Source organism: Sciscionella marina DSM 45152 (assembly GCF_000379465.1).
Taxonomy (GTDB): Bacteria; Actinomycetota; Actinomycetes; order Mycobacteriales; family Pseudonocardiaceae; genus Sciscionella; species Sciscionella marina.
In genome coordinates this window covers 518,272-573,441 of the sequence record NZ_KB905381.1, presented here as the reverse complement: position 1 = coordinate 573,441, position 55,170 = coordinate 518,272, and the positions used below count along the sequence as shown (strand labels likewise).

Annotated in this window: 58 protein-coding genes, 1 tRNA gene and 1 pseudogene (2 of these 60 cut by a window edge); 34 read left to right on the top strand and 26 right to left on the bottom strand. The window is 68.6% G+C overall.

Annotation, left to right across the window (positions count from 1 at the left end):
• From A37U_RS0108680 to A37U_RS51355, 4 genes are all read right to left on the bottom strand, one after another.
• A protein-coding gene (locus A37U_RS0108680; protein WP_020496235.1) for a hypothetical protein crosses the window boundary here: on the bottom strand, nt 1-290 show its beginning. 688 nt of this gene lie to the left of the window's left edge; the window shows 290 of its 978 coding nt (coding positions 1-290); it begins with the start codon at nt 288-290; the stop codon falls past the left edge of the window.
• 127 nt (nt 291-417) lie between these two features.
• Entirely contained in the window at nt 418-1,071 is a 654-nt protein-coding gene (locus tag A37U_RS0108675) for a biliverdin-producing heme oxygenase (RefSeq protein WP_020496234.1), read from the bottom strand.
• A 93-nt stretch (nt 1,072-1,164) separates the two neighbouring features.
• Entirely contained in the window at nt 1,165-2,157 is a 993-nt protein-coding gene (locus A37U_RS0108670) for a zinc-binding dehydrogenase (RefSeq protein ID WP_020496233.1), read from the bottom strand.
• A gap of 48 nt (nt 2,158-2,205) precedes the next feature.
• Entirely contained in the window at nt 2,206-2,805 is a 600-nt protein-coding gene (locus A37U_RS51355; RefSeq protein WP_020496232.1) for a TetR/AcrR family transcriptional regulator, read from the bottom strand.
• A gap of 84 nt (nt 2,806-2,889) precedes the next feature.
• On the opposite strand from A37U_RS51355, the gene A37U_RS42870 reads away from it, so the two are divergent.
• Together A37U_RS42870 and A37U_RS0108655 are read left to right on the top strand one after the other, a co-directional pair.
• On the top strand, nt 2,890-3,750 hold the full coding sequence (locus A37U_RS42870) for an alpha/beta fold hydrolase (protein WP_020496231.1): 861 nt from the start codon (nt 2,890-2,892) through the stop codon (nt 3,748-3,750).
• Complete coding sequence (locus A37U_RS0108655) at nt 3,747-4,475, top strand: SDR family NAD(P)-dependent oxidoreductase (protein ID WP_020496230.1); 729 nt, start codon at nt 3,747-3,749, stop codon at nt 4,473-4,475. Before A37U_RS42870 ends, A37U_RS0108655 begins: the two co-directional genes overlap by 4 nt.
• Here A37U_RS0108655 and A37U_RS0108650 read toward each other — a convergent pair.
• Nucleotides 4,472-5,464, bottom strand: coding sequence for a methyltransferase (locus A37U_RS0108650; protein WP_020496229.1), 993 nt, complete (start codon nt 5,462-5,464; stop codon nt 4,472-4,474). The genes A37U_RS0108655 and A37U_RS0108650 overlap by 4 nt on opposite strands.
• Before the next feature lie 39 nt (nt 5,465-5,503).
• Nucleotides 5,504-5,833 (bottom strand): TfoX/Sxy family protein, encoded by a 330-nt coding sequence (locus A37U_RS0108645; protein ID WP_020496228.1) that lies wholly within the window; start codon nt 5,831-5,833, stop codon nt 5,504-5,506.
• 154 nt (nt 5,834-5,987) lie between these two features.
• On the opposite strand from A37U_RS0108645, the gene A37U_RS0108640 reads away from it, so the two are divergent.
• Nucleotides 5,988-6,581: a TetR/AcrR family transcriptional regulator gene (locus A37U_RS0108640; protein WP_020496227.1), complete on the top strand. Its 594-nt coding sequence runs from the start codon at nt 5,988-5,990 to the stop codon at nt 6,579-6,581.
• Between the two features lie 82 nt (nt 6,582-6,663).
• Complete coding sequence (gene arr, locus A37U_RS0108635; RefSeq protein WP_026197002.1) at nt 6,664-7,083, top strand: NAD(+)--rifampin ADP-ribosyltransferase; 420 nt, start codon at nt 6,664-6,666, stop codon at nt 7,081-7,083.
• A gap of 6 nt (nt 7,084-7,089) precedes the next feature.
• Here arr and A37U_RS0108630 read toward each other — a convergent pair whose 3' ends face one another.
• On the bottom strand, nt 7,090-7,626 hold the full coding sequence (locus tag A37U_RS0108630) for a cupin domain-containing protein (protein WP_020496225.1): 537 nt from the start codon (nt 7,624-7,626) through the stop codon (nt 7,090-7,092).
• 99 nt (nt 7,627-7,725) lie between these two features.
• On the opposite strand from A37U_RS0108630, the gene A37U_RS0108625 reads away from it, so the two are divergent.
• Together A37U_RS0108625 and A37U_RS0108615 are read left to right on the top strand one after the other, a co-directional pair.
• Nucleotides 7,726-8,286, top strand: a complete 561-nt coding sequence (locus tag A37U_RS0108625; protein WP_020496224.1) for a TetR/AcrR family transcriptional regulator — start codon at nt 7,726-7,728, stop codon at nt 8,284-8,286.
• Between the two features lie 197 nt (nt 8,287-8,483).
• Nucleotides 8,484-8,984 (top strand): DinB family protein, encoded by a 501-nt coding sequence (locus A37U_RS0108615; RefSeq protein ID WP_020496222.1) that lies wholly within the window; start codon nt 8,484-8,486, stop codon nt 8,982-8,984.
• On the opposite strand, the gene A37U_RS0108610 is transcribed toward A37U_RS0108615, so the two are convergent.
• On the bottom strand, nt 8,963-9,457 hold the full coding sequence (locus tag A37U_RS0108610) for a MarR family winged helix-turn-helix transcriptional regulator (RefSeq protein WP_020496221.1): 495 nt from the start codon (nt 9,455-9,457) through the stop codon (nt 8,963-8,965). The two genes, A37U_RS0108615 and A37U_RS0108610, sit on opposite strands and share 22 nt — an antisense overlap.
• A 51-nt stretch (nt 9,458-9,508) precedes the next feature.
• On the opposite strand from A37U_RS0108610, the gene A37U_RS42865 reads away from it, so the two are divergent.
• Nucleotides 9,509-10,447, top strand: a complete 939-nt coding sequence (locus A37U_RS42865; protein ID WP_157182695.1) for a hypothetical protein — start codon at nt 9,509-9,511, stop codon at nt 10,445-10,447.
• Nucleotides 10,448-10,574: 127 nt separating this feature from the next.
• On the opposite strand, the gene A37U_RS48175 is transcribed toward A37U_RS42865, so the two are convergent.
• The 3 genes from A37U_RS48175 to A37U_RS0108590 all read right to left on the bottom strand — a co-directional run bounded on the left by A37U_RS48175 (nt 10,575) and on the right by A37U_RS0108590 (nt 11,675).
• Nucleotides 10,575-11,081 (bottom strand): hypothetical protein, encoded by a 507-nt coding sequence (locus tag A37U_RS48175; RefSeq protein ID WP_157182694.1) that lies wholly within the window; start codon nt 11,079-11,081, stop codon nt 10,575-10,577.
• 108 nt (nt 11,082-11,189) lie between these two features.
• On the bottom strand, nt 11,190-11,447 hold the full coding sequence (locus A37U_RS0108595) for a hypothetical protein (RefSeq protein WP_026197001.1): 258 nt from the start codon (nt 11,445-11,447) through the stop codon (nt 11,190-11,192).
• A 152-nt stretch (nt 11,448-11,599) separates the two neighbouring features.
• A tRNA-Thr gene (locus tag A37U_RS0108590) sits at nt 11,600-11,675 on the bottom strand.
• 116 nt (nt 11,676-11,791) lie between these two features.
• Here A37U_RS0108590 and A37U_RS0108585 point away from each other — a divergent pair.
• Nucleotides 11,792-13,627: a threonine/serine exporter family protein gene (locus A37U_RS0108585; protein ID WP_157182693.1), complete on the top strand. Its 1,836-nt coding sequence runs from the start codon at nt 11,792-11,794 to the stop codon at nt 13,625-13,627.
• Between the two features lie 47 nt (nt 13,628-13,674).
• Nucleotides 13,675-15,135: an alpha,alpha-trehalose-phosphate synthase (UDP-forming) gene (locus tag A37U_RS0108580; RefSeq protein ID WP_051111588.1), complete on the top strand. Its 1,461-nt coding sequence runs from the start codon at nt 13,675-13,677 to the stop codon at nt 15,133-15,135.
• Nucleotides 15,136-15,251: 116 nt separating this feature from the next.
• Here A37U_RS0108580 and A37U_RS0108575 read toward each other — a convergent pair whose 3' ends face one another.
• The gene (locus A37U_RS0108575; protein WP_020496216.1) at nt 15,252-16,418 is read right to left on the bottom strand and encodes an acyltransferase; all 1,167 of its coding nucleotides are present in this window, start codon (nt 16,416-16,418) and stop codon (nt 15,252-15,254) included.
• 203 nt (nt 16,419-16,621) lie between these two features.
• On the opposite strand from A37U_RS0108575, the gene otsB reads away from it, so the two are divergent.
• A complete protein-coding gene (otsB, locus tag A37U_RS0108570) occupies nt 16,622-19,159 on the top strand; it encodes a trehalose-phosphatase (protein WP_020496215.1) in 2,538 nt (845 codons plus the stop codon).
• A 42-nt stretch (nt 19,160-19,201) separates the two neighbouring features.
• Here otsB and A37U_RS0108565 read toward each other — a convergent pair whose 3' ends face one another.
• From A37U_RS0108565 to A37U_RS0108555, 3 genes are all read right to left on the bottom strand, one after another.
• Complete coding sequence (locus tag A37U_RS0108565; protein ID WP_020496214.1) at nt 19,202-19,771, bottom strand: Uma2 family endonuclease; 570 nt, start codon at nt 19,769-19,771, stop codon at nt 19,202-19,204.
• 6 nt (nt 19,772-19,777) lie between these two features.
• Complete coding sequence (radA, locus tag A37U_RS0108560; protein ID WP_026196999.1) at nt 19,778-21,163, bottom strand: DNA repair protein RadA; 1,386 nt, start codon at nt 21,161-21,163, stop codon at nt 19,778-19,780.
• A gap of 71 nt (nt 21,164-21,234) precedes the next feature.
• Nucleotides 21,235-21,855 (bottom strand): copper chaperone PCu(A)C domain-containing protein, encoded by a 621-nt coding sequence (locus tag A37U_RS0108555; RefSeq protein ID WP_240437518.1) that lies wholly within the window; start codon nt 21,853-21,855, stop codon nt 21,235-21,237.
• Nucleotides 21,856-22,131: 276 nt separating this feature from the next.
• Here A37U_RS0108555 and A37U_RS0108550 point away from each other — a divergent pair, with 276 nt between their 5' ends.
• From A37U_RS0108550 to A37U_RS0108510, 9 genes are all read left to right on the top strand, one after another.
• The gene (locus A37U_RS0108550) at nt 22,132-22,620 is read left to right on the top strand and encodes a CarD family transcriptional regulator (RefSeq protein WP_020496211.1); all 489 of its coding nucleotides are present in this window, start codon (nt 22,132-22,134) and stop codon (nt 22,618-22,620) included.
• The gene (ispD, locus tag A37U_RS0108545; protein WP_020496210.1) at nt 22,617-23,294 is read left to right on the top strand and encodes a 2-C-methyl-D-erythritol 4-phosphate cytidylyltransferase; all 678 of its coding nucleotides are present in this window, start codon (nt 22,617-22,619) and stop codon (nt 23,292-23,294) included. Before A37U_RS0108550 ends, ispD begins: the two co-directional genes overlap by 4 nt.
• A complete protein-coding gene (ispF, locus tag A37U_RS0108540; protein WP_020496209.1) occupies nt 23,287-23,766 on the top strand; it encodes a 2-C-methyl-D-erythritol 2,4-cyclodiphosphate synthase in 480 nt (159 codons plus the stop codon). The genes ispD and ispF overlap by 8 nt, the downstream gene beginning before the upstream one ends.
• Before the next feature lie 10 nt (nt 23,767-23,776).
• The gene (locus A37U_RS0108535) at nt 23,777-24,169 is read left to right on the top strand and encodes a PPOX class F420-dependent oxidoreductase (protein ID WP_020496208.1); all 393 of its coding nucleotides are present in this window, start codon (nt 23,777-23,779) and stop codon (nt 24,167-24,169) included.
• Nucleotides 24,166-25,473: an MFS transporter gene (locus A37U_RS0108530; RefSeq protein WP_157182692.1), complete on the top strand. Its 1,308-nt coding sequence runs from the start codon at nt 24,166-24,168 to the stop codon at nt 25,471-25,473. The genes A37U_RS0108535 and A37U_RS0108530 overlap by 4 nt, the downstream gene beginning before the upstream one ends.
• Nucleotides 25,470-26,150, top strand: a complete 681-nt coding sequence (locus tag A37U_RS0108525) for an HAD family hydrolase (protein WP_020496206.1) — start codon at nt 25,470-25,472, stop codon at nt 26,148-26,150. The genes A37U_RS0108530 and A37U_RS0108525 overlap by 4 nt, the downstream gene beginning before the upstream one ends.
• Before the next feature lie 34 nt (nt 26,151-26,184).
• A complete protein-coding gene (gene cysS, locus A37U_RS0108520) occupies nt 26,185-27,570 on the top strand; it encodes a cysteine--tRNA ligase (protein ID WP_020496205.1) in 1,386 nt (461 codons plus the stop codon).
• Between the two features lie 4 nt (nt 27,571-27,574).
• The gene (gene rlmB, locus A37U_RS0108515; RefSeq protein ID WP_020496204.1) at nt 27,575-28,540 is read left to right on the top strand and encodes a 23S rRNA (guanosine(2251)-2'-O)-methyltransferase RlmB; all 966 of its coding nucleotides are present in this window, start codon (nt 27,575-27,577) and stop codon (nt 28,538-28,540) included.
• Between the two features lie 72 nt (nt 28,541-28,612).
• Nucleotides 28,613-30,049: an MBOAT family O-acyltransferase gene (locus A37U_RS0108510; protein ID WP_020496203.1), complete on the top strand. Its 1,437-nt coding sequence runs from the start codon at nt 28,613-28,615 to the stop codon at nt 30,047-30,049.
• A 164-nt stretch (nt 30,050-30,213) separates the two neighbouring features.
• Here A37U_RS0108510 and A37U_RS54370 read toward each other — a convergent pair whose 3' ends face one another.
• Entirely contained in the window at nt 30,214-30,342 is a 129-nt protein-coding gene (locus tag A37U_RS54370) for a hypothetical protein (protein ID WP_276140477.1), read from the bottom strand.
• Nucleotides 30,326-30,604, bottom strand: a complete 279-nt coding sequence (locus tag A37U_RS52830; RefSeq protein WP_240437535.1) for a LysE family transporter — start codon at nt 30,602-30,604, stop codon at nt 30,326-30,328. Before A37U_RS52830 ends, A37U_RS54370 begins: the two co-directional genes overlap by 17 nt.
• A gap of 265 nt (nt 30,605-30,869) precedes the next feature.
• On the opposite strand from A37U_RS52830, the gene A37U_RS0108500 reads away from it, so the two are divergent.
• The 5 genes and pseudogenes from A37U_RS0108500 (at nt 30,870) to A37U_RS0108485 (ending at nt 34,657) form a co-directional block, all read left to right on the top strand.
• Nucleotides 30,870-31,325, top strand: coding sequence for an Lrp/AsnC family transcriptional regulator (locus tag A37U_RS0108500; protein ID WP_020496202.1), 456 nt, complete (start codon nt 30,870-30,872; stop codon nt 31,323-31,325).
• A gap of 20 nt (nt 31,326-31,345) precedes the next feature.
• Nucleotides 31,346-31,909, top strand: a pseudogene (locus A37U_RS54810) (SAM-dependent methyltransferase); the annotation flags it as partial.
• Nucleotides 31,910-31,995: 86 nt separating this feature from the next.
• Nucleotides 31,996-32,193: a hypothetical protein gene (locus tag A37U_RS53465; RefSeq protein ID WP_020496201.1), complete on the top strand. Its 198-nt coding sequence runs from the start codon at nt 31,996-31,998 to the stop codon at nt 32,191-32,193.
• Nucleotides 32,194-32,225: 32 nt separating this feature from the next.
• A complete protein-coding gene (locus tag A37U_RS53460) occupies nt 32,226-33,380 on the top strand; it encodes a hypothetical protein (protein WP_020496200.1) in 1,155 nt (384 codons plus the stop codon).
• A 44-nt stretch (nt 33,381-33,424) separates the two neighbouring features.
• On the top strand, nt 33,425-34,657 hold the full coding sequence (locus A37U_RS0108485) for a DUF445 domain-containing protein (RefSeq protein WP_020496199.1): 1,233 nt from the start codon (nt 33,425-33,427) through the stop codon (nt 34,655-34,657).
• On the opposite strand, the gene A37U_RS0108480 is transcribed toward A37U_RS0108485, so the two are convergent.
• Genes A37U_RS0108480 through A37U_RS0108470 form a run of 3 tightly spaced genes read right to left on the bottom strand, consistent with a single transcriptional unit; the run spans nt 34,658 to nt 37,274 of the window.
• Nucleotides 34,658-35,512: a metal ABC transporter permease gene (locus tag A37U_RS0108480; RefSeq protein ID WP_020496198.1), complete on the bottom strand. Its 855-nt coding sequence runs from the start codon at nt 35,510-35,512 to the stop codon at nt 34,658-34,660.
• Nucleotides 35,512-36,360 carry a metal ABC transporter ATP-binding protein gene (locus A37U_RS0108475; protein WP_020496197.1) on the bottom strand — a complete coding sequence of 283 codons (849 nt, stop codon included), beginning with the start codon at nt 36,358-36,360 and terminating at the stop codon, nt 35,512-35,514. The genes A37U_RS0108480 and A37U_RS0108475 overlap by 1 nt, the downstream gene beginning before the upstream one ends.
• A 14-nt stretch (nt 36,361-36,374) precedes the next feature.
• Complete coding sequence (locus A37U_RS0108470) at nt 36,375-37,274, bottom strand: metal ABC transporter solute-binding protein, Zn/Mn family (protein ID WP_020496196.1); 900 nt, start codon at nt 37,272-37,274, stop codon at nt 36,375-36,377.
• A gap of 159 nt (nt 37,275-37,433) precedes the next feature.
• On the opposite strand from A37U_RS0108470, the gene A37U_RS0108465 reads away from it, so the two are divergent.
• Both A37U_RS0108465 and A37U_RS0108460 read left to right on the top strand, forming a co-directional pair.
• The gene (locus A37U_RS0108465) at nt 37,434-38,534 is read left to right on the top strand and encodes a LacI family DNA-binding transcriptional regulator (RefSeq protein ID WP_026196996.1); all 1,101 of its coding nucleotides are present in this window, start codon (nt 37,434-37,436) and stop codon (nt 38,532-38,534) included.
• A gap of 208 nt (nt 38,535-38,742) precedes the next feature.
• Complete coding sequence (locus A37U_RS0108460) at nt 38,743-39,240, top strand: MFS transporter (RefSeq protein WP_020496194.1); 498 nt, start codon at nt 38,743-38,745, stop codon at nt 39,238-39,240.
• Here A37U_RS0108460 and A37U_RS51350 read toward each other — a convergent pair.
• Complete coding sequence (locus A37U_RS51350; RefSeq protein ID WP_157182691.1) at nt 39,233-39,967, bottom strand: hypothetical protein; 735 nt, start codon at nt 39,965-39,967, stop codon at nt 39,233-39,235. The two genes, A37U_RS0108460 and A37U_RS51350, sit on opposite strands and share 8 nt — an antisense overlap.
• Before the next feature lie 157 nt (nt 39,968-40,124).
• On the opposite strand from A37U_RS51350, the gene A37U_RS0108450 reads away from it, so the two are divergent.
• From A37U_RS0108450 to A37U_RS0108440, 3 genes are all read left to right on the top strand, one after another.
• Nucleotides 40,125-40,616, top strand: a complete 492-nt coding sequence (locus A37U_RS0108450; RefSeq protein ID WP_020496191.1) for a beta-class carbonic anhydrase — start codon at nt 40,125-40,127, stop codon at nt 40,614-40,616.
• Between the two features lie 78 nt (nt 40,617-40,694).
• Nucleotides 40,695-41,645 carry a daunorubicin resistance protein DrrA family ABC transporter ATP-binding protein gene (locus A37U_RS0108445; protein ID WP_020496190.1) on the top strand — a complete coding sequence of 317 codons (951 nt, stop codon included), beginning with the start codon at nt 40,695-40,697 and terminating at the stop codon, nt 41,643-41,645.
• A complete protein-coding gene (locus A37U_RS0108440; protein ID WP_020496189.1) occupies nt 41,642-42,451 on the top strand; it encodes an ABC transporter permease in 810 nt (269 codons plus the stop codon). Before A37U_RS0108445 ends, A37U_RS0108440 begins: the two co-directional genes overlap by 4 nt.
• On the opposite strand, the gene A37U_RS42840 is transcribed toward A37U_RS0108440, so the two are convergent.
• Complete coding sequence (locus A37U_RS42840; protein WP_020496188.1) at nt 42,430-45,495, bottom strand: ATP-binding protein; 3,066 nt, start codon at nt 45,493-45,495, stop codon at nt 42,430-42,432. The two genes, A37U_RS0108440 and A37U_RS42840, sit on opposite strands and share 22 nt — an antisense overlap.
• Nucleotides 45,496-45,541: 46 nt before the next feature.
• On the opposite strand from A37U_RS42840, the gene A37U_RS0108430 reads away from it, so the two are divergent.
• A complete protein-coding gene (locus A37U_RS0108430) occupies nt 45,542-46,426 on the top strand; it encodes an HhH-GPD family protein (protein ID WP_020496187.1) in 885 nt (294 codons plus the stop codon).
• Here the strand turns inward: A37U_RS0108430 and A37U_RS0108425 are convergent.
• Entirely contained in the window at nt 46,423-47,166 is a 744-nt protein-coding gene (locus A37U_RS0108425; protein ID WP_020496186.1) for an alpha/beta fold hydrolase, read from the bottom strand. The two genes, A37U_RS0108430 and A37U_RS0108425, sit on opposite strands and share 4 nt — an antisense overlap.
• Before the next feature lie 78 nt (nt 47,167-47,244).
• Between A37U_RS0108425 and A37U_RS0108420 the strand changes: the two genes are divergently transcribed.
• Genes A37U_RS0108420 through A37U_RS0108405 form a run of 4 tightly spaced genes read left to right on the top strand, consistent with a single transcriptional unit; the run spans nt 47,245 to nt 50,796 of the window.
• On the top strand, nt 47,245-48,663 hold the full coding sequence (locus tag A37U_RS0108420) for a M1 family metallopeptidase (RefSeq protein WP_026196995.1): 1,419 nt from the start codon (nt 47,245-47,247) through the stop codon (nt 48,661-48,663).
• Nucleotides 48,664-48,715: 52 nt separating this feature from the next.
• Nucleotides 48,716-49,030 carry an antibiotic biosynthesis monooxygenase family protein gene (locus tag A37U_RS0108415; RefSeq protein WP_020496184.1) on the top strand — a complete coding sequence of 105 codons (315 nt, stop codon included), beginning with the start codon at nt 48,716-48,718 and terminating at the stop codon, nt 49,028-49,030.
• The gene (locus tag A37U_RS0108410; RefSeq protein ID WP_020496183.1) at nt 49,027-49,869 is read left to right on the top strand and encodes an SIR2 family NAD-dependent protein deacylase; all 843 of its coding nucleotides are present in this window, start codon (nt 49,027-49,029) and stop codon (nt 49,867-49,869) included. Before A37U_RS0108415 ends, A37U_RS0108410 begins: the two co-directional genes overlap by 4 nt.
• Before the next feature lie 33 nt (nt 49,870-49,902).
• Nucleotides 49,903-50,796, top strand: a complete 894-nt coding sequence (locus A37U_RS0108405) for an LLM class flavin-dependent oxidoreductase (protein WP_020496182.1) — start codon at nt 49,903-49,905, stop codon at nt 50,794-50,796.
• A 55-nt stretch (nt 50,797-50,851) separates the two neighbouring features.
• Here the strand turns inward: A37U_RS0108405 and A37U_RS0108400 are convergent, their stop codons facing one another.
• The 3 genes from A37U_RS0108400 to lysS all read right to left on the bottom strand — a co-directional run.
• The gene (locus tag A37U_RS0108400; protein ID WP_020496181.1) at nt 50,852-53,392 is read right to left on the bottom strand and encodes an ATP-dependent Clp protease ATP-binding subunit; all 2,541 of its coding nucleotides are present in this window, start codon (nt 53,390-53,392) and stop codon (nt 50,852-50,854) included.
• A gap of 432 nt (nt 53,393-53,824) precedes the next feature.
• Nucleotides 53,825-54,163 carry a histone-like nucleoid-structuring protein Lsr2 gene (locus A37U_RS0108395; protein ID WP_020496180.1) on the bottom strand — a complete coding sequence of 113 codons (339 nt, stop codon included), beginning with the start codon at nt 54,161-54,163 and terminating at the stop codon, nt 53,825-53,827.
• A gap of 196 nt (nt 54,164-54,359) precedes the next feature.
• Nucleotides 54,360-55,170 carry the 3' portion of a lysine--tRNA ligase gene (lysS, locus tag A37U_RS0108390; protein WP_051111598.1) on the bottom strand. The gene runs 644 nt beyond the window's last position, so 811 of the gene's 1,455 nt are visible here — the last part of the coding sequence; its start codon lies beyond the right edge, outside the window — the gene reads right to left on this strand; it ends in the stop codon at nt 54,360-54,362.

Below are 55,170 nucleotides of genomic sequence, written 5' to 3'. Positions count from 1 at the left end.
GAGGTGGCCAGGAGCAGATCCTTCTTGCCGTCCCAGTTGTTCCACGCCGCGACACCCTGCGGCGTACCGCGCTTGAGTTCCCCGCGCGGGACCGCGGGGCCGATCTTGAAGGTGGAGTCGTAGCGGTTCGATGCGGCCTTCCCGTCGTAGAACGGGCCCGTGCCACCGGTGGACTTCGTCTCGCATTTGATGGCCTTCGGCTCGGCCTGCGCGGTCGCGCTGAACCCGCCACCGAGCAGCAAGGCGCTGCCCACCGTGACAACGGCGGCCTTGCGGAGCAAAGTATTCATTGTTCTCCCGTGCTCGTCCTGAGACTTTCCACAATCGGACGTTCAGCCTATAGGGGCGGTTCCGCCGATTTTCCGACCGCCACGGGGCAACGGTACGAAACGGGCAGGCTCCGGCGGGTGAGCCCGCTCAGCCGGAGTAGATCTCGCCCAGTTCGGCGAACACGTCCTGGTTGAGCCGGAACGCGAGCTCCGCCTCGGCCACGATCGCCCGCTGCTCGGCGAGCGGCACCGGGGCGGTGTCGATCGCCTCCCGGTACCTGTCACGGAGCAGTTTCACCGTTCTGGCGCAGGAGAACTGGTAGAAGGTGCTCGCCATGCGGCCGGTGTAGCCGTAGTTGTGCGACAGCGCCCGGCGAACCAGCTGCCCTCCGGAGAGATCGCCCAGATAGCGAACGTAGTGGTGCGCGAGAAAACCGCCCGGCCAGTGCCGCACCGTCCGGTCCAGATGCGCACAGTACCTCCTGGTGGCCGGCCGGATCGCGGCACCGGACCGCTCCTGCCAGCCCTCGCCGAACAGCACGGTGAGGTCGTGCCGCAGGCGCGCGGCCCTCGGCAGCTCGGGAAACAGCATGCGCCCGGCGATCGGGTTCCCGATCCAATGGACCGCATGCTGTTCGAGGGTGCGGTAAATAGCGAAGTACTGGGCGGTGAGCGCGGCATAACCGGCCATCGGGAGCGAACCCGCGAGCAGTGCGCGCAGCAGCGGGTTCGCTTCCACATTCCGGTGCGCCTGCCTGGTCCCGGCCCGCAATCGGTCCGCCAAACCCGTTTTCGGCTCCATCCCACTCCCATCGCCTCGACAGCCAGGCAGAATTAAGGTAAGGCTACCCTTAACGACTTGGAGTGACAAGAGAAACCGGGTCCGTCACAGTGTTCAGGGGACCAGGACGAGCTTCCCCGTCGCCCGGTCCCCGGCCATGTATCGGTGCGCGGCCACGACCTCGTCCAGGCGGAAGACCCGGTCGACGTTCGGCCGGTAGGTGCCCGCCTCGACCTGGTCGATCACCCGTTGCAGCATGGCCATTCCTGCCCGCCCCTTGACATCGTCGCTGTGGAAGGCGGTCAGTTTCGTCCCGGAGGGCACCATCGCGACCGGTTCGAACTCCGGAATCACCCAGCTACCGCTGAGCATCCCGGACACACACACCACTCCGCCGCCACGGACCAGGTGCAACGAGTCCACCGTGGTGGTGGCGCCGACCAGATCGAGGACGTAATCCGGCCCCTCGGGCCAGATCGCCCGGACCGCGTCCGCCGGCGGTTCGGCGCCGGTGAGCACGTGGTCCGCCCCGCCCGCGGTCAGCGCCTCCACTTTGGCCGCCTGCCGGGTGGTCGTCGCCGTCTCGATCCCGTAGCCGGAGGCGATCGAGAGGGCGGCCATACCGACCGAGGAGGTTCCGCCGCGGATCAGCAGCCGTCCCCCGGTCCCCGGACCGGCGCCGAGCGCGTCCAGCGAGCCCTGTGCCGTCAGATACGTCTCCGGCAGCGCCCCGAGCACCGCCCAGTCCAGCTCCGCGCGGACCGGCATCAACAAGGCGTTCGGCAGCAGCGCGTACTGGGCATAGCCGCCGTCGAACTCCCGGCCCATCTCCCCCATCACCGCGGCGACGGTCGTCCCCTCGGGTGTCCCGGCGTCGGTCGAATCCACGATCACGCCGACACATTCGATACCGAGCACCCGCGGGAATCCGACGTTCGGGGAATGCCCCTGCCTGGTCATCAGCTCCGAACGGTTCAGCCCGGCCGCCTTGACCTCGACCAGGCTCCATCCCTCGCGGACCTTCGGTACCGGCAGTTCCCGGACCTCGAGCACGTCCGGTCCGCCCGCCCTGGTGCAGACCGCCGCTCGCATCGACGCGTTCGTCATGTTCCACCTCCGCGCCGAGGCTAACGGCGGGCACCGACGGAATCGGGCTCAGTGCTCGAAGAGCTGGTCGAGGCGCTCGGCGAGGACGGCCCGCGCTTCGGCGGCGGTGTAGAGGTTCTGCAACAGATGCGAGGACAGCCCGTCGGTGAGCGCGAGCAGCTCCTCCGCGGTGCGCGATGCATCGACCCGTGCGCGAACCCGGCCGTCCCGCTGTGCCTGCCGCAGCTGCGTGGCGAGGTATTCGCACAGCCGCCGGGTTCCCTCGAGCAGATAACCGGCCAGCTCGGGATGCTCCGCGCTGCGGCCGAGCCAGGTGATCAGCGCCTGCACGTAGACCCGGCTGCGCTGTTGCAGCGGTAACCGCTCGGTGAGGATGATCCGGACGACCTCACGCGGATCGCGGGGTTCGGGCAGCGCCGAGACCTTGGCGGTGATCCGGCCGCCGAACTCCTCGCCGACCCACTGCAGCGCGAACAGCAGCAATTCGTCCTTGCTGGCGAAGTAATGCTGCACCCGGCCGACCGAGACACCCGCCTCCGCGGCGATATTGCGCACGGTCACCGCCGCGAACCCGTCGCGCTCCGCGATACGCCAGAGCGCCTCGGCGAGCTGGCTGCGTCGTTCCCCGTGATCGACCTGTTTCGGCACGAAGGTGATCGTAGCAATACGAGGTATTGCATCAACCCTTCGCCACCCTTTACAGTACGACGTATTGGAAAAGGAGGTGGCTCTATGCCTACCGCGTACAACGGCGAGATCGGACTCGCCTACGAAGTGGATCCTGCCGCAGGAGAACCGATTCTGTTGCTGTGCGGTGGTTTCGTGCAGATGATCCACTGGCCGGAGGAACTGCTCGGCGGACTGCGCGAGCGGGGTTTTCAGGTCGCCCGGTTCGACAACCGGGACAACGGCCGGTCCACGCACTGTGCCGAGGGGCCGGCCTATTCGCTGCGGGACATGGCCGAGGACGCCGTCGCGGTGCTCGATGCGCTCGGCTGGTCCTCGGCGCACATTCTGGGTATCTCGCTCGGCGGCATGATCGGGCAGGTGCTCGCTGTGCACCATCCCGAGCGGGTGCGCAGCCTGTGCTCGGTCTCCTCCGCGCCCGGTGCCGGACTGCGCATCAGCCGCCCCAGACTGGGCAAGATGTTCAGGATCCTCGCCATGTCCGCGAAAAAACCCAAGACGACCGAGGACCGGATCGAGCACAGCATCGCGCTCTACCGGCTGCTCACCACGCCGCGGTATCCGGTCGATGAGCAGCGACTGCGCGCACTGTTCGCCGAAGGGGAACCCGAGGATCCCTCGGGTGGCATGCGCAACCTCGCGGCGATGAAGGCGAGCGGGGACCGGCGCGCGGAGCTGGCCGGGATCACCGCGCCCACCCTCGTCGTGCACGGCGACAAGGATCCGATGCAGTCCCCCAAAGCGGGCCGCGCCACCGCGGAAGCCATTCCCGGTGCGCGGTTGCGGTTCTTCCCCGATGTGGGGCACGCCTTCCCTGCGCAGCTGTGGCCGCAGGTGCTCGACGAACTCGACGACCTCCTCGGCGGCGCGCCACACGATTCGGCAGAACGGACAACGAGGACATGAAACCGGTGGCGCTGGTGACCGGCGGCGCCCACGGCATCGGTGCCGCGGTGGCACGCCGCTTCGCCGCGCACCAGCTCGATGTGGTGATCGCGGACATCGAGCAGGACGCGGGATCCGAACTCGGCGCCGAACTGGGAGCGATCTTCGTCCGTGCCGACGTCGCTTCGGAGTCGGACAACCGGGCCGCCGTCGACGCGGCGCTGACCGCCTTCGGCCGCCTCGACATCGTGCACCTCAACGCCGGAATCGGCGGGCCCGGCCCGATTTCGGACGGGGACTTCGATCGCGAACGCTATCGGCGCACGCTCGCGGTCGCCATCGACGGTACCGTGTTCGGTATCCGGGCGGCACTACCCGCGCTTGCCGCGAGTGGTGGCGGCGCCATCGTCGTCACCGCCAGCCTCGCCGGAATCGCGCCCGCTCCGTTCGATCCCGTCTACGCGGCAGCCAAGCACGCCGCCATCGGGCTCGTGCGTTCGATGACCCCCACGGTGGCCGAATCCGAGGTCACGCTCAACGCCGTGTGCCCCGGATTCGTGGACACGCCGATGATCGCCGAAGCACGTGCGAAACTCCTCGAATATGGGGTCACCCTCGCCGATCCCGATGAGGTCGCGGCCGCCGTGCAATCGATCGCCGCAGGCGGGGAGACCGGGCAGGCATGGAAGGTGCAGGCCGGGCAGGCACCGGCACTGGTTTCCTTTCCGGTACTCGACACCGGTTAGCCGCGGAATTCCAGTACCGTCCGGCCATCGGAGACCGGAGCCGAACGCCGCAGCACCAGGCCACGGCCGGCGGCCAGCGCGGTCAGTTCCCCGACGGTCCGTTCTCTTCCACCGAAGCACATCAGCATGAACAGGTCCATCGTGGTCTCGACCCCTTGCCCCAGAACGGGTTCGATCACCACCACGGTGCCGTCCGGCCCGGCGGCCCTGCGGCAGCCGTCCAGGATCGCGCGGGCGTTGTCATCGTCCCAGTCGTGCAGGATGTCGGAGAGCAGATACGCATCGGCCCCCGCGGGCAGCGGATCGAAGAAGCTACCGGAAACCGCACCGGCACGGTCCCCGAACCCCGCCGCGGTGAACTTCCGCTCGGCGGCCGCGGCGGTCGGCGGCAGTTCCAGTACCTGCCCGCGCACCCCGGGATGGGCGCGCAGGATCGCCGCGAGCACGGTGCCCTCGCCCCCGCCGACGTCGAGGATCCGCGGAAACCGGCCCCAGCCGAAACGTTCCGCGATCTGCGGCGCCTGCACCTGGAAGCGCCAGTTCATCTGGGCGTCGAAGGAATGCCGTAATTCCGGGTTCGCATCGAGATCCGCCCAGAATCCGCGACCGTATCGCCGCGCGTAGGCCGGTTCGCCGGTGGTGATCGTGCCGAGCAGCTCCACGAAGGCGAGCTCCGCGCGTCCGCCCGCCTGGTGGATGTCGAGCAGTGGTTTGATCCCGCCCGGCGCCTCGGCATCCAGCTGCGTACCGAGTTCGGTCGGCCGGTACCGCCCGGATTCCGCATCGAATTCGAAAACGCCGACCGTGACCAGATGATCGAGCAGGCAGCGCAGCGCGGGCTCCGCGGTCCCCGTCGCGGCGGCGAGCTCCGCGGCCGCCGCCCCCGCGTTTCCCGTTCGCTCCACCAGATGCAGCGTCGCGGCCACCCGGACAGCCATCGGGGTGGCCAGATCGGCCAGATCCCGGATACCCGGTTTCGAGGAGTTCACCGATTCAGCCTAGGACAGTGCGTCCACCGAATTCGTGGCTCAGTTCCCCGTCACGGCCCGGTTGTGGTCCAGCGCCGCGGTGATCCAGAACGCGGTGTCCTCCGCGGAGCCGAACCGGGAGAGGTCCACCTCGATCCAGCCCTTGGTCATCTCCTTGCCACGCATCATCGCCCAGTCGGCACCTTCGTGCTCGATCAGTTCCGCGGCCCGCTCGGGAGCACAGCGCAGCAGGACCCGCTCGCCGTTGAGTGCGGCGACCATTTTCTCGTGCACCATAAAGGAAAGGCCACCGAACATTCGCTGCTCGCGGACGATCTCCCCGGAGAGCGCTTCGCGAATCCGGTCGGCGACATCTTCGTCGTAGGCCATGGCGTTCCCTTTCCCGCCGAAGCATTGTCCGGGAATTGTAGGCCCGGCGAAGAGAAGCCGGAAACCTCGAACAGCGGAAGTCCTCCGGGGTAGGCTGGACGAAACGGAAGAAGATCCGTTTCTTTTGCCATACCGCACCGGAGGTCGTTCCGCATTGAGTTCCGCCGACTCGGTTCCCGCCGGGGACAAGCCTCGCCGTGCTCCGCGAACCGACGCGCGGCGCAACCGGGACAAGCTCATCCGGGCGGCGACGGCGGCGTTCGCGGCCGCCGAGGGCACCGTCCCCTTCGAGACCATCGCCCGGGAGGCCGGCGTCGGCATCGGCACGCTGTACCGGCACTTCCCCACCCGCGAGGCACTGGTGGAAGCCGTGTACTCCGCCGAACTGGACGAGGTGACCGGCAGCGTCCCGGATCTGCTGCGGCGGTTCCCACCGGAAACGGCACTGCGCGCGTGGATGGAACGCTATGCCGCCTTCGTCGCCACCAAGCGCGGCATGGCCGAAACGCTCCGCGCCGGCTGGGAATCCGGGACGATCGCCACCCCGGCCACCCGTGAACGCGTCACCGCCGCCATCGCCACGATCCTGGAAATCGGCGCCGAATCGGGCACGCTGCGCGCCGATGTCGAGCCACAGGACATCACCATGCTGCTGGTGGGCTCCCTGCTCGCCACGACCGGACCCGAGACTCGGGCACAGACCGGGCGGCTACTCGATCTCGTCATCGACGCGCTACGTCCGGACTGACCCCAGAACTCCCGCCCTTTTCAACATATAGCGCACCCGGGGACTTGCGGCAAGCCCCCGGGTACACCGCAGACTGCCCCGCATGACCAGTCGATCGATGTCTGCCGGATCCGGGCCCTTCTACCACGGCACGAAAGCCGATTTGCAACAAGGCGACTTGCTGGATCCCGGCTACCGATCCAATTACGGAGAACGGAAAACAGCCAATTTCATCTACTTCGCCGGGACCCTGGAAGCGGCCACCTGGGGAGCGGAACTCGCGCTGGGCGATGGGCCGGGCCGGATCTACCGCGTGGAGCCGACGGGCTCCTTCGAGGACGATCCGAACCTGACGGACAAGAAGTTCCCGGGCAATCCGACCCGGTCCTACCGCAGCCGGGAACCGTTGCGCGTCCTCGAGGAGATCGTGAACTGGGAGCCGCATTCCCCTGAGGTGCTGGAAGCCACGCGCGCGCATCTCGCGGAGCTCGAGCGGCTCGGCGTGGAGGCGATCAACGACTGAACGGCATCAACCGCGGCTCCGATCCGCACCGATGGCGACGCCGACAATCGAACACGGTTCGGTGCCGTGGTTGCGCCAGGCATGCCGGGTACCGTTCTGCACGACCACATCGCCCGCGCGCAGCACCGTCCGGGCGCCGTCGTCGAGTTCGAGGGTGACCTCGCCCGAGACCACCAGGACGTAGTCGATGCTGTCGGTGGTGTGCATGCCCGGCGCATCGCGCTCCATGGCGGCCAGCGCGCCCGGCATGAGCCGTTCCAGTTCGGCACGGGCCGCCGCCTCATCGAGATCGGGAGGCGGAACCAGGTCGCCCGGCGCGATGGTGTTGATCATGAAGCGCGAGCCGTCCCGGGGCGGGTAGTACGCCTCGGCGCCACGCGGCGAACCGCCGTCCGGAAACGTGGGCCGCTCATCCCTGCCCCACAGCCGATAGGCCGCGCAGCCGGGCAACAGCCCGGACGTGATCGGCTCGACGACCTGGTCATCGGCGACCCGGGACCGTCCCGCGGAGTCGTGGCCGGTGACCACCCGGCGAATGCCCATCCGAATCACCCCATCGCCAACTCAATACGGTTGCGTATTGATACGCCACCGTATCCTGCGTTCGCGGACCGGTCAATACGCGGGCGTATTCTCTTGCCCATGGTGAGCGAGTCGACCCGGTTGTCCGCCCAGGACTGGGCGCGGGCCGCACTGCAGGCGATCGCGGACGGCGGACTGGCCGCGGTCGCGGTCGAGCCACTCGCCCGGACACTCGGTGTGACCAAGGGCAGCTTCTACGCCCACTACCGCAACCGCGACGAGCTGATCGCCGCGGCACTCACCGAATGGGCGCGCGGCCACGGCGAGGCGGGCCTCGCCGAATTCGCCGCGATCACCGACCCGGCACAGCGGTTGCGCGAGCTGCTCACCGCCGTCGTGCACTCCGTCCAGCCGCTGGCACCATCGGTGCACCTGAGTCTGCTCGGCGACCGCAACGATCCCCGGGTCACCGAGGTGGTGCGCCGGGTGAACCGGGCTCGGCTGGAGCTCCTGACGCAGACCTACGGCGAACTCGGCCTGCCACCGGCCCGGGCCGCGTCCCGGGCCAGGGTCGCCTACGCGGCCATCCTCGGACTGTCGCAGCTGGCCCAAACCGATCCGGAGACCCCGCGGTCCGCGCTGCTGGCCGACGAGGCGATCGCGGCTTTCCTTCCCTCCTGAGGACCTGGCCCACGAAACCGTCTTGACGGAACGGGAGAACACCCGGCACGATGGCAGCTCGGCGCCGGTGACGCGTTCAGCTCCCGACAGCCCGTTTTCCGTTTCCGGACACATCGTCCCGGTCTTCGAATTCCCACACCGGACCATTTTCCGGTCGGCCGATCGCGCCCTCGGGGCGCACAAGAATGGAGAAACCCATGAGTATCAACCGAATCACCGATGGCGCCGAACGGGCGATCATCGAGAACCTGCTCGATCGCAACCGCGAGGCCCTGATCGAGACCGCACGCGGACTCTCCGAAACCGAGGCCCGCAGACGGCTCGTGCCGTCCCTGACGACACCGATCTCCGTACTCAAACACGCCGCGGCCGCCGAACGGATCTGGTTCCAGCGATTCTGGGCGGGACTCGAGGAATCCGAATGCGACGGATACTCGAAGCGCGACCTCGGCACCTTCACCGTCACCGAAAACGAGACCCTGGCCGAGGTGATCGCCGAATTCGAACGGGCAAGCGGGCGCTCGCGGGAGATCGCCGCCCGCTTCGCCCTCGACGACACCGTGGACATCCCGGCGGAGGGAACCGTCAGCATGCGCTGGACGCTGCTCGCCATGACCGAGGAATTCGCCCGGCACGCGGGGCACGGCGACATCCTGCGCGAACAGATCCAGGCCGGTTACGGACAATCCGTGCCGTAGTTCCGATAGCCGGGATGCACGCCCGGGGTGAGCCCGAGGTGATCGGCGATGCGCGTGAGCAGACCGTGCAGTTCGACGCGTTCCGCCTCGGTCAGGGGCGCGGTGAGATCCCGCTCGTGCTCGGCGGCGACCGTGCGAACCTCGCCCAGCAGCCCGGCACCCTCCTCGGTGAGGTGCAAGGCATTGTGCCGCCGGTCCTCCGGATTGCGGCGACGTTCGATCGCGCCGCGCTGCTCCAGATCATCCAGCAACGCGACGAGGCGGGTCGCTGCGGTGTCCAGTTTCGCGGCGAGCGCCTGCTGACTCAGCCCCGGCTCACGGTCGATCGCGAACAGCAACCCACTGTGCGCCGGGGTCAACTCGATACCGCCGATGCGCTGACCATAACGCTGCGCGGCCCTCGCCCCGATCTGCGTGAGCAGGAATGCATTGCCGTGTCCGCGCGGTTTCCGCGCCTTCTCGTTCGCCCGCACGACCGAATAGTATCACTTGACAAACCATTACATGCGATAAATCATTATCGCGTGGAACTAACCACGATCAGTGCGGTGACCAGCCCGGTACGGGCCCTCTACGGCGAACTCGCTGCCGGATACTCGGGCGCGGGGCGGCTCGAACGGGCCTGCTACCGGATCGCGGCGGCACTCGTCCTGCTCGGCCTGCTGCACCTGCTCGCGCAAGCGGTGCTCGGCGGCCCCTGGACCGGACCGGTCTCCTGGCGCAAACCCGCGGAGTTCGGCCTCGCCTTCGGCGCGACACTGTTCGCCGTCACCGCGGCGAGCACCCGGATCGCCCCGTCCGCACGCTCACGCGCTCCGGCACTCGGCCTTTTCGCGACGGCCTGCGTCGTCGAAGTCCTCGCGATCACCATCCAGGCATGGCGCAGCGTCCCCTCACACTTCAACACCACGACCCCGGTCGACAGCGTATTCGCCATGGCGGCGGCCTTCGGTGGTGGCGTGATCGTGCTCAGCATCCTCGCGCTGACCATCGCCGCCATCCGCAAACCGGTGCCGTTCGACACCCGCGCCACCAGAATCGCCGTGCTGTGCGGGTTCTTCAGCCTCATCCTCGCCCTGCTGATCGGCGCCGCGATGATCGCTATCGGCGAACGGACCATGTTCACCGTCTCGCTCGAGGCCGCCTACTGGGCCGCCACCGTCCTCGTTCCCGCGCACGCCGTCGCCATGCAGGGCATCCTCGTCCTCCCCGCACTCGCCTGGCTGACCACGCACACCGGCTGGAGCGCGCCGCGGCGCACCCGGATCGTCATCCTCGGCAGTACCGGTTATCTCCTGTGCACGGCCGTGGTCGTCATCGAAGCCGCGTTCGGCATCGAACCGACCCGATTCGGCACGGCCCCGATCGCCGCGAGCGCCCTCGCACTGCTCGGACTGCTCACCCTGGTCGCCACCGGGATCGTCACGATCCACGCCGTGTTCACGAGACAGCGGCCCAGCTGAGCCGAACGGCATCGATCGTGGCCGCACCGCCGCGGAACAGTGTGGTGATCACCGGAGCAGACTCGCATCGAGCTTCGTGGCACCGGCACCCAGGCGAGGTTCGCACGGAGGATCGGCGGGGCGTCGATCATGCCGAGGTGACGTCTCGTGCATGCACCCCGCCGGTCCGGCGGCAGCGCAGGTAGCCACAAGTGGTGATGCCGAGAAACACGGGCCACAGTGGCGCCACCAGATAACAGGCCCGGCACAGGGCCGCCCAGGCAGTAAACGGTGCACCCGCGAAGGGATCGACACTACTCCAATGCAGCGCACCGGCGAGGCACAGGAACGCCAGGACGACCACACCGGCCAACGCGACCCCGGCAACCAGTGCCACGGGTACCCGGGAACGCCGCGCGACGGGACTCCAGCGAGGAATTCGATCCCCGTCGGGGTGCGCCAGAGCCAGCGTCGACAGTGCCGCAACCAGCTCCAGCAGCGAGAGCACGAGCACGTAGACGGTGCCGCTTCCGGGAATATGCTGAGCTGCCCGCCAGGACACCGGCGTGCCGAGCGGTGCACCGAGTCCGACAACCGCACGCCAGAGCACCGTCGGCGCGGCGGCACCCACGGCCAGCCAAGCACATACCCACATCCAACGCGGTCGTTGCGCCGCCGTTGCGGTCAGGTCAGGCACTTCAATTCCCCCGGTTCCCACGACAGTGGCCAGTGAACGCGCCACCGGACGCGGCCCGAAGCCCCGTCAGGAGAGCGAGCTGACCGCATCGACCGCACGCTTGGCCGCCGCGAGCGACGCGCCAGTCGCCTCGCGGTAGACCTTGATCGCTTTGATCTTCTTGCCTTCCGCGGCCAGTCGGCGAACCTCGGCGGGAACGTCCGGCGCCGCATGCGCCTCGAGTTCCTCGGGCCCGACACCCAGCTGTCCGGCGAGGTAGGCGACCTGCGCCTCCAAGCGAACAATTCGAGCGTCTTGTCGTGCGTTCGGAAACAGGTTCAGCATCAACGACTCCTTGCCGCCCTCGCGGGCCTCCCACGCTCCATCCGGCGACGTCAGACCGATCCGGGGCCACTCGCCGCGTGCGCCGGGAAACCGGTCGCGAACCGGGGCATCGCGGTCGACCGGCTCGCCGGTCGGTACCCCCTGGTCGAACGTGGAGCCGGCCAGGGGAATCGAACCCCTAACCTCCTGTTTACAAGACAGGTGCTCTGCCGATTGAGCTAGGCCGGCGTGGCCGCAGTGACCGGCGGCCAGGCTCATCGTAGCCGGTGGGTGTGGTCCTGGTGTGGTGCGGTGGACGTGCGGTACGCCCGCCGTGCACGATTACGGGGAGACCAGGGGCGACAATGATTGTGAGGTATGTGGTGCCGCCAACGGACCGGGGGAAGCCGGAGCGTGATCCGCTCGCCGAGCACGCGGTGACGGACGAGCATCGCGCGGCGGCCGCCCGGGAACGGGAGCGTTCGCAGTCGCGGACGAAGTTCTTCACGCCGGTATCGGACAACCCGGCGTCGAACGCACCCGCGCCGGACCGACCGGCGTCGAACACACCCACAGCGAACTACCCGGCCTCGAACGCACCGGGCTCGAACGCACCGGGCTCGAACCACCCGACGGCGACCGGTCCGGCCTCGGGCAGTCCGGTACCGGAACCGCCGGGCTCGCAGGCGTCGACGGAGCGGGTGGCGCCGCCCGGGAGGCAGCATTCGCGGCCGAAACCGGATCGGCCGAAGCAGGACCGCCCACACCGCAGGGTTCCGGGCCTCCGCAGGGCGCGCCAGGGCACGGATTCGGGGCTCCGCCCGGCGACCCCGATCGCGGACAACGCGACCTACGGTCCGGAGCTTCCCGGCGAATCGCAGGTGCAGCTGGTGCTGGATCTGGCACTGCGCATCGGCGAGGTGAAGATGGCCTGCGGCGCGGGCGCTGCGGACACGACCGAGGCGATCTACTCGGTGACGGAGGCCTACGGTCTGCCGCACTGCGAGGTGGACGTGATCTTCTCGTCGATCACGGTCTCGGTGCACCGCGGTTCGGATGTGAACCCGATCACGGCGGTGCGCCTGGTGCGCGCGCGGGGCAGTGACTACACGCGCCTGGAGGCGACCGACCAGCTGCTGCAGCGGATCATCAACGGCAACGGGAAGTTCCGGCCGTACGAGGCGTCCACGGAGCTGGAGCGGATCACGAAGGCGCGGCATCCGTATCCGCGCTGGGTGGCCACGCTCGCCTGGGCGGGGATGGCGGCCTCGATCGCGATCCTGATCAACGGGACCCCGATGGTGGCGGTGGTGACCGCGGTGATCTCGGCGGTGATCGACCGGCTGGGGCGGTTCCTGAACAAGCGGGCGCTGCCGAGCTTCTTCCAGCAGCTGGTGGGCGGCCTGCTCGCCACGTTCCTCGCCCTTGTGGTGGTGCACTTCGGCGACACACTGTTCGGCGGGAACGATTCCTCGCTGGTGATCGGTGCGGCGATCACGGTATTGCTCTCCGGCCTCTCCGTGGTGCAGACCGTGCAGGACGCGGTGACCGGCTATTACGTGACGGCGGCAGGACGGACGATCGAAATCGCGCTGATCTCGGCCGGGCTGATCGCCGGCGTGGTGATCGCGGTGAAGATCGCCGCGGTGGTCGGTATCACCGAGGGAGACATGGACCCGCCGAAGACGACCTCGGTGCAACAGGTCCCGTTGCTGATGCTCGCGGGCGCTGCCGCCGCGGCGTTCTACGCGCTGGCCAGCTATGCGCGCACCCGCACGCTGCTGGTCTCGGCGGCCGCGGGGGCACTCGGTGGCGCGGCCTACGGTGCATTGCTGGCTACCGCGTCGAGCCCGATCATCGCCTCGGCGGCCGCGGCGGTGGTGATCGGCTTCGCGGGCGGGCTGCTCACCAGGCGGCTGCGCATTCCCCCGGTGATCGTGGCGGTCGCCGGTCTCACCCCGCTGCTCCCCGGTTTCTCCACCTACCGGGCGCTGTACGGGCTGGTGAACAGCAGCAAGAACCCGCAGCAGATCCTCGACGGCGGGGTGAATCTCGTGGTCGCGGTCACGATCGCGCTCGCGCTGGGCGCCGGGGTGGTGCTCGGCCAGTTCCTCGCGCACCCGGTGCGCAGGCGGCTCGGGCGCTGGCAGCGGCAGTTCCTCAGTCCCCATTCGGCGGCCCGGCTCAAGCGGCCGGAGTGAGTCGACCGTCACTTGTCGTAGCTACACACCGCGATGGTGAGTGGTTAATGTGGGGGCAAAGCCCAAGGAGGAACCTCACCGTGGCCGCCGCACCTGGGAAAGCCGAATTCATCGTCGTCGCCAACCGCCTTCCCGTGGACCTGGAACGGTTACCCGACGGTTCGCAGCGGTGGAAGCACAGCCCGGGCGGACTGGTGAGCGCGCTGGCGCCGTTCCTGCGCAATCAGCACGGCGCCTGGGTCGGCTGGCCGGGGGTCTCGGATGTCGAGGTGGACCCGTTCACCGAGGACGGGCTGCTGCTCTACCCGGTCACGCTCAGCGCCGATGAGTACCGCGACTACTACGAGGGCTTCTCCAACGCCACACTCTGGCCGCTCTATCACGATGTCGTGGTGCGCCCGGTGTTCGACCGGAGCTGGTGGGACGCCTATGTCCGGGTGAACCGCCGGTTCGCCGAGCACGTCGCCGAGATCGCGAGCACCGGTGCGACAGTGTGGGTGCAGGACTATCAGCTCCAGCTGGTCCCGCAACTGCTCCGTGAACTGCGCCCGGACCTGCGGATCGGCTTCTTCCTGCACATCCCGTTTCCCCCGGTCGAACTGTTCATGCAGCTGCCGTGGCGCACCGAGATCGTGCGCGGGCTGCTCGGCGCCGATCTGGTCGGGTTCCACCTGCCCGGCGGGGCGCGCAATTTTCTGTGGCTGGCCCGCCAGCTGGTCGGCCTCGAACCGACCCGGACCGCGGTCGGGGTGCGCAACCGGCCGGGCGCGGTGCAGATGGGCGACCGCACCGTACGGGTCGGCGCGTTCCCGATCTCCATCGACGCGGGCGGCCTGGACACGCTCGCCAAGACCGAGCGGGTGCGCAAGCGGGCCGCCCAGCTCCGCGATGACCTCGGCAAACCGAAGAAGGTGCTGCTCGGGGTTGACCGGCTGGACTACACCAAGGGCATCGACGTACGGCTGCACGCGCTGCACGAGATGATCGACGAGGGCACCGTCGACCCGGCCGATGTGGTCATGGTGCAGCTGGCCACGCCCTCGCGCGAGCGGGTCGAACACTACGTGCGGATGCGCGCGGACATCGAACAGCAGGTCGGCCGGATGAACGGGGAGTTCGCCAGGGTCGGTCACCCCGTCGTGCACTACCTGCACCAGTCGGTGGACCGCGAGGAACTGGCCGCCTTCTTCTCCGCGGCCGACGTCATGGTGGTCACCCCGATGCGGGACGGGATGAACCTGGTGTGCAAGGAGTACGTCGCCTGCCGCCACGATCTCGGCGGCGCGCTGGTGCTCTCCGAGTTCACCGGCGCGGCCGCCGAACTGAGCAGTGCCTTCCTGGTGAACCCGCACGATCTGGACGGGGTGAAGAACGCCCTGCGCACCGCGCTCGAACTGGACCCCACGGACGGGCGGCGGCGGATGCGCGCGCTGCGCAGGCAGGTGCTCACCCATGACGTGGACCGGTGGGCGCGCTCGTTCCTCACCGCGCTCGGCGGGGACGGTTAGCGGGCGTCGGACAACTCTCGTCCGCCGCGAGCAGGAGTCCGCGTGGCGATCTCCTGCGGGGCTCGGCGGCCAGGGTGATGGCGCGCCTTCGCCGCGTGCCAGCGGAACGGGAGTTGTCAGACGTGCCGCGCGGCCGAGGCGGTCCTGCGCAACGGCGAACGGGCCACCAGCGCCTTCGCGAACGGGGTGCGCAGCATCAGCTCCACGGCGATCACCGAGAGCAGCAGCGTGCTCAGGAACATGACCGCGCCACCCAGGATGCGGTTTCCGAAGAAGTTCGCCCATTGTTCGTGCAGCGGGGCCCACTGCAGGTTGACCATGAAGGGATGCACCGCGTAGACGCCGAAGGCGCGGATCGAGCCCCAGTCCACGATCCGGGCGAGCAGGCTGCCCGGTTTGCGGCGGGCGGCCCACCAGATGCAGAAGGCGTAGAGGCCGAGGATCGAACCGAGCGCCCAGGGCAGCACATCCGGATGCAGCGGGTTCGCCGCGACGTCCGGGGTGACCCCCTCGTTCACCCGGAGGAAGAACACGGTCAGCGATCCGGCGAGGCCGATGGCGAACGCCGCGCCGAACAGCCAGTAGTGCGCGGTGAGGAAGGCGCGGATCCGCTCGGCGTGCACCGCGAACAGGGCGCCCAGGATGCAGAACAGCGCGTAGCTCGGCAGGATCGAGGCCTGCATGGCCCACAGCTGCGTGCCGAGCACTCCGGGGGGCGCGGGCACGTAGCTGAACAGCAGCATGATGCCGACCTGCACGACCCCGGCGGCGAGCAGCAGCTTGCCATGGTGCCCTGCCGTCCGCCGCACCAGCCAGCGCAGCACCGGGAACAGCAGGTACATCTGCATGGAGACGAGCAGGAAGTACAGGTGGAACCAGCCGGTGCCCTGGAGCAGATTCAGGATCGTGGTCTGCAGCCCGGCCCACACCGATTCCGGGGTCTCGATGGTGGTGAAGGTCAGCACCGTGTAGATCAGCGTCCACACGACGTACGGCAGCACGATCGCGCCGAACCGGCGCCGATAGAAGGTGCTCGCCTTGGTGTCCTTGCGGTAGTAGCCGTGGAAGAGCACGAACGCGGTGATGAACACGAAGGAGTACCGCGTGAAGTGCATCAGCAGAGAGACCGCGCCCATATCGGGGGCATCCGGCGGATTCATCGCCCCGTAGGAGTGCACGAAGACCACGCAGGTGAAGGTCAGTACGCGCAACAGGTCGACGTTGTACATCCGGGCGCGCGGGCGCGCGCTCGATGCGGCCTGCGCCGTGTCGGGCGTGGACATGTCCTCCCCTGTGATTCCTGGGTGAACGAAGAGCGTTCCGTGACAAGGACGAAACGGACTCGGACAAGGTACTCCTTATCCCGGAGTACCCCGGCGCGCGGGTACACCGGCGGCCAGTGCGGCCGGGTACTCCGGCTGCCCTACGCTTGGGCGCACCAACCCCGAAATCATCCCCTACCCCGAGACGCAGACCCCGAAGATCAATGACTGCTGAGACACTGCCTGCCGAATTGCGCAGCGCGATCATGACCATCGCGCGGACCCCGCGCTTGCTGATCGCCTGCGATTACGACGGCACACTCGCGCCGATCGTGGAAAATCCCGAACACGCGCGGCCCTCATCCGAATCCGTCGGCGCGCTGCGCGCGCTCGCCGATCTGCACGAGACGACGACCGCGGTGATCTCCGGGCGGGCGTTGCGCGATCTGGCCACGCTCTCCCGGCTGCCGAGCGAGGTGCACCTCGTCGGCTCGCACGGCTCGGAGTTCGACGTCGGTTTCGTGCACGCCCTCGACGACGACGCCAGGGAACTGCACGCGCGCCTGCACCGCTCGCTCACCGAGCTCACCGCCGGGTATGCGGGCGTGCAGCTGGAGACGAAGCCCGCGAGCGTCGCGGTGCACGTGCGGCGCGCGAGCGAACAGGTCGCCGAGCAGGTGCTCACCGCGGTCCGCTCCGACCAGGCCACCTGGGGAGGCGTGCAGGTCACCGAGGGCAAGGCGGTGATCGAGCTCGCCGTGGTGCAGACCGACAAGGGCCGCGCGCTCGACGTGCTGCGCCGCAGGATCGGCGCGACCGCCGCGATCTTCATCGGCGACGACGTCACCGATGAGAAGGCCTTCGCCCGCCTTTCCGGGCCGGACCTCGGGATCAAGGTCGGTGAGGGCGAGAGCCGCGCCGAGTACCGGCTCCCGGACACCGCGGCCGTGTCCACCACCCTCGCGTTCATCCTCGAGGAGCGACAGAACTGGCTGTTCGGTGGGCGCGCGCCCGCGATCGAACGGCTCACCATGCTCGCCAACGAACGCTCGATCGCGCTGCTCACCCCGGACGCGCGGGTCTGCTGGATGTGCCACCCGGACCCGGACTCCCCCGCGGTGTTCGCCGATCTGCTCGGCGGATCCTCGGCCGGGCACTTCACGGTGCGCCCGGAACACGAGGGACTTCCGCTCGGCCAGCGCTACCTGCCGGGCACCATGACCACCGAGACCCGCTGGTCCCGGCTGCTCGTCACGGACTACCTCGACCACAACACCGGCCAGCACCGCACCGACCTGATCCGGGTGGTCAGCGGATCCACCAGGGCGGTCGTCGAGTTCGTCCCCCGGCCGGAGTTCGGCGGGGTACCGGTGCGGCTCGAACAGCACCCCGAAGGGCTGGCCGTGCTCGGCACCTCCGACCCGATCGTGCTGCGCGCGCCCGGGGTCCGGTTCGAGATCACCTCGGACGGGGCACACGAATCGGCCCGCGCGGTCATCGAACCGCGGGAGAACCGGCCGATCGTGTTCGAGCTGCGCTGCGGCACCACCGAGCTCGGCGAGCACGAGCTGCCCGAGGCCGAGCGGCGGGCCCGTTCGAACGCCTACGACAGCGAATGGCTCGCCGGGCTGAACCTGCCATCGGTGGAAACCGACCTCGCCGCGCGTTCCGCGCTGACCCTGCGCGGGCTGTGCGTCGCCGACACCGGCGGCATCATGGCCGCCGCGACGAGTTCGCTCCCCGAGGACATCGGCGGGGTGCGCAACTGGGACTACCGCTACTGCTGGATCCGGGACGGCTCGATGACCGCGAGCGCGCTGGTCTCCCTCGGTTCGACCGAAGAGGCCGAGCGGTTCCTGTCCTGGCTGCACGGAGTACTGGCCACGGTGCCCGGACCGGAACGGCTGCACCCGCTCTACGCGCTCAACGGGAGCACCCTGGGCGCCGAGGCGGTCATCGACACGCTTCCCGGGTACGCCGGTTCCCGCCCGGTCCGGGTCGGCAACCTCGCCAACCAGCAGGTCCAGCTCGACGTGTTCGGTCCGGTGGTGGAACTGGTCACCGCGCTCTCCGAGGTACGCGGCAAGCTCACCGATGACGACTGGCAGATGGTGCACGCCATGACCGAGGCCGTCGCGACCCGCTGGGACGAGCCCGATCACGGCATCTGGGAGGAGCGGGCGCGCCCACGGCACCACGTCTACTCCAAGGTGATGTGCTGGGTGACCATCGACAGGGCGCTGAAACTCGCCGAGCGCTACGACCGCGAGGTGGACCCGTCCTGGGTGGATCTGCGCGCCGAGATCGCCCTCGATGTCATCGAGAACGGCTGGAACGCGGAGAAGGACGCCTTCACCACCGCCTACGACGGTATCGACCTGGACGCGGCGACCCTGTTCGTCGGGCTCACCGGGCTGATCGACCCGAAGGACGAGCGGTTCGCCTCCACCGTCACCGCCACCGAGGCCGAGCTGCGTTCCGGCTCCACGGTCTACCGGTATCGCCGCGATGACGGGCTGCCCGGCGACGAGGGCGGATTCCACCTGTGCGCCGCGTGGATGGTGGAGTCCTACCTGCTCACCGGCAGGCACACGGAGGCCGAGGAGCTGTTCGAGCAGATCGTGGACTGCGCCGGTCCGACCGGTCTGCTTCCCGAGGAGTACGACCCGATCGCGGAGCGCTCCCTCGGGAACCACCCGCAGGCGTACTCGCACATCGGGCTGATCCGCTGTACCCAGCTGCTGGACGCCGCGCGCGACTGAGCCATGCCCCGGTGGGTGAGCCGTCCCGCTCACCCACCGGGTTCACTTGCGTTCAGCGAGCGCGTCGAGATCGACCGGGATCGTGGCGATGCCGTCGATGCGGATCGCCGAATCGCCGGTGTACTCACTCACGAGCTCGTATCCTCCTGGACCAAGCCTGTACGCGGACAGGGCCGTCTTCCCCCATGGCTCCACGATCCAGTAATGCGGAATCCCCACCTCGGCGTATTCGCTGAATTTGGTCACCCGATCGACCCTTCGGGTCCCCTCGGAAAGGACCTCGACCACCAGAAGTACATCGTAGGCACGGAATCGCGCCGGATTTGCGCTGGCGCTCTCGGTCGAGGTCACCGCGACATCGGGAACCCGGATCGTCAACGGCTCATCCGTCACCAGCACATCCACCTCGCCGAACGCGGACCAGTCGCGCGGCAGGTGTTCGTCAAGTAGCACGGCGAGCCGATTCACCACACGTTGATGAACCGGCATCGGCCTCGGTGTCATCATCAGTACCCCCTCGCTCACCTCGAGGCGCCGATGCTGGTCATCCTCGGGTAAGGCATCCCACTCGGCCAAGCCCAGCAGGCGGCCGAAGGGCAGCATCTCCGTCATCACGCATCACTTCCGCTTCGCCGGTGCCCTGCCATTCTGCACCACGCCCATCACCTCGCCCATCGAGGAGACCGGCAGCGCCTTGATGCCCGCCGGAATGTCCCCGCAGTCCGGCGGCACGAGTGCCTTCGTGAAACCGAGCCGGACGGCCTCGGCGAGCCGCCGGGAGATGTCCGGAACCCGGCGCACCTCACCGACGAGGCCGACCTCGCCGAGCGCGACGAGATCGGCGGGCAGCTCGATATCCTTTGCCGCGCTTGCGATCGCGAGTGCCACGGCCAGATCCGCCGCCGGTTCGCGCACCTTCATCCCGCCGACCGTCGCGGTGTACACATCCGAGCTCCCAAGCTGCACACCGCACCGCTTCTCGGTCACCGCGAGCACCATGGCCACCCGCGCGGAATCCAGGCCGCTGCACGCGCGCCGCGGATTGGCCAGCGTGCTCGGCGCGACGAGCGCCTGCACCTCGGCGAGCATCGGCCGCTTTCCTTCCACCACAACGGTTACCGCCGTACCGGGGGCCGCCTCCGTGTGCCGGGAGACGAACAGCCCGGAGGGGTCCGCGACGCCGTCGATGCCCCCGGCGACCAGTTCGAAACACCCCACCTCGTCGGCCGCGCCGAACCGGTTCTTCACCCCGCGCAGCAGCCGCAGCGTGGAATGCCGATCCCCCTCGAACTGCAGGACCGCGTCCACCAGGTGCTCCAGCACCCGCGGCCCGGCGATCGAGCCCTCCTTGGTGACGTGGCCGACGAGCACCACGGGCAGCCCGCGTTCCTTGGCGAGCGCGACGAGGGCCGCGGTCACCGCGCGCACCTGGGTCACCCCGCCGGGCACCCCGTCCACCTCCGCGGAGGCCACGGTCTGCACCGAGTCGAGGATCAGCAGCGAGGGCGCGACCGTGTCCACGTGCCCGAGCACCGCGGACAGTTCGCTCTCGGCGGCCAGATACATCCGATCGTGCAGCGCCCCGGTGCGTTCGGCGCGCAACCGGACCTGGCCGGCCGATTCCTCCCCGGTCACGTAGAGGGCGGTGCCGTTGCCCCGCGCCCACTGGTGCACCACTTCGAGCAGCAGGGTGGACTTGCCGACCCCCGGCTCCCCGGCGAGCAGCACGACAGCTCCGGGCACGATCCCGCCACCGAGCACCCGGTCGAGTTCCTCGATCCCGGTCTTGGTCACCGCGGTCTCGCTCGCGGCGATCGCGGTGATCGACCGCGCGGGTGAACTCGGGGCACCCGCGGAGATCTTGGTGACCGGGGCGGCGACACCGCGCTCCTCGATCGTGCCCCAAGCCTGACATTCCGGGCAGCGGCCGACCCATTTCGGGACTTCCATGCCGCACTCGGCGCACCGGTATGCCGCGCGCGCTACCTTGCCGTTCTTCGCCACATCGGGACCGTATCGCCCGGTACCGACAATTCCCCGGCCACATCCGTGCCGGGAACCGGTCTCGGCTCGGCTCAGCCGTTCGCCTGGTTGTCGTAGGGCGCGCCGATCGGCACCTGCACCGTCCCGCTGCCCGCCTTCGCGAACTGGAACCGCACCGGGACCGTGACCCCTGGCCGCAGCGCGGGCTTGGTCAAACCGGTCAGGTCGATGCTGACCTCACCCGGCTGCGCGGGCGTGTTCGCCGCACTCGGTGCGTTGCTCGCACTCGGTGCGTTCGAGGCACTCGAGGCCGGGGTCTTCTGGCCGTCCGGGTCCACGCCGGAGCGCAGCGCGGTCCGCGCGGGCAGTTCCTTGCTGCCGTCGATCCGTGAGCCGCTGAACAGCGGACTCGAGACGTTCACCAGCTTGTCGTCCTGACCTGCGTTGTTCACGATGGTCAGCACCAGCCGGGCATCGGAGCCCTGCTTGTAGGCGGCCTGGTTGCCACCGCCGGGGTAGGCCAGCTGCGCGTCCCGGATCGCCACCGTGCCGATCTCGTCCATCGCCCCGTTCACCGCGGCGGCTTGAGTGTCGGTCTGGGTGATCTGACCCGAACCACAACCACCGAGCACGAGTCCGATGCCGACCGCGGCGACGGCCACCGTCATCCGCGCCTTGCCCACCGAGCGCATACCCACTGAGACCCCACTCATTCCTGGCAGCAGCCTTCCTGATCCGTCGCTCTGGTCCCGGTCACCCGGAACCACCGACGCCGCAAGGGTAACCGGCTCGTTCCGGCGCGCGCGCACGGGCACCTCCTGGCCCGCTCCGCGGTGTCCACAGTGGACCTCGATCCACCGGCGAGGCCCCTGTCAAGCACACGAATCCGCGATTTGTCAACCCCTTGACCTGCAAGGACGAAGCCGGACCCAGTTCCGGTCGCCTGAGAAGCGTGTTAATATGGAAACAGCGAAAGGGGCAGAGGACACATGGTTTTCAAGGTCGGAGAGACTGTCGTCTACCCGCATCACGGTGCCGCGCTCATCGAAGCAATTGAGACTAGAGTCATCAAGGGCGAAGAGAAGCAGTACCTGGTGCTCAAGGTCGCCCAAGGAGATCTCACCGTACGCGTTCCAGCAGACAATGCCGAGGTGGTCGGCGTCCGGGACGTCGTTGGGCAGGACGGCCTCAACCACGTTTTCGAGGTGCTTCGCGCGCCGCATTCGGAGGAACCGACGAACTGGTCACGGCGGTTCAAGGGCAACGGGGAAAAGCTCGCCTCCGGAGATGTCAACAAGATCGCCGAGGTCGTCCGCGACCTGTGGCGGCGCGAGCAGAACCGCGGCCTTTCCGCAGGTGAGAAGCGCATGCTCGCGAAGGCACGGCAGATCCTCGTCGGAGAGCTCGCGCTCGCCGAGGGCACGGACGAGGGCAAGGCCGAGGTCCTGCTCGACGAGGTGCTCGCGACGGCGGTGTGAGCACCGTAGCGCTGGTCCCGGCGGCCGGCCGGGGGGAACGGCTCGGCGCCGGGATGCCCAAGGCGCTGGTGCCCGTCGCCCGGGTACCGATGTTGTCCAGGGCGGTGCGCGGGTTACTCGCTTCGGGTCGGATCGACCGGGTCATCGTCGCGGCCCCACCGGATCATCTACGCGCGATGACCGAACTCGTCGGCGGTTCCCGGGTCCAGGTACTCCGGGGCGGCGCGGACCGTACCGATTCGGTCCGGCTCGCCCTGGAAGCGGCCGGTGACGCGGAACGGGTACTCGTGCACGACGCCGCCCGCGCCTTCACCCCCGCTCCGGTCATCACCGCGGTCGTGGACCGGCTGCGCGCCGGAGCCCGCGCCGTCATCCCCGTCCTACCGGTCACCGATACGGTGAAACGGGTCGAACAGGACGGCCGGGTCAGTGCGACCGTGGACCGATCGGCACTGCGCGCGGTGCAGACCCCGCAGGGTTTCGCCGCCGAGATATTGCGTGCGGCCTACGAGCACGACGGCGGGGCGCTCACCGACGACGCGGGCCTGGTGGAGCGCATGGGGGTCACCGTGCACACCGTTCCGGGCCATCCACACGCGTTGAAGATCACCACCCCGTTCGACCTCGCGATCGCGGAATCCGTGCTCGCCAGAAGGATTGCGCCCGATGCCTGAGGAATTGTTGCCGCGCACCGGAATCGGCACCGATGTGCACCGCGTGGAGCAGGGCAGGGAATGCTGGATCGCCGGGCTGTTCTGGCCGGGTGAGCACGGGTGCGCGGGCCATTCGGACGGGGATGTCGCCGCGCACGCGATCGTGGACGCGGTACTGTCCGCGTCCGGACTCGGCGATATCGGCGGCCTGTTCGGCACCGATGACCCGCGCAGGCACGGTGCGCGTGGCGTCGAATTTCTCACCGAAGCGGCCGGACACGTTCGCGCACAAGGGTTTCGGATCGGCAATGCCACGGTGCAGGTGATCGGCAACCACCCGAGGATCGGCACCAGGCGCGCGGAGGCACAGGAGGCGCTCGGCACCGCGCTCGGCGCCCCGGTCTCAGTGACTGGGACGACGACCGATGGGCTCGGGCTGACCGGACGGGGCGAGGGCATCGCGGCCGTCGCCTCGGCGATCGTGCTGGGATAACATCAGGCTCATGCCGATTCTCAACGAGGCAGTGCGCGCGATCATCGATGGCAGGAATTACGCGACCGTGGCGACCGTGAATCCGGACGGAAGCCCGCAGACCTCGGTCGTCTGGTGCGAACGCGATGGTGATGATCTGCTTTTCTCCACCATAAAAGGGCGCCGCAAAACCCGTAATATGGAACGCGATCCACGAGTGAGCATCTCGATTCTCGACAGCACCGATCCGTACCAGTACGCGGAATTGCGCGGCACCGTCACCATCACAACCGAAGGCGGCCGCGAGCTCATCGACAAGCTCTCGAATGCCTATCAGGGCGCGGATTTCCGCGCCGACCCCGAGGGAACGATTCGCGTCGTCGTCCGGCTCACCCCGGAAAAGGTCACCGGTCACGCGGCATGACCGAAACGAGTGCGGCGCGGCCGCGAATGGGCCGGATCGCGGTTGCAAGTTTCATCGGAACCGCGATCGAGTTCTACGACTTCTATCTGTACGCGACCGCGTCCGCGCTGGTGATCGACAAACAATTCTTCCCGAATCTCGGCGCGACGGTCGGCCAGCTCGCCGCGTTCTCCACATTCGCGGTCGCGTTCATCGCCCGCCCGCTCGGCTCCCTTTTCTTCGGCCATTTCGGGGACCGTATCGGGCGGAAGTCGATGCTGATCGCCTCACTGCTGACCATGGGGGTCTCCACCGTCGCGATCGGACTGGTCCCCGGCTACGCCACGATCGGCATCGCCGCTCCGATCCTGCTCGTGGTGCTCCGCTTCGCCCAGGGCATCGGCCTCGGCGGGGAATGGGGCGGCGCGGCGCTGCTCGCCGCCGAGCACGCCCCGAAGGGTAAACGCGGCTGGTACGGCATGTACCCGCAGCTCGGCCCCTCCATCGGGTTCTTCTTCGCCAGCGGCGGATTCCTGCTGCTGTCCGCGACCATGGACGAGTCCACCTTCAACGCCTGGGGCTGGCGGGTTCCGTTCCTCGCTTCGGCCCTGTTGGTGCTGGTCGGCCTGTTCGTGCGGCTGCGGATCGCCGAGACCCCGGAATTCTCGAAGGTGCTCGACTCCGGCGACCGCGCGCGGATGCCGCTGGTGGAGATGGCGCGCAGGGCACCGTGGCGGCTGCTCGGCGGTTCCGGGGCGATCGTGGTCTGCTACGTGCTCTTCTACACCGCGACCACCTTCTGCATCTCCTACGGCACAAGCGAACTGCACCTTTCCAAACAGACGATGCTGACCTGCGCGATCATCGCGGTCTGGGCGATGGCGCTGGCCACGATCGGTTCGAGCATCGCCAGCGACCGGTTCTCCCGCCGTTCGGTGCTGATCGTCGGCTGCGGCTACGCCGTGCTCGTCGGGCTGGTCATGTTCCCGCTCATCGACACCGGCAACCCGGTGCTGATCTGCGTGGCGCTCGCACTCGCACTGGCCGGGATGGGCTGGACCTACGGGCCGCTCGGCGCCTACCTGCCCGAGCTGTTCGCGGTGCGCTACCGGTACTCGGCCTCCTCCTTCGCTTACAACCTGGGCGGGGTGCTCGGCGGCGCGCTCGCCCCGAACCTGGCGACCCTGCTGTTCGCGGCGTACGGCGGGTTCTCCGTCGGCCTCTACGTCGCGGGCGCCGCGGTGCTCTCGCTCGTCTGTGTGATCGCGCTACCGGCGGTCGGCAGGACCGCGAAGGACCGGGTTCACGTAGCATCGGAATCGTGATCGAAGCTGCGCTCATCGACTTTTCCGGCACCCTTTTCCGACTCGATTACACCGAGGAATCACTGACGGCAATGCTCGGCGAGCACGCCGCGGTCATGGACACCGAACGCAAGGTGGAGCTGCTCCGCAAACTCACCGCCCCGGTCGGTGAGCCCAAGGAACTCACCGAATCCGAGCTCGACGACTGGCGCCGCCGTGACCTCGATCCGGAGGCACACCGCAGGGCCAATGTGGCCATCCTGGAGTGGTCCGGGCTCGCCCCGGACGAGGCCGTGCACCTGTACGAGGGCATGCTGCTGGACGCCAACTGGCACGCCTACCCGGACACCGCCGAGGCGCTCGGGCTGCTGCACGAGCACGGCATCCCGGTCGCCGTGGTCAGCAACATCGCCTGGGACATCCGTTCCTGCTTCGAGCTCGCCGGGGTGGACCGATTCATCGATGCCTACGTGCTCTCCTTCGAGCACGGCGTGGAGAAGCCGGACGAGGAGATCTTCCGCATCGCCACCGGCAAGCTCGGCGTCGACCCGGAAAACGCGCTGATGATCGGCGACTCGGAGGCGGCGGACGGCGGGGCCCGGGCACTCGGTACCCGGTTCGCGAGGGTGGAACCGCTGCCGACCGCGCAACGCCCGGACGCCCTGTCACGCATCGTGCGCGAAGAATTGGGCAGGTAACGGGGCGGGCACCCCTAGCCCGTACCATCGTGGCGTGACGCTGCACATATACGACACCGGAGCAAGGGCACTGCGGGAGTTCGTCCCCGCGCGCGAGGACCGGACGTCGATCTATGTCTGTGGGCCGACCCCGCAGGGCGCACCGCACATCGGTCACGTACGCGGCGCGCTGAACTACGACGTGCTGCGCCGCTGGCTGGCCCGCGACGGCGCGGACGTGCTGCTCGTCCGCAATGTCACCGATATCGACGACAAGATCCTCAACCGCGCCGCGGAGGCCGGGCGGCCGTGGTGGGAGTGGGCGGCCACGCACGAGCGCGCCTTCGAAGAGTCCTATGCCGCGCTCGGCTGCCTTCCCGCCTCGCTCGCCCCGCGCGCGACCGGGCACATCACGCAGATGGTCGAGCTGATGCAGCGGCTCATCGATGCGGGCTGCGCCTACGCCTCCGGTGGCGACGTGTACTTCTCCGTCGAGGCCTTCCCGGGGTACGGCGCGCTTTCCGGGCAGCGGCTCGAAGAGATGCAACAGGGCGAGAGCGCGGCGTCCGGTAAGAAGGACCCACGCGATTTCACCCTGTGGAAAGCGAGCAAGCCGGGTGAACCGTCCTGGCCGACCCCGTGGGGACCGGGCAGGCCGGGCTGGCATCTCGAATGCTCGGCGATGGCGACGGTCTACCTCGGCGAGACCTTCGATATCCACGGCGGCGGGGTCGACCTGATCTTCCCGCATCATGAGAACGAGCTGGCCCAGTCCCGCGCGGCCGGGGACGGTTTCGCCCGGTACTGGATGCACAACGCCTGGGTGACCCTCTCCGGCGAGAAGATGTCCAAATCGCTCGGGAACGTGGTCTCGATCCCGGCGATGCTCGAGCACACCCGCCCGCAAGAACTGCGCTACTATCTGATCTCCGCGCACTACCGCTCCACTATCGAGTACTCCCCCGAGGCACTCGAGGACGCGGTCTCCGGATACCGGAGGCTGGAGTCCTTCCTGCGCCGGGCGGCCGGCCGGATCGGCTCGGTGGCCAGGGGCGAACTGCCCGGCGAGTTCATCGCGGCCATGGACGACGATCTGGGCACTCCGAAGGCGTTCGGGGTCGCGCACTCGGTGACCCGCGAAGGCAATGCCGCACTCGAATCCGGCGACGAAGCGGGAGCACGCGCGGCCGCCGGATCGGTGCGCGCCATGCTCGACGTGCTCGGCCTCGACCCCTTCGATGAACAGTGGGCCGAGCGCGGGGCGCAGCAGGCGGCCCATTCCGCGCTCGGCACCCTCGTCGATGGCCTGCTCGAACGGCGCGCGAAAGCCCGCTCCGAACGGGATTTCGCCACCGCCGACCTGGTGCGTGACCAGCTGACCGACGCGGGCATCGCCGTGGAGGACACCCCCGACGGTCCACAGTGGACATTTAAGGACTGAATACATGCCAGGCAATTCACCGCGCAAGGCGACGCGTAAACCCGGTACCAAGAAGGGCGCCGTCGTCGGAAGCGGCGGTCAGCGGCGCAAGGGTCTCGAGGGCAAAGGGCCGACCCCCAAGGCGAAAGACCGCGTCGGACATCCGGCCGCGCGCCAAGCGAAAGCCGCCGCGAACGCCGCCGAGGCCGACCGCAAACGGCGCAAGTCCGCCGAATCCGCGCCGGAACTCGTCGCCGGGCGCAACCCGGTCGTGGAGTGCCTGCGCGCGCAGACCCCGGCGAGTGCGCTGTACGTGGCCCAGGGCGTGGACATCGACGACCGGGTCAACGAATCCGTGCGGATCGCGGGCGACCACGGCATTTCCGTGCTCGAGGTGAGCCGCGCCGAACTGGACCGGCTCACCGGCGGCGCGCTGCACCAGGGCCTCGCGCTCCAGGTCCCGCCGTACGACTACGCGCACCCCGACGATCTGCTGCAGGCCGCGGCCGATTCCGGGGAGCCGCCGCTGCTCGTCGCGCTGGACGGGGTCACCGATCCGCGCAATCTGGGCGCCGTGGTGCGCTCCGCGGCGGCATTCGGTGCGCACGGGGTGCTGCTGCCACAGCGGCGCTCGGCGTCCATGACGGCGGTCGCCTGGCGCACCAGTGCGGGCGCGGCCGCGCGGATCCGGATCGCCAAGGCCACCAACCTGACCCGCCAGCTCAAGGAATGGGCCAAGGAAGGCCTGATGATCGCCGGGCTGGACGCGGACGGGGACACCGATATCGACGGGCTGCACCTGGCCGCCGATCCGCTGGTCGTCGTGGTCGGTTCCGAAGGGCGCGGGCTTTCCAGGCTGGTCCGGGAAACCTGCGACACCCGGGTCTCGATCCCCATGGCCGCCGGAGTCGAATCGCTCAACGCCTCGGTCGCGGGGGCCGTGCTGCTCGCCGAAGTGGCCAGGTTGCGCCGCGTCGCCGGACGTGTGTAGTTCCACACCCGCAGCGCTACGGAGCGGGTTAGAGTCTACGGGGCCATAAGCACCACAGGGAGCCTCGTACCGATGTATTTCTCCAGTCCGCTCTTCCTGTGGTATTTCCTGCCCGCGGTGCTGATCGCGGTGCTCGTGCTGCCGCGCAGCTGGCGCAACGGCATCATCGCGATCGCGAGCCTGTTTTTCTACACCAGTGGCGCGGGCGCAGGCGTGCTGCTGCTCCTGGCCTGCATGGTGGTGAACTACTTCGCGGGCAGGCTGCTCGAACCGCGCGACGAGCCTTTCGGCAGAGACAACCGGCACGCGCTGCTCGCCGCGACGATCACGGTGGACATCGGCGTGCTGGCGATCTGGAAGTACGCCGGATTCGCCACCCAGCAGTTCGCCGATCTCGCCAAGCTGTTCGGCGGGGACTTCCCGATCGCGCACATCGCGCTGCCGATCGGGATCTCCTTCTACACCTTCCACCACATCTCCTACATCGTCGACATCTACCGCGGCGAACGCAGGGCCCTGCGCAATCCGGTCTCCTTCGCCATGTACATCGCTATGTTCCCGCAGCTGATCGCCGGGCCGATCGTGCGCTACCGGGAGATCGCCGACCAGCTGCCGCAGCGGCGCACCCATCGCCTCGACGACATCGCGGCCGGGTTCCCCCGGTTCGCCTTCGGCCTGTGCAAGAAGGTCATCGTCGCCGACTCCATCGGCCCCTTCGTGGACAAGTGCTTCGACACCCCGCCGGGCAACATGACCTTCGCGATCGCCTGGCTCGGCGCGATCGGTTACACCATCCAGCTCTACTTCGACTTCTCCGGTTACTCCGATATGGCCATCGGACTCGGCCGGATGCTCGGCCTGCGGTTGCCGGAGAACTTCGCGCGGCCCTACTCCTCGACCACGATCACCGAATTCTGGCGCCGCTGGCACATGTCGCTTTCCCGCTGGTTCCGCGACTACGTCTACATCCCGCTCGGCGGCAACCGGCACGGCAAAGCGCGCACCTACCGCAACCTCGCCATCGTCTTCGTGCTCACCGGGTTCTGGCACGGCGCCAACTGGACCTTTCTGGTCTGGGGCATATTCCACGGACTGCTGCTCATCATCGAACGCCTCGGCGGCTGGCAGGAAGTGCGCGGCGCCAACCCCGTGCCTTACATCCTGCGCCGGGTACTGACCCTGCTGCTCGTCGTCATCGGCTGGGTCATCTTCAAATCCCACGACATCGGTTCCGCGTTCGTCATGATCGGGCACCTGTTCGCGCCCGACACCGAAGGGCTCACCGGAATCGTCGGCGCCGCCCTGACCAACCAACGGCTCACCATCGGCATCCTCGCGCTCGCCGTGTTCTTTCTGCCCAAACAGCCGATCACCGGGATATTCCTCGAATCCGGGCGCAGCGTGGTCGCGAACACCGCGCGCGTCGGCATCATGACCGCGGGGCTGGCCTACTCGTTCATCCTGATCGCCTCGGGGACGTTCAGCCCGTTCCTCTACTACCAGTTCTGAGCGGTGAAATGTGCTTCCGTCCGAGGATCATGTGGCTGCGCCGAACCGCCAACACGACAGTGCGGCCGCACTCGCGCGTTCACGACACCGGTGGCGATCGATGTGATCGCCACCGGTGGGTTTGCCTTGTGCGAGCACGGAAAACGGGCGCGCTGAACCAGCCACTAGCCATTCTGCATCAGCTGTTCGGCCAGCAGCGCGAGACCGATCAGGATCATCGCGACCCCGGATATCCGGCTGATCGCCCGCGCCGATCGCGGCTTGGCGCCGAGCACGTCACGGGCAAGCAGCACGCCAGTGCGCCTGGCGGCTGAGGAACTGTGGCAGCACGGCGAGATAGAGCATCAGCGCCTTGAGATTGGGTCCGCTGACCCCGGCACCGCGCAGCAGCACACCGCCCGGGGAACCAGGTCCGCGGGCCTCTTCGGTGTTCGCGGTTCCGGGGCGGACGAGGGTCTGCACGCCGAGCAGCAGCAGATACCCCGCTCCGGCGACGGTGAGCGCGGCGAGCAGACCGGGATTGGCGGCGAGGAGTGCGGCGAGCCCGAGCACCACGAGCAAGGTGTGCCGATGTACCCGAGCAACAGTCCGCCGACCGCCGGGGTGACGAAGCGGCCGCCCGGCCCCGCTGCGATCGCGTAGACCCGATCCGCACCGGGCGTCAGCACCAGTAGTACGTCCACTGCGCGGAAGGCGCCGAGCATGCCTGCGTTCACCGCGCTCCTACCTTTCTCCGCACGAGGTGAGACTAGGCCGGTTTACCCGGAAGATGGATGCGAATCGATGAGCCATCCGAGCCATGATGGGTAGAATTTTGCGCATGGATGCCGTTGACGAGAGGATCCTTGCGGAGCTGCAGCAGGATGGCAGGCTGACGGTGACCGAGCTGGCCGAACGGGTCGATCTGTCCGCCTCGCCCGCCCATCGCAGGCTGCGCGAGCTCGAACGCTCCGGCGCGATCCGCGGCTATCAGGCGATCGTGGACGCGGACGCGCTCGGGCTCGGTTTCGAGGCGCTGGTGTTCATCACGATGCGGCTGGAGGACCGGGACACGGTGGACCGGTTCGAGTCCGCGCTCACCGAGGTGCCGCATCTCCAGCAGGCACAACGGCTATTCGGTGATCCGGACTATCTGCTGCGCGTGCTGAGCACGGATCTCGCCGCCTACCAACGACTCTACGATGAGCACCTCGCCACGCTCCCCGGGGTGCAGCACATCACATCCACGCTGGTGATGAAGCAGGTCGTCGCCGAGCGTCCGCTACGAAGGCATTGAACCGACCGTGCAGGAGTGCCATGACGACACCGAACGGGGTCGGGCTGACCTCGGTACTGGTCGCCGAGGCACGGGCACGAGAATCGCAGCGCGCCGACCGGCTCTTCGCTGATCCGTTCGCGCAACGGTTCGTGGACGCCTCCGAGTGGCGGCCGAGCGCGGAGACCAGGCGTATCGCCGCGGACCGCTACGGACTCGCCTGGGTCAGCGTGCGCACCCGCTTCCTCGACGATGTGGTCCGCGAGGCCCTGGACGGCGGCTGCACGCAGGTGGTCCTGCTCGGCGCGGGCCTGGACACCCGCGCGCTGCGGCTGGGGATCGAGGCTCCGGTGTTCGAACTGGACACCGAGGAGGTGCACGCGTTCAGGCGCTCGGTGCTGCACGAGCCCTCGAGCAGGGTCGAGATCGTCGCCGATCTGCGCAGGGACTGGCCGGATGCCTTGCGCGCCTTGGGATTCCGTGATGACCAGCGGACCGCCTGGATCGCCGAGGGGGTGCTGCTCTATCTGAGCGCTGCCGAGGTGGACGCCGCGCTGACGCAGGTGAGCGCGCTGTCCGCCCCAGACAGCGTCTTCGGCGCCACCCTCACCCCGGCCGGGTACCGCGACCGGATCGAGACACCGGCCGATCCGGACGGCGGTCCGATGGCCCCCGGCAATGTCGCGGCCATATGTGGCGTTCCGACGGTCCGGCGGACCCGGCCGGATGGTTCGCCGGGTTCGGCTGGCGGGCCACGGTTTTCCGGCCCGGAGAACGGGCGCGGGTCTATGGGCGGAACTTCCCGGACAATCCCGATCCGAACCGGACACTCGTCTCGGCCGTGCGGGAGACACCGGCCCCGCGTCCGGACACCGGCACGCCACGCTAACCTCACGAACACGAGAAACGCAGGGAGGTGCGGTGCTTACCGAGATCGCCACGGCGCCCCTGCTCTATCTCGCCTTCCCGGTGCTCGGCGCGCTCGCCGGGTTCATCGCGCTCTCCCTCGGCTGGTTCCTCGCCTACAGCCTGGACCGGCATTCGGTGCTCACCTCGCGGGCAGGGTCGATCGCGACCCGCATCGCGCACCTGGTAGCCACGGAGCTCAGCGCGCAGGAGCTGCTGTCCCGCATCGACCCGGAGACGGTGGCCGCGCGGCTGGACGGCCCGCTGCGCAAACTGGTCGACGAGACCACGGTCGAGCTGATGCAGCGGCACAAACCGGACCTGTGGGAGCTGCTGCCGCTGCGGTTCAAGCGCGTGGTGATCGAACGGGCCCGAGACCGGGCGCCCGAGCTGGCCAGCGCGGTACTGGCCGCGCTCGAGGCGGATGCCGGGGACGTGCTCGAGCTCGAGCCGCTCATCCTGCGGGTACTCAGCGAGGATCCGGTGCTGCTCGCCAGGATCGGCCGGGAGTTGAGTACACCGATCCGGAACGCGACCACCCGTCGCGGAACACTGTTCTCGTTTCTGATCGGTGTTCTGGAAATCCCGCTCGTCGCCGGTACCCACTCCGCGCCGGCCGCCGCGCTCGCCCCGCTCGTGCTCGTTCCCGCGGCCCGCTGGCTTGCCGGGCTGCGGCTGTCGGCGGATCTGGAACACAACCGGGCGCGGATCGCGGCTGCGCTCGGCGAACGCATCGCCGATCCGGTGCTCGGCTTCGGCAACATCATCACCGAACTCGTCTCCGGCCCGCGCAGCGAACGGGTGCGCCAGCTGGTCCGCAGGGAAGTCACCTCGGCCATCGACGCGCAGACCAGCGTGGCGAAACCGCTCGTCTCCGCCGCGCTCGGCGCGAACAAGTTCCAGCACATCAAGCGCGGGGCCGCGGAACGCGCGCTGTCCGGGGCGCCGACGCTCACCAGGCTCGTGGACGAGTACGCCGAGGAGTCCATGCAGGTGCGCGCCGCGCTCGCGTTCCGGCTGCGGCGCACTCCGGTGGACCGGCTCGAGCCACCGTTCCGCGCGGTGCTCGCCGCGGCACGGGCACGCTGCTACCTGATCGCCGTGCTCATCGGTCTTGTGCTCGGCGGGGCACAGTTCGCGATCACCGCGGGAATGCCTGGCGTATCCTGATCCGATGATTCCCGCGACCGGGCCATCTGGGGAGGTGGGCTTGCATGCACGAGTTGCTCGTCGATTTTCGCGAGCACTGGCTGGTCTATTCTTCGATGCCGATCATCGCCGCGGTGATCGGGTATGTCACCAAGCGGGTCGCTATCGAAATGATGTTCAAGCCGATCGAATTCGTCGGTATTCGGGACACCAAGATCGGCTGGCAGGGCGTCCTCCCGGCGAACGCGCGGCGGATGGCCACCATCGCGATGGATCTGCTGATGAGCAAACTCGTGCAGCCACGGGAGATCTTCGGCAGGCTCGATCCGGACCAGATCGCGGCCGAGCTCGAGAAACCGCTATTGGCCACGGTGGACGACATCACCAGGGATGTACTCGAGCGCTATGAGCCGAACGTCTGGGAAATGCTGCCGCGCGGCGCGCAATCGCTGCTCATCAAGCGCGTGCAGGCGCAGGCCCCGCGGGTGATCAAGAGCCTCACCAAGGAATTGCGCACCGATATCGAGGCCGTGCTCGATGTCCGGGAAATGGCGATCAACGCGTGCACCAGGGATAAGCGCCTGCTCAATCGGCTGCTGAAAGAGGCTGGCGGCCCGGAATTCCGCTTCATCGCGCGCAGCGGCATCTACTTCGGTCTCATCATCGGCGTGATCCAGATGTTCACCTGGGCGCTGACCAAAGAAGAGCTGATCATGCCCATATTCGGTTTCTTCGTCGGATTCATCACCGACTGGCTGGCGCTGAAACTGATTTTCTTCCCCCGGGAACCGGTGCGTGTTCTCGGCATCACCTTCCAGGGCAAGTTCCAGAAGCGGCGCACCCAGGTCGCCGCGGACTACGGGCGGCTGATCGCCTCCGAGGTGCTCACCGTGCACAACGTTCTCGAGGCCGCGATCACCGGTCCCCGCTCGGACAAGCTGTTCGCGATGATCCAGCGCGTCGTGCAGCAGACCATCGACGAGCAGGCGAGCCTCGCGAAACCGTTCCTGGTGCTCGCCACCGGGACCGACACCTACCGGCAGATGAAGCAGACGGCCGCGGAACAGGTCATGGCCAAGGTCCCGGACACGATCCGGCACATCGAGGGCTACGCCACCGCGACCCTCGACGTGCAGGGCACCATCGTGCGCGGAATGAGTCAGCTCGACCCGATCGAGTACGAGGGCCTGCTGCGCCCGGCCTTCAAACAGGACGAGTGGAAGCTGATCCTGGTCGGCGCGGTCATCGGCGGCCTGGTCGGTGAACTGCAGACCCTGCTGGTGACCAACGCCGCCTAGCTAGGTGGCGATGGCCGGAGTGGCGTACTGCGGCCGGGTCCTGGCGAACACCCGGCAGCCGAGGTAGATCAGGAACGAGATCGTGGTGACGAAGGCGCTCACCGGTGCGCCGGGCGCGAGCGAGAGCACGATCCCGCCGAGCATCGAAACCTCCGCGAAGATCACCGCGAGCACCGTGGTGACCAGTGGACTGGAACTGACCCGCGCGGCCGCCGCCCCCGGGGTGATCATCAGCGCGACCACGAGCAGCGCGCCGACGGTCTGCACGCCCAGTGAGGTCGCCACCCCGACGAGCACCGCGAACAGCGGGTTGAGCAGCTTGGTCGGTACCCCGCGCGCGGTGGCCATCTCGGGATCGACGCTGGAGAACAGCACCGGCCGGTAGATCAGCGCGAGCACCACGAGCACCACGAGGGTGCAGGTGATCATCAGGGTCAGGTCCGGGCCTTCGAGGCTGATGATCTGGCCGACGAGCAAGCCGAACTTGTTCGAGCCGCGCCCTGGATAGAGCCAGAGCAACAGGATTCCGATGCCGAGCCCGAAGGAGAGCACCGCGCCGATCACCGAATCCCGTTCGCTGCCCCGGCGCGCGAGCAGGCCGAGCGCGAGCGCGATCAGCACCGCGGCACCGAGCGCGCCGTACTGCACCCCGATCCCGGCCAGCAGCGCCGCGGCCCCACCCGCGAACGCGATCTCCGAGGTCGCGTGCACCGAGAAAGCCATGCCACGGGCCACGATCAGCGGGCCGATCAGCCCGGCGACCAGGCCGAGCAGGGCACCGGCGAGCAGCGCCTGCTGCACGAAGCCGAACCCGAGCAGTTCGCCGGTCGTGCCGAAGTCGAACAGCTTGCCCATCAATCCTCCCCCTCCTCCGCGTGGTGACACCCGGCCTCGTCCGCGCCGACCACGACCAGCTTCTCCCGCACCCGCAGCACTTCGACCGGGGAACGGTAGAGCTCGGTGAGCGTCTCGGTGGTCATCACCTCGGTGGGCGCACCGATCCGGAACCGCCCGTCGACCAGATAGAGAATGCGGTCGGCGAACTTGAGCACCGGGTTGATCTCGTGGGTCACGAACACCACCGCCGCACCGGATTCCCGGGCCGCGGTCCCGATGAGCTCGCTCACCGAATGCTGGTGGGCGAGGTCGAGGGAGAGCAGCGGTTCATCGCAGAGCAGCACATCCGGTTCGCCCACCAGCGCCTGGGCCACCCGCAGCCGCTGCTGCTCACCCCCGGACAGCGCCCCGATCGGGCGGTCGGCGTACTCACTCGCGCCGACCGCGGCCAGCGCGGCCTCCACCTTGGCGCGCCGTTCCTTCCGCGCGCGCAGCCCGATCCCCCAGCGGTGCCCGTCCAGACCGAGGCCGACCAGATCGCGCCCGCGCACCGAATAGGAACCGCCCAGGGTTTTCTGCTGCGGCACGTACCCGACGTGGCTGTTGCCCGCACCGGCCACTCCGCCCGCCACGGACACGCTGCCCCCGGTCAGCCCCTGCAGGCCGAGCAGCACCCGCAGCAGGCTGGTCTTGCCCGAGCCGTTCGGGCCGAGCACGACGAGGAATTCCCCCTGCGCCACCGAGAGGTTCAGCCCCTCCCACAGGGTGCGCTTGCCGAACCCGAGACCGGCATCGCGCAGCTCGATCGCGGACGGTTCCCCGGGCGGAATTCCTTGTGCCACACCGACTTCCCGTGCAGCGGTCATCGTGCTCGCCCCTCTCATGCCCCGGCCTTGGCCAGCTGCTCGATCTCTGCGCCCATCCAGGCGAGGTAGTCGTCGGTGCCCTTGGGGAAGGTCTCGGTCACCGCGACGACCGGCAGACCCGCCCGCTTGGCATTATCGCGCAGCTGATTCGCGGTGTCCGTCTGCGTCTGGGTGTTGTCCACGAGCATGCTCACCTTGTGCCCGGTGATGAGCTGATTGGTCTCCGCGATCGCGGCCGCCGGGATGTCCTGGTCCTTCTCCACTGCCTCGGCGTAACCGGACGGGGTCGCCTCCCGCACCCCGGCGGCCTCGAGCAAGTAGTCCGCCACGGATTCGGTGGCCAGCGCGGAGAGCTGCTTGCCCTGCCCGATTCCGCGAGCCTTCGTGATCAGCCCGTCGATCTTGCCATCGAATTTCTTCGCGTTCTGGGTGAAGGTCTCCTTGGCGGAACCGTCGATCGAGCCCAGTTTCCCGGCGATTTCATCGGCGACCTTTTTCACCGTCGGCAAATCGTAGAACACGTGCTCGTTCACATCGTCCCCGTGTTTTCCCGAGAGCGCGAACGCGTCCACATCCTCTTTCTCGTCCCCGCCCGCTTTGACCGCCTTACCGAAGAAATCGTCGTAGCCGCCGCCGTTGCGCACGGTCAGTTTCGCCTTGGCGATCTTCGCGGCGTCCGCCGCGCTGGACTCGTAATCGTGCGGGTCCTTCTCCGGGGAATCGATGAGCGAGCTCACCGAGACCTTGTCCCCGCCGACCGCCTTGGCCACCGAGCCCCACACATTGGTCGAGGCGACCACATCGATCTTGTCCGAGTCGCCCTGGCTCGCCGAACCACCGCCCGAACCGCATCCGGCGAGGGCGAGCACCCCGGCGAAGCAGGCTGCGGACAAGGCGATCGTGCGGGTAGACATGAAGCACTCCTCGAAAATCGGTAATGGGAACCGTTTTCAACAATGCTACCCGAATGCCGTGTTCACCCGCCGTTGGGGAGTAATACACGCAATGCGATTTTCCCGATACGGGGGAGCCCGTTCTTCTGAAACGGCTTCTGAACCGTTACGGTCTGCTGCATGCCCCGCTCTACCCCTGGTCGACGGCCCGCCACGCTGGCCTCGCTCGCTGCCGAGCTCGGCGTGTCCCGCACGACCGTCTCCAATGCGTACAACCGGCCCGACCAGCTGTCCCCGGAACTGCGTAAGCGCGTGCTCGACACGGCGCGGGTGCTCGGTTATCCGGGCCCGGATCCGGTGGCCCGCTCGCTGCGCACCCGCAAGGCGGGCGCGGTCGGGCTGCTGCTCACCGAGAACCTCTCCTATGCCTTCCGCGATCCGGGCGCGATCGAGTTCCTCGAAGGTCTCGCGCTCGCCTGCGAGGACGCCGGGCAGGGACTGCACCTGGTACCGGCGAGCCCGGAACGTGAGGATGTGGCCTCGGTGCACCGCGCCGGAGTCGACGGCTTCGTCGTGTACTCGGTGCCCGAGGACGATCCGCACCTGGCCGCGGTACTCGAACGGCCACTGCCCACGGTGATCGCCGACCAGCCGAGGGCGGCATCGGTGGACCACGTCGGCATCGACGACCACGCCGCGATTCAGCGGCTCGCGCGGCACGTGATCGAGCTCGGCCACAAACACGTCGGCGTGCTGTGCATGCGGCTCGGCAGGGACCGCAACGACGGTTTCGTCAGCCTTGCCCGCCAGCACAGCGCGCGCTATCACGTGCAGCGGGCCCGGCTGGCCGGACTGCGCGACGCCTTCGAGGCGGCCGGGGTGGACTGGAACACGGTCGCGGTGGTCGAGCGGTTCGACCACAGCCTCGACGATGGTGCACGCGCCGCCGGCCAGCTGCTCGACCGCGATCCGCAGGTCACCGCGATCCTGTGCACATCCGATCTGCTCGCGCTCGGCGCGCTCGACGAGGCGAGCCGCCGCGGGCTGCGGGTGCCCCAGGATCTGACCGTCACCGGTTTCGACGGGATCGCCGAGGCGCTGCGCACCGAACTGACCACGGTGCGCCAGCCGGTGCTGGACAAGGGCCGCACCGCGGGCGAACTGCTGCTGTCCACAAAGGACCCGGGACGGCCGCGCTCGGTCACCCTGGACACCGAGCTGATCACCGGGAAGACCTCGGCCGGGCCGCGCGGCTACGAGGAGCCGTGGTTCGGGCCGTAAGAGGCCTGAGGAGCCTCCTCCGTCGCGAGCGGGAGTCAGCGTGGATGCAGTGCAAGGCGGACGAGGACAGCGGGCGCTGCGCGGGATGAGGACAACGCCGAAAGGCGCCGCGCTGGCCCCGCGCAGCGGGAAAGTGTGGCTTTCCAGTGGTCTCTAACAGACGGCGATACCGAGCGCGCGGGCGAAGGCACGCACGTTCTCGGTCTCGTTGTGCCGGGACCACACCAGTCCCAGATTCGAGGCGGGCAGACCCGCCGTCGAATCGAGTGTCCCGGTCTCACCGGCCACGCTGAGCGCGCTGCTGCTCGGCTACGGGATCGTCGGGGTGTGCGGGAACTTCCTCGGTGGTTTCGGAGCGGGACGGGCGCCGCGGTGGACCGCGCTCGGGCTCGCCGCGCTGATCGCCGGAGCGTTGTTCGCGTGGACGGGTACCCACTCGACCGTGCTGCTGCTGGTGTGGGGGCTCGGCTACGGCGGGGTCTCGGTGACCGCGCAGACCTGGCTGCCCGCCTCGGCACCACAGGCGCGGGAACTGGCCTCGGCGCTGTTCGTCGGGGTGTTCAATGCCGCGATCGCCGCGGGCGCACTGCTCGGCGGGCTGCTCGTGGACTCGGCGGGGCTGACGGTGCTGCTGCTGACCGGCGGTTCGCTCGCGGTCGCGGGACTGCTGGTGTGCCTGTTCGGCCGGGCGCCGGAGGTCAGGTGACGCTGAACCGGACCGGCATGCTCGGCACCCGGCCGAGCTTCGCGGTCACCTGGTAGTCACCCTGTTCGACCGCGGTCCGTTTCGCGGGGCAACCGGGCGCGGAGGTGCGCCCGGCCCACTGCACGGAGAACGTGATCGGCTTGCCGGGCTGCATCGTGCGCTTTTCCGGCTTGGTCGCGGCGAAGGAGCAGTCGCCCGAACCCCACAGGCGCCCGCCGCCGGAATCGCTGATGACCAGTTCGCGCTGGGCGTGCCCGACATCCTGGATGCAGGGCTGGCCGCCGACGTTCATCACGCTCATGGTCAGCTTGGGCTGCTCGCCGACCTTGTAGCTCGGCTTGTCGGTGCTGGCGAGCACGTGCAGGAACGAGGGATCGCACGGCTTCGGCGGGCCGGGCGGTGGCTTGGGCGCGCTCGAGGGCGGCGCTCCGGAGGACGGGGCGGCACCCGAGGAGGGCGCGACGCTGGACGAGGGCGGCGCGGAGGAGGACGGCTGACCGCTCGGCGTGGCGTTCGATGAGCTCGCGGGCACCGGGGCACCGTGGTTCCGCGGCTGATCGTCGACGTTCCCCGTCTTCACCGCGTCGGCGTCCCGTTGTGTCGTGCCCGAGAACAGGGCACCCAATCCCCAGACGACCAGCACAAACGCCAGGACGCCACCGGCGATCGCCAAAGCCCGGCGGCGCACATACACCGAGTGGGGCGCTGGTCCTCCTGGTTGCGTCATGCCGCGACCGTAACCCGGGAAACGCGCTGAGTTGCGCTTTCCGGGGCTTAGGCCATTCGGGCGTGTCGCAATGGGCGATACATTTAGCCCATATGGAGTACACGCAGTTCAGTGACGCGATAAAATGAACACGGAGCGTCTCAATAAGGAGTCATGTGTGACCGCAATCGACGAACTGCTGGCCCGCCATTCCGGAGGAATCGACGCGGGTCACCCGGAGATCCCGACTCCGGTGCCCACTATGCATGTCGCGATCGTGACCTGTATGGACGCGCGAATCAAGGTCTTCGACGTGTTCGGACTCAGGCACGGTGAAGCCCATATCCTGCGCAATGCCGGTGGTGTGGTCACCGATGACATCATCCGCTCGCTCGCGCTTTCCCAGCGCAAACTCGAGACCCGCGAAGTGATCGTCATGCAGCACAATTCCTGCGGGCTCAATTCGGTCACCGAGGACGGCTTCAAGGACGAGATCGAGGAGGAGACCGGAATTCGGCCACCGTGGGCGGTCGAGGCGTTCCGGGACCTTGAGGCGAGCGTTCGCCAGTCGATGCAGCGGGTGCGCAGGAGCCCGTTCATCCCGTACCAGGACAAGGTGCGCGGATTCACCTACGACGTGGGCACCGCGCAGGTCACCGAGGTGCACTGACACCGCTGACCGGGCACCGGCCGCGCGTGACAGCGCGGTGTGCGCACCGTGCCAGCGCGGCCGGGCAGGCTCGGTGCCATGACAGCTGCGATCAGGGCCGAGGGCCTTGTCAAGAGATTCGGGCCGACGACCGCGCTCGCCGGGGTCGACCTCGCCGTGGAACAGGGCACCGTGCTCGGTGTGCTCGGACCCAACGGCGCGGGCAAGACCACGGCGGTGCGCATCCTCGCCACGCTGCTGCGCGCCGACGAGGGGCACGCCGAGGTCGGCGGCTACGACGTGCACCGTGAAGCGGCCGCCGTACGCAGGCTGATCGGGGTCACCGGGCAGTACGCCTCGGTGGACGAGGACCTTTCGGCCAACGAGAACTTGATGATGATCGGCAGGTTGCTCGGCTTCTCCCGCCGGGCCGCCCGCGCCCGCGGTGCCGAACTGCTGGAGCGCTTCGAGCTCACCGAAGCGGCGAACCGGGCGCTCAGGGGGTACTCGGGCGGGATGCGCCGCCGCCTCGACCTCGCCGCGAGCCTCGTCGGCCGTCCCGCGGTGCTCTACCTGGACGAGCCGACCACCGGACTGGACCCGCACAGCCGCAACCAGGTGTGGGCGATGGTGCGCGATCTGCTCGCCGACGGGGTGACGGTGCTGCTGACCACCCAGTACCTGGAAGAGGCCGATCAGCTCGCGGACCGGATCACGGTGATCGACAAGGGCCGGGTGGCCGCGGACGGGCGCCCGGACGAGCTCAAGCGCCAGACCGGCGGGCAGACGCTGCAGCTGCTCCCGCACGATCCGCAGGACGCGGAGAAGGCCGCGCGCATCCTCGCCGACCTGACCGGTTCCGCACCCGGCCGTAATACCGACACCGGGCTGCTCACCGTCCCGGTCGAGGATCCCGTGGTGCTCTCCGCGGTGGTGCGCAGGCTGGACGACGCCGGGATCCTCGCCGATGAGCTGGCGCTGCGGCTGCCGAGCCTGGACGAGGTGTTCCTCGCGCTCACCGGGCACGCGAGCGAGGAGGCCGCGGCATGACCACACTCAGCGCACCGTCCACGCTCTCCCCGCGCCGGGTCAGCCCGGCGGCCACGCTGCGCGCCGGGGTCACCCTCGCCGGGCGCAGCATCATCCGCATCCGCAAGAACCCGGAATCCCTGGTCGACGTCACTCTGCAGCCGATCATCTTCCTGCTGATGTTCGTCTACATCTTCGGTGGCGCGATCGCCGGGGACACCCACGAGTACATGCAGTTCCTCGTTCCCGGGCTCGCGGTGCAGAACACCGTGTTCGCCAGCATGGGCATCGGGGTCGCACTGAACACCGACATCACCAAGGGCGTGTTCGACCGGTTCCGCACCCTGCCGATCGCCCGCTCGGCCCCACTGATCGGGGCGGTGTTCGGGGACGTGGTGCGCTATGTACTCGCGGTCGGCTGGCTGCTCGTGTTCGCGGCGATCCTCGGTTTCCGGGTACAGACCGGATTCGGCCCGCTGCTGCTGGCGATCGTGTTGCTGGTGGCCTTCGCGCTGTGCATGTGCTGGATCACCGTGTTCGTCGGCCTGCTGGTGCGCAGCCCGAACGCGGTGCAGGGCCTGATGATGATCGTGGTGTTCCCGCTGACCTTCGGCAGCAATGTGTTCGCCAATCCGGCGACCATGCCCGGCTGGCTGCGCGCCTGGGCGGATGTGAACCCGATCAGCAAGATCTCCGAGGTGAGCAGGGGCCTGCTGGTCGGTGGACCGGTCGCCGGGCCGCTCGGTTACGCGGCACTGTGGATGGTCGGCCTCGTCGCGGTGTTCTTCCCGCTGGCGATGTGGGCCTACCGGCGAAGGGTGAGCTGAGCGTTCACCCGCTCGAACGCGGCGTCCCGGCCATCGAGGGCGCCGCGTTCGAGTGCCTCCCGGTAGCCGTGTTCCCCGAGTGCCGCGGACAGTTCCTCGACCAGCGCGATGACCAGCCGGTCACCGAGGTCGAGGGTGCCGCGCACGGCCGTGCTCGCGCCGAGCATCTCCGCGGCCCGCACCGAGTGGCCCAGCGCGGCGAGCGCGGCGGCGACGGTGTCCACCGTGGCGCCGATCATGGCCATGTCCCGGGTGCTGAGCGCGTCCGGGTACGCCGCACCGAGCAGTTCCAGTGCCTTTCCCGCATCCCCGAAGGTGAGCTCGTAGCGGGCACGCACGGTGCCGAGGCGGGCGCGGGTGTGCCGGTGGGTCTGCATGCTGAGCGCGGTGAGCTGGTCCTCGGCATGTCCGAGGTGTTCGCTGGCGAGTTCGGCACGTTCGGCGCTCACCCCGAGCTGGGCGAGCTCGAGATGCGCGGCGACCCGCACCTCTTGCATGCCCGTCTCGTCCGAGTCACTGCGCTCGAGCACCGCGAGCAGTCCTTGTTCGGCGAGCTCGAACTGGCCCGCGGCCCGCTGTACCCGGGCCAGATGCACCATGTGCTGGGTGGACATCTCGGCCGATCCCAGCTCCGAGCCGAGCCGGATCGCCTCCTGATAGATGTCGATGGCTTCCTGGTGCTGCCCGGCGATCACCAGCCGGTCGGAGAGCGCACCGAGCGCCATCCCCAGACCCCAGCGTTCCCCGATCCGGCGGAAGGAATCCACCGCGAGCCGGGCCTGCTCATCGGCGGTCTTCGCATCCCCGTTGTTGTCCGCGATGATGCATCTGGCCAGGTGGCAGCAGGCGCGCACCCAGGGATCGGTGTTGTCCTCGAACCGCTCGATGGCGGCGAACGCCGATTCCGCGTCACCGAAGTAGGAGCGGAACACCGGCTCCACGAGCACGAAGAACGGGAATCGCACCGCACCGCCGAGCTCGGCCCAGCGGTCGAGCAGTGTCATGATCTCCCGCTCCCGCGCGGTGGGATCGGGTTCGGCGATGTGCGCGAGCAGGCGCAGCACCACGGTTTCCATCCGGTCCGGGTCCGGCCCGGTGGCCAGTACCTCGCGGACCAGGTCCATGTGCCGGTCGGCGAAACCGGTGAACGACCACAGCACCAGCAGCGCCATGATCAACCGGCCCGCGGATGCGCTGTCCCCGCACGCGATCGCGGCCCGCAGCGCGGTGAGCGCGTTGTCCTGTTCGGCCGACACCTGCCGCAGCACCTCGAGTTGCTCGGCGGTGCGCATCCGCGGTTCGGCGGCCTCCAGCATCTCGATGTAGTGCGCGATCAGCGCGCGGGTGCCGGACTCGCGCTCCCCCGCCTCGTCCAGCCGCTCCCCTGCGTAGACCTTGATCGTCTCCAGCATGCGATAGCGCGGCGCGGCCACATCCCCGGAGACATCGAGCACCAGCAGGGACTTCTCCACCAGTGAGGACAGCAGCTCGTCCGGGTCCATCCCGGTGACCGCGGCGACCGTCTCGGCACGCGCCCCGTTCGCGAACACGGAGAACCGACGGGCCAGCATTCGTTCGGGCTCGTCGAGCAGATCCCAGCTCCAGTCCACCACCGCGCGCAGGGTGCGGTGCCGCTCGGCAGCGGAACGGTCCCCGGAGGACAGCAGCCGGAACCGGTCACCGAGGCGTTCGGCGACCTGCGCGGCGGTCATCGAGCGCAGCCGGGCGGCGGCCAGCTCCAGGGCCAGCGGCATCCCGTCCAGGCTGGCGCAGATCCGGGTCACGCTCTCCGGATCGAGCTCCGCACCGGGGCGCGCGGCCAGTGCCCGTTCCCGGAACAGCCGCTCCGCGTCGGATTCGCTGAGCGGGCCGAGCCAGTGCAGCCGTTCCCCGGTGACCGCGAGCGGTTCGCGGCTGGTGGCCAGCAGGCGCAGCCGCGGGCAGCCGGCGAGCAGGGCGACCGAAAGCCTGGCCGCGGCCTCGATCAGGTGCTCGCAGTTGTCCAGCACGAGCACGCCCTCGCGGCCTCCGAGCACATCGATGAGCCGGTCGAATGCGGTGTGCACGTTCGGCTGGCCCGCCTCGGGCAGCACGAGTTCCCGGTCCACGACGGAGAGCACCGCCTGCGCCAGGTCCGCCTCCGCGCCGACCGGGGCGAGCGGGACGAACCACACCGTGCTCCCCTCCTCCGCGAGCGCGGAGGCGAACTCGCCGGCCAGCCGGGTCTTGCCCGCACCGCCCGGGCCCGCCAGGCACACCAGGCGCGATTCGGTGAGCGCCCCGCGCACCTCGGCCAGTTCGGCCGTCCGCCCGACGAAGGAGGTCAGTGCGCCCGGCGGCCGCCCGCTGATCGCCACGGAGCGCTTCGGGGTCTCGCCGCGCAGCACCGCGAGATGCGCGGCGGCGAGCTCGGCACCCGGATCGGCGCCGAGCCGGTCGGCGAGCTCGGCGCGCACCCGTTCGTAGAGTTCCAGTGCCGCCGAGGTGCGTCCCTCGGCGTGCAGCGCGCGCACCTCGAGCGCGGCGAACCGCTCATCGAGCGGGTACTCGGCGCGCACCTCGTCGAGGCGGGCGAGGACCTCGGTGGCCCGCCCGCGGTCGAGCAGCCGGGCGCACAGCTGGTGTACCGCGGTGCCGCGCAGCTCGCGCAGCCGCGCCAGGTGCGTCGAGGCGAACGGCAGCTCGCGCAGCGGTTCCCCGCGCCAGAGCTCGAGCGCCGCGGCCGGGTTCCCCTCGGTGACCAGGCGCGCGAACCGGTGCGCGTCCACCCGGTTTGGTTCGATCGCGAGCCGGTAGCCGCCGTTCGCGGACTCCACCGCGGGAATCACTTTGCGCAGCCGGGAAACCACCGACTGCAGCGCGTTCACCGCGTCGTTCGGCGGCGCACCGCCCCACAGTTCCTCGATCAGCACATCCGTTGGCACCGGATCCGGAACGGCAAGCGCCAGCCGGATCAGCAGTGCCCGCAGCCGGGCGCCGGGAACGGGGATCTCGGTACCGTCCTCGGCGGTGAGCTCGACGGGCCCGAGTACGCCTATCCGCACGAGGTCATTGTCGCAGGCCTCGCGGCGGCACGAGATACTTCCCCGTGTGGAAACCGAACTGCTCACCGACTGGTTCCGTGCCGAGGGCCGCGATCTGCCGTGGCGGCGCCCCGAATGCGACGGCTGGGGCGTACTGGTCAGCGAGATCATGCTGCAGCAGACCCCGGTGAAGCGGGTGCTGCCCGCCTGGGAGGCCTGGCTGCGCGACTGGCCGAAACCCTCGGACTGCGCGGCGGCCAGCCAGGGCCAGGTGCTGCGTGCCTGGGGCAAGCTGGGCTATCCGCGCCGGGCGCTTCGCCTGCACGAGTCCGCGGCCGCGATCGCGCGCGAGCACGGGGATGTCGTCCCCGAGGACGTGGACACCCTGCTCACGCTGCCCGGGATCGGCACCTACACCGCCCGCGCGGTCGCCGCCTTCGCCTACCGGAAAAGGGTTCCCGTGGTCGACACGAACGTGCGCCGGGTCGTCGCGCGTTCGGTGCACGGACTGGCCGACTCCGGTGCCCCCTCGGCGAACCGGGACCTCGCCGATGTGGACGCGCTGCTGCCACCCGAGGACGAGGCCGCTGCCGTGGTCTCCGCGGCCATCATGGAGCTCGGGGCACTGCGCTGCACCGCGCGCACCCCCGGCTGCGGGGATTGCCCGATCGAACACGGCTGCGCCTGGGTCCGCGCGGGCAAACCGGACAACAGCACCTATACCAAGCCCGTGCAGGCCTACGCGGGAACCGACCGGCACGTGCGCGGGCTGCTGCTCGACGTGTTGCGCGGTACCGACACCCCGGTGCCCAAGACCCGGCTCGATCTCGCCTGGCCCAAGGGCGGGCAGCGCGACCGGTGCCTGGACACCCTGCTCACCGACGGTCTCGTGGAACAGCTCGCGGACGGCCGGTTCGCCCTCCCCGGCGAGCATCGGCCAGGAGAGCATTAGAGCCGGGACAGGAAGGCTTCCACGGCGCCGCGGTAGAACTCGGGCGCGTCCTCGTGCGCCAGGTGGGCGGCCCCCGGCACGAGCACGTGCTCGGCATCCGGGCCTTTCGCGGCCATCTCGGCCATCTGTCCCGCGGGCATCAGGGTGTGCTCGGCTTCGAGGTAGAGCACGGGTGCGCGAGTGCCGGTCACGAAGGACCAGTACTGCTCGCGTCCCCATTCGGCGGCGATCTGCATGGCGTCCTCGAGCCCGGCGATCATCCGGTACCCGCCGGCGCATTCCTCGACGCATTCGCTGAAATACTCCCCCGCGCCGGCGAAGAATTCCCGGACGTGCGCGATGGATTCGAATACTTCCGGCCAGGTCTGGAAAAGCGGCCGCCATTCCTCCACGGTCCTGCCCCGCTGGTCGACGGCCATGTCCTCGACCACGACCCCGCGCACGAGTTCGGGACGGTTCGCGGCGAGCCCGAGCGCGTGCAGCCCGCCCATCGAGTGCCCGATCAACGTCGCCTGCCCGAGTTCGGCGACCACCTCGGCGAGATCGGCGATGAACGCCTTCGTCGTGAAGGGCCCGCGCCTCGGATTCCGCCCGTGCCCGCGCGCGTCGATGCCGTACACGTGCCCATAGGAGCGCAGCCAGCGCGCCGTCCGCCACCAGGTGCGCGCCCGGCCCATGAGCGCGTGGGTGAGCACGATCGGACGGCCGGAGCCACCGAAATCGACAAGCCAGTCACGCATGCCCGCTCCATATCCGAGTACGTGTGAACGGTCAAGTCTTGCATTCGCCAACTACCGCAGAAACACTTGCCCGTTATGATGACCACCCGGAGGATTCTGGTGTCCACCGCCGCGGCCTTCGCGAGCCTGGCGCTGTTCGCGGGCACCGCAACCGCCGCGCCCGCCCCGGGAAGCGACGGACTCGGCGACCCGTACTACCCACAGGACGGCAACGGCGGCTACGACGTCGGCCACTACGACATCTCCTTCTCCTACGATCCGCCGAGCAAGAAACTCGAGGCGACCGCCCGGATCACCGCGCGGGCCGAGCAGGATCTCTCCGCGTTCAACCTCGACCTCTCCGGGCTCACGGTCAACGGGATCACCGTGGACGGCAAGGATGCGAAATGGACCCGATCCGGGGAACACGAGCTCACCGTCACCCCGCAAACCCCGCTGTCCCAACAACATCCGTTCACCGTCGAGGTCCGCTACGGCGGAACCCCGAAGCCCATCAAGGATCCCGCGCTCGGTGAGAACGGCTGGCAGTACGGGGACAACGGCGCCGCGTTCGCCGCGGGGGAACCGCACGGGGCCGCAACCTGGTTCCCGGTCAACGATTCCCCGCTGGACAAGGCCACCTACTCGGTGAGCGGGACACTGCCCAAACCGTGGACGATGATCGCCAATGGCCGGGAGACCGGCACGAGTTCCGGGCCGGGCAAGGACAAGCAGACCTTCAACTGGGCCGAACCGGTGCCGATGGCCAGCTATCTGGCCACGGTCGGTATCGACAAATGGACCATGGAAAAGGGCGAGCTCGCCGATGGAACACCGGTCGTGAGCAGCTATGCGCCCGGTACCCCGGAGGCCACCAAGCAGGCCGAGCACAAACTCCCCGAGGTGCTGGATTTTCTGTCCAGCAAATTCGGGAAGTACCCGATGGACGCCGCGGGCGGCATATTCGTGGGAACCGGAATCGGCTTCTCCCTGGAAACCCAGACCCGCCCGGTCTATTCGAAGGACATGGGTGATCTGGACACCATCATCCACGAGAACGCGCACCAGTGGTGGGGCGATTCGGTCTCGGTACACCACTGGAAAGACGTGTGCCTCAACGAATGCTTCGCCTCCTACGCGCCCTGGCTGTGGGACGAGGCCAAGGACGGCGCCGATCTGAACAAGCGCTACGACAAGGAGCTCACCGAACGCGCCGGAGACAAGGCATTCTGGGCGCAGAAACTCTACGATCCGGGCAAGGGCAAAGAATTCACCGGCGTGTACTCGAAGGGCCCGCTCGCGTTGCACGCGCTGCGCCTGGCCATCGGGGACGACGCGTTCTTCCGGATCCTCCAGGAATGGCCGGCCGCACACCGCGATAAGAACGCGAGCTGGGCGGAATTCGAGAAGTACGTGCAGCAGGTGAGCGGGAAGGACCTGCACGGGTTCTTCGATGCCTGGTTCCACGGCACGACGATGCCCGGGAAGGAGTACCTGCATCCGGGCAGCGGGAACTGAGCACACGTAGTCTGGAAGGGTCCGATTTCCGAGTGAATAGGAGCCCAGCCAGATGGCAGTAGTCAAGATCAACGCGATTGAGATCTCCGAGGGAGCGGGCGAGGAGCTGGAGAACCGGTTCGCCAACCGCCTGCATGCCGTTGACAATCAGCCCGGCTTCCTCGGGTTCGAGCTACTGCGCCCCGTCGAGGGTGAGCAGCGCTACTTCGTGGTCACCCACTGGGAGACCCAGGAGGACTTCGACAACTGGGCGAACGGTCCAGCCAAGGAAGCGCACGCCGGGCAGGCCCGCAAGCCCGTCGCGACCGGAGCCTCGCTGCTCGAGTTCGAGGTCGTGACGAGCGCGGGACCGATGTACCAGAAATGACCGATCAGGATCCGAGACCCGCACTCGACTCCGCGGCCGAGCTCATCGAGTCGGCGCAGGCGGTGCTCGTCTGCGCCGGTGCGGGGATCGGGGTGGACTCCGGGCTCCCGGACTTCCGGGGCGACGAGGGGTTCTGGCAGGCCTACCCGCCCTATGCCGAGCTCGGGTTCTCCTTCGCCGAGATCGCCGATCCTGTGCATTTCGCCCAGGACCCGCACCTGGCCTGGGGTTTCTATGGGCACCGGCTGCAGCTGTACCGGCGGATCGAGCCGCACAAGGGCTTCGCGATCCTGCGGCACTGGATGGAGACCGCACCGCTCGGCGGGAAGGTGTTCACCTCGAACGTGGACGGCCAGTTCCAGAAGGCCGGGTTCGCCAGCGAGGACGTGATCGAGGCGCACGGTTCCATCCACGCGCTGCAGTGCCTGCGCCCGTGCGGGACGGAGGTCTGGTCCGCCGAGGACACGGACCTGATCATCGACGAGTCCCGGATGCGGGCGCTGAATCCGCTGCCCCGTTGCCCGAACTGCGGGGATGTCGCCCGCCCGAACATCCTGATGTTCGGCGATCTCGACTGGCTGGGCGCGCGCACCCAGGATGCGCTGGCCGGGCTGTCCGCCTTGCGCCGCGAACTGCGCGGGAAACGCCTGGTCACCGTCGAGGTGGGGGCCGGAACCGCGGTGCCGACGGTGCGCAGGCAGGCCGAGCTCTCCAGCGCAACGGACGGTTCGCTGATCCGGATCAATCCGCGGGAGGCCCAGGTGCGCCACGGCCGGGGCATCGAGGTTCCGCTCGGTGCGCTCGAAGCGCTCACCGCGATCAACGAACGCCTCGGTTGACCTGAACAAGGGTTCAGCTTGCAGGATCGGGGAATGACTGTCGACCTGGGCATATTCCTTCCCCAACCGGAGACCGGTGTGCGGATCCCCGACGCGGCGCGGATGGCGGAAACACTCGGCCTCGATTCACTGTGGGCCGGCGATCACCTGATGACGGGCTCGGGTGTGCTGGACGCCCCGATCGCCCTTGCCACCGCGGCCGCGGTGACCGAGCGGATCGGCGCCGGCCTTGGCGTCTACCTGCCCGCGCTGCGCCAGCCGGTGTGGGCCGCCAAGCACATCGGCACCCTCGCGCACCTGATCCCCGAGCAGCGGTTCCGCCTCGGGGTCGGGCTCGGCGGGCGGATCGGTACCGGTCCGAGCGAATGGGACGCCGCCGGGGTGCCCTGGGCGGGACGGGCCGCTCGCACGGACACCTTCCTCGGCAAGCTCGGGCCACTGCTCGCGGCCGAACCGACCGAGCTGGACGGTCTCGGCACGGTCACCCTCGCCCCTGCCGTACCGAAACCCCCGGTGTGGATCGGCGGCACCGCCGAGGCATCGCTGCGCAGGGCCGCCCGGTTCGGCGACGGCTGGCTGGGCGCCTTCACCACCCCGCGGCGGCTGCGCGAGTCGGTGGACCGGCTCGGCGAGTTCGCCCGGGAGTACGAGCGGCCACGGCCCCGCGTCGGCCTCGTGCTGCACGGCGGCCTGCTCGACCGGCCGAGCGCACAGGACCGGGAGCGGGCCGCCGCACGGCTCGCCGCGACCTACGGCATGGATCCCGCGGACGCGCGATCGGTGCTGCTGGTCGGCGGCCCCGAACAGGCGGCCGAGCACATCGCGGCACTCACCGAGGCGGGCGCGGACCTGTTCGCGTTCGCCTCGAGCACCCCGTGGACGCGCAGCTGCGAACTGCTCGCGCGGGTGCGGGAACAGCTCCGGTGACACGAGAACGGCCCGGTCACCGTGGTGACCGGGCCGTTCTCGACTGCTGAGGCTGCTAGGCGCCGCCGGAGGCCACGTCCGTGCCACCCGCGCCGATCTCGACCGGGGTGTCCGGGACCTCGATCTCGGCGAGCCGCGTGGTGAACACGAACTTGGCGTCCGTGGTCTCCTCGCTCTCGTCGTCCCAGCCCTCGACATCGGCGTGCACGACCTGGCCGGGCTGCACGTTCCCGGACAGGATCTGCTCGGAGAGCTGGTCCTCGATCTCGCGCTGGATGGTGCGGCGCAGCGGCCGGGCACCCAGCACCGGGTCGAAGCCCCGCTTGGCGAGCAGCCGCTTGGCCTTGTCGGACAGTTCGAGGGACATGTCCTTGGCCTTGAGCTGTTCCCCGACCCGGGTGATGAGCAGGTCCACCATCTCGACGATCTGCTGCTGCGTGAGCTGGTCGAACACGATGGTGTCGTCGATACGGTTGAGGAACTCCGGCCGGAAGTGCTTCTTCAGCTCGTCGTTGACCTTCTGCTTCATCCGCTCGTAGTTCGAGCCTTCGGACTTGCCACCGGAGAACCCGAGCCCGACCGCCTTGGAGATGTCGGAGGTGCCGAGGTTCGAGGTGAAGATCAGCACCGTGTTCTTGAAGTCGACCGTGCGGCCCTGACCGTCGGTGAGCCGCCCGTCCTCGAGCACCTGCAACAGGGTGTTGTAGATCTCCTGGTGGGCTTTCTCGATCTCGTCGAAGAGCACCACGGAGAACGGCTTGCGGCGGACCTTCTCGGTCAGCTGGCCGCCCTCCTCGTAGCCGACGTACCCGGGAGGCGCGCCGAACAGCCGGGAGGCCGTGTAGCGGTCGTGGAACTCGCCCATGTCGATCTGGATGAGCGCGTCGTCCTCGCCGAACAGGAAGTTCGCCAGCGCCTTGGAAAGCTCGGTCTTCCCGACACCGGACGGGCCGGCGAAGATGAACGAACCGGACGGCCGCTTCGGGTCCTTCAGCCCGGCACGGGTGCGCCGAATCGCCTGGGAGACGGCCTTGACCGCCTCCTCCTGACCGATGATGCGCTTGTGCAGCTCGGTCTCCATGCGCATCAGCTTGGTGGTCTCTTCCTCGGTGAGGCGGAACACCGGGATACCGGTCCAGCTGCCGAGCACCTCGGCGATCTGCTCGTCGTCCACCTCGGCGACGACGTCCAGGTCACCGTCCTTCCACTGCTTCTCCCGCTCGGCCTTCTGCCCGAGAAGCTTCTTCTCCTCGTCTCGCAGCCGCGCGGCCCGCTCGAAGTCCTGCGCGTCGATCGCGGACTCCTTGTCCCGGCGGGTGTCGGCGATCTTCTCGTCGAAGTCGCGCAGGTCCGGCGGGGCGGTCATCCTGCGGATCCGCATCCGCGCGCCGGCCTCGTCGATCAGGTCGATCGCCTTGTCCGGCAGGTAACGGTCGTTGATGTAGCGGTCCGCCAGCGTGGATGCGGCCACCAGCGCCGAGTCGGTGATCGTGACCCGGTGGTGCGCCTCGTACCGGTCGCGCAGCCCCTTGAGGATCTCGATGGTGTGCTCCAGCGAGGGCTCGCCGACCTGGATCGGCTGGAACCGGCGCTCGAGCGCGGCGTCCTTCTCGACGTACTTGCGGTACTCCTCGAGGGTGGTCGCCCCGATGGTCTGCAGCTCGCCGCGGGCCAGCATCGGCTTGAGGATGCTCGCCGCGTCGATGGCGCCCTCGGCGGCGCCCGCTCCGACCAGCGTGTGCAGCTCGTCGATGAACAGGATGATGTCGCCGCGGGTCTTGATCTCCTTGAGCACCTTCTTCAGCCGCTCTTCGAAGTCACCGCGGTAGCGCGAGCCCGCGACCAGCGAACCGAGATCGAGCGTGTAGAGCTGCTTGTCCTTGAGCGTCTCCGGGACCTCGCCCTTGACGATCGCCTGGGCCAGCCCCTCGACCACGGCGGTCTTACCGACGCCGGGCTCCCCGATCAGCACCGGGTTGTTCTTGGTGCGCCGGGACAGCACCTGCATGACCCGCTCGATCTCCTTGGTCCGGCCGATCACCGGATCGAGCTTGGCCTCACGGGCGCTCGCCGTCAGGTTCCTGCCGAACTGGTCGAGGACGAGGGACGAAGACGGCGTCCCTTCCCCCCGCGCACCGGCCTCCGCGGGCTCCTTGCCCTGGTAGCCGGACAGCAGCTGCAGCACCTGCTGGCGCACCCGGTTCAGGTCGGCACCCAGCTTGACCAGCACCTGCGCCGCGACACCCTCGCCCTCGCGGATCAGGCCGAGCAGGATGTGCTCGGTACCGATGTAGTTGTGGCCGAGCTGCAGCGCCTCGCGCAGCGACAGCTCGAGCACCTTCTTCGCGCGTGGCGTGAACGGAATGTGACCACTCGGGGCCTGCTGGCCCTGACCGATGATCTCCTCCACCTGCTGACGCACGCCCTCGAGCGCGATACCGAGGGACTCGAGCGCCTTCGCGGCGACGCCCTCACCCTCGTGGATCAGACCGAGGAGGATGTGCTCGGTACCGATGTAGTTGTGGTTGAGCATCCTGGCCTCTTCCTGGGCCAGCACAACCACCCGCCGTGCGCGGTCGGTAAACCTCTCGAACATTCGCACTCCCTACGAGCGTGCCAGGCTGCGTTACGTGGGGTTGGCATCTAGTCGCGCGACTACACACCCGCCGTGCCAACCACTGTAGTAGGCATCGGCCACCGTGCGTGTGCCCGGCGACCTCCGGTTGTCACCCGGCGACCCGCCGACCGCGGCCGGTCCCGGATGATTACATGCTTACACACCGATCAACGTGGGAAAACAGGGCATCATTCCATCGAGGCCCCGGTTCCGCTTTGGGTGAACACGTCCCCTTGGTCCGCCCGCACGAGGCCGCACGGTCACTGCGGATGCCGACACGAGCACGGCCCGGAGACGACCTCGGGCCACCTCTGGCCAACTCTGGTCTGCCCGCCTCTGGCCAACTCTGCCGACGACATGACGAGGGCCGCCCTCCGGACGCCCGGACGGCGGCCCCTGCCCGGAGCGGTGTCAGCCGTGGTAAGCCTCGAGCACCTCGGCCGGGATGCGGCCGCGCTCGGAAACCTGGAAGCCGTTCTTCCGGGCCCAGTCCCGGATGGCCTGGTTCTGCTCGCGATCCGCCGCGACCTTGTTGGCCTTGGCACCGCTGCCCGCGCGGCCACGGCGCGCACGGCCACCGGAACGCCGGGCGGATTCGATGAAATCGGCGAGCGTTTCGCGGAGACGATCCGCATTTTCCTCGGAAAGGTCGATCTCGTAGATCGCACCGTCCAAACCGAACTCCACGGTCTGGTCGGCATCGGAACCATCCAGATCGTCAACCAGGCTGTAAGTAACCTGCTGCGCCATACCAATACCTCCTATAAGCAACGAATAGGGCGGCCGGGTGCACGTTCCCCTGCTCTTGCAACGCAATATAAATGTTTGTTTGGAGAAATGCTAACCCAAAACGCCGCCGGATGGCTATCGAGGTCGGATTTCACCGGGCCGACACCATTGGCACGGGCATAACGGTAATCCGCGAAACGGCGCCGAGCGGCACCGATTATTCGGGCCGGACCTGCGGAAACAGGATGGTCTCCCGGATACCGAGACCGGTAAGCGCCATCAGCAACCTGTCGATACCCATTCCGACACCACCTGAAGGGGGCATTCCGTATTCGAGTGCACGCAGGAAGTCCTCGTCGAGGGGCATCGCTTCGTCGTCGCCCTGCGCGGCGAGCAACCGCTGCGCTTCGAAGCGTTCCCGTTCGACGACCGGATCGACCAGTTCGGAGTATCCGGTCGCGGTCTCCACGCCGCGCATGTACAGGTCCCATTTCTCGGCCAGCCGGGGATCCTCGCGGTGCTGACGGGTCAGCGGGGAGGTCTCCGCCGGGAAATCCCGCACGAATGTGGGCTCGTGCAAATGATCGCCGACGTGGTGCTCCCACAACTCCTCGACCAGTTTGCCGTGGCCGTAATGCGCCGGGAACTCCAGTCCCGCGGAATCGGCGAACTCGCGCAGCCTCGCCGCCGGGGTGTCCGGGGTGATTTCGGTGCCGAGCGCCTCGGAAAGCGAATCGTACATGCGCAGGTTCGCCCACTGACCGGACAGATCGTATTCCGTCCCGTCCGCCAGGGTCACGGTGAGCGTGCCGAATACCCGCTCGGCGGCGCGGCAGATCAGTTCCCTGGTGAGCTCCGCCATCGTGTCGTAGGTGGCGTAGGCCTGGTAGAACTCGAGCATCGCGAACTCCGGCTGATGCGAGGAGTCGCTGCCCTCGTTGCGGAAGTTCCGGTTGATCTCGAATACCCGCTCGATTCCACCGACCACGCAGCGTTTCAGATAGAGCTCGGGAGCGATCCGCAGGAAC

Bases quoted from the DNA above. Each gene is read 5' to 3' on its own strand.
- A37U_RS0108670 (WP_020496233.1), bottom strand. From the start codon at position 2,157: ATGACGAACGCGTCGATGCGAGCGGCGGTCTGCACCAGGGCGGGCGGA.
- A37U_RS0108630 (WP_020496225.1), bottom strand. From the start codon at position 7,626: ATGGGCATTCGCCGGGTGGTCACCGGCCACGACTCCGCGGGACGGTCC.
- A37U_RS0108530 (WP_157182692.1), top strand. From the start codon at position 24,166: ATGACCGAAACGAGTGCGGCGCGGCCGCGAATGGGCCGGATCGCGGTT.
- A37U_RS0108425 (WP_020496186.1), bottom strand. From the start codon at position 47,166: ATGCGTGACTGGCTTGTCGATTTCGGTGGCTCCGGCCGTCCGATCGTG.
- rlmB (WP_020496204.1), top strand. From the start codon at position 27,575: ATGCCAGGCAATTCACCGCGCAAGGCGACGCGTAAACCCGGTACCAAG.
- otsB (WP_020496215.1), top strand. From the start codon at position 16,622: ATGACTGCTGAGACACTGCCTGCCGAATTGCGCAGCGCGATCATGACC.
- A37U_RS0108480 (WP_020496198.1), bottom strand. From the start codon at position 35,512: ATGGGCAAGCTGTTCGACTTCGGCACGACCGGCGAACTGCTCGGGTTC.
- A37U_RS0108415 (WP_020496184.1), top strand. From the start codon at position 48,716: ATGGCAGTAGTCAAGATCAACGCGATTGAGATCTCCGAGGGAGCGGGC.
- A37U_RS0108585 (WP_157182693.1), top strand. From the start codon at position 11,792: ATGATTGTGAGGTATGTGGTGCCGCCAACGGACCGGGGGAAGCCGGAG.
- A37U_RS0108675 (WP_020496234.1), bottom strand. From the start codon at position 1,071: ATGGAGCCGAAAACGGGTTTGGCGGACCGATTGCGGGCCGGGACCAGG.
- A37U_RS0108565 (WP_020496214.1), bottom strand. From the start codon at position 19,771: ATGACGGAGATGCTGCCCTTCGGCCGCCTGCTGGGCTTGGCCGAGTGG.
- A37U_RS0108500 (WP_020496202.1), top strand. From the start codon at position 30,870: ATGGATGCCGTTGACGAGAGGATCCTTGCGGAGCTGCAGCAGGATGGC.
- A37U_RS0108625 (WP_020496224.1), top strand. From the start codon at position 7,726: ATGGTGAGCGAGTCGACCCGGTTGTCCGCCCAGGACTGGGCGCGGGCC.
- A37U_RS0108485 (WP_020496199.1), top strand. From the start codon at position 33,425: ATGCACGAGTTGCTCGTCGATTTTCGCGAGCACTGGCTGGTCTATTCT.
- A37U_RS0108580 (WP_051111588.1), top strand. From the start codon at position 13,675: ATGTGGGGGCAAAGCCCAAGGAGGAACCTCACCGTGGCCGCCGCACCT.
- A37U_RS0108555 (WP_240437518.1), bottom strand. From the start codon at position 21,855: ATGAGTGGGGTCTCAGTGGGTATGCGCTCGGTGGGCAAGGCGCGGATG.
- A37U_RS42870 (WP_020496231.1), top strand. From the start codon at position 2,890: ATGCCTACCGCGTACAACGGCGAGATCGGACTCGCCTACGAAGTGGAT.
- A37U_RS0108655 (WP_020496230.1), top strand. From the start codon at position 3,747: ATGAAACCGGTGGCGCTGGTGACCGGCGGCGCCCACGGCATCGGTGCC.
- A37U_RS0108445 (WP_020496190.1), top strand. From the start codon at position 40,695: ATGACAGCTGCGATCAGGGCCGAGGGCCTTGTCAAGAGATTCGGGCCG.
- A37U_RS48175 (WP_157182694.1), bottom strand. From the start codon at position 11,081: ATGTGGGTATGTGCTTGGCTGGCCGTGGGTGCCGCCGCGCCGACGGTG.
- A37U_RS0108420 (WP_026196995.1), top strand. From the start codon at position 47,245: ATGACCACCCGGAGGATTCTGGTGTCCACCGCCGCGGCCTTCGCGAGC.
- ispF (WP_020496209.1), top strand. From the start codon at position 23,287: ATGCCTGAGGAATTGTTGCCGCGCACCGGAATCGGCACCGATGTGCAC.
- A37U_RS0108400 (WP_020496181.1), bottom strand. From the start codon at position 53,392: ATGTTCGAGAGGTTTACCGACCGCGCACGGCGGGTGGTTGTGCTGGCC.
- A37U_RS0108410 (WP_020496183.1), top strand. From the start codon at position 49,027: ATGACCGATCAGGATCCGAGACCCGCACTCGACTCCGCGGCCGAGCTC.
- A37U_RS0108595 (WP_026197001.1), bottom strand. From the start codon at position 11,447: ATGCTGAACCTGTTTCCGAACGCACGACAAGACGCTCGAATTGTTCGC.
- A37U_RS0108615 (WP_020496222.1), top strand. From the start codon at position 8,484: ATGAGTATCAACCGAATCACCGATGGCGCCGAACGGGCGATCATCGAG.
- A37U_RS53465 (WP_020496201.1), top strand. From the start codon at position 31,996: ATGTGGCGTTCCGACGGTCCGGCGGACCCGGCCGGATGGTTCGCCGGG.
- A37U_RS0108465 (WP_026196996.1), top strand. From the start codon at position 37,434: ATGCCCCGCTCTACCCCTGGTCGACGGCCCGCCACGCTGGCCTCGCTC.
- A37U_RS0108475 (WP_020496197.1), bottom strand. From the start codon at position 36,360: ATGACCGCTGCACGGGAAGTCGGTGTGGCACAAGGAATTCCGCCCGGG.
- A37U_RS0108535 (WP_020496208.1), top strand. From the start codon at position 23,777: ATGCCGATTCTCAACGAGGCAGTGCGCGCGATCATCGATGGCAGGAAT.
- A37U_RS0108510 (WP_020496203.1), top strand. From the start codon at position 28,613: ATGTATTTCTCCAGTCCGCTCTTCCTGTGGTATTTCCTGCCCGCGGTG.
- A37U_RS0108550 (WP_020496211.1), top strand. From the start codon at position 22,132: ATGGTTTTCAAGGTCGGAGAGACTGTCGTCTACCCGCATCACGGTGCC.
- A37U_RS0108470 (WP_020496196.1), bottom strand. From the start codon at position 37,274: ATGTCTACCCGCACGATCGCCTTGTCCGCAGCCTGCTTCGCCGGGGTG.
- A37U_RS0108405 (WP_020496182.1), top strand. From the start codon at position 49,903: ATGACTGTCGACCTGGGCATATTCCTTCCCCAACCGGAGACCGGTGTG.
- A37U_RS0108395 (WP_020496180.1), bottom strand. From the start codon at position 54,163: ATGGCGCAGCAGGTTACTTACAGCCTGGTTGACGATCTGGATGGTTCC.
- A37U_RS0108575 (WP_020496216.1), bottom strand. From the start codon at position 16,418: ATGTCCACGCCCGACACGGCGCAGGCCGCATCGAGCGCGCGCCCGCGC.
- A37U_RS0108440 (WP_020496189.1), top strand. From the start codon at position 41,642: ATGACCACACTCAGCGCACCGTCCACGCTCTCCCCGCGCCGGGTCAGC.
- A37U_RS51350 (WP_157182691.1), bottom strand. From the start codon at position 39,967: ATGACGCAACCAGGAGGACCAGCGCCCCACTCGGTGTATGTGCGCCGC.
- A37U_RS0108645 (WP_020496228.1), bottom strand. From the start codon at position 5,833: ATGGCCTACGACGAAGATGTCGCCGACCGGATTCGCGAAGCGCTCTCC.
- arr (WP_026197002.1), top strand. From the start codon at position 6,664: ATGACCAGTCGATCGATGTCTGCCGGATCCGGGCCCTTCTACCACGGC.